The 54,432-nt window shown below is 51.1% G+C and carries 38 protein-coding genes (1 of these 38 running past the window's edge); 10 read left to right on the top strand and 28 right to left on the bottom strand.

The annotated features are described in order from the left end of the window. The coding region (locus tag BGO59_RS16800) for a choice-of-anchor Q domain-containing protein (RefSeq protein WP_293684841.1) at window positions 1–1,721 on the top strand (1,721 nt) is incomplete at its 5' end. Between the two features lie 786 nt (window positions 1,722–2,507). Here the strand turns inward: BGO59_RS16800 and BGO59_RS16795 are convergent. Continuing rightward, window positions 2,508–3,695 carry a gliding motility-associated C-terminal domain-containing protein gene (locus BGO59_RS16795; protein ID WP_293684839.1) on the bottom strand — a complete coding sequence of 396 codons (1,188 nt, stop codon included), beginning with the start codon at window positions 3,693–3,695 and terminating at the stop codon, window positions 2,508–2,510. A gap of 294 nt (window positions 3,696–3,989) precedes the next feature. On the opposite strand from BGO59_RS16795, the gene BGO59_RS16790 reads away from it, so the two are divergent. Continuing rightward, window positions 3,990–5,336, top strand: coding sequence for a hypothetical protein (locus BGO59_RS16790; protein WP_293684837.1), 1,347 nt, complete (start codon window positions 3,990–3,992; stop codon window positions 5,334–5,336). Between the two features lie 388 nt (window positions 5,337–5,724). Here BGO59_RS16790 and BGO59_RS16785 read toward each other — a convergent pair whose 3' ends face one another. The 3 genes from BGO59_RS16785 to BGO59_RS16775 form a co-directional block, all read right to left on the bottom strand. Then, a complete protein-coding gene (locus BGO59_RS16785; RefSeq protein WP_293684835.1) occupies window positions 5,725–6,981 on the bottom strand; it encodes a hypothetical protein in 1,257 nt (418 codons plus the stop codon). Between the two features lie 150 nt (window positions 6,982–7,131). Continuing rightward, window positions 7,132–7,827: a hypothetical protein gene (locus BGO59_RS16780; RefSeq protein ID WP_293684834.1), complete on the bottom strand. Its 696-nt coding sequence runs from the start codon at window positions 7,825–7,827 to the stop codon at window positions 7,132–7,134. Between the two features lie 206 nt (window positions 7,828–8,033). Beyond that, window positions 8,034–8,864 (bottom strand): AraC family transcriptional regulator, encoded by an 831-nt coding sequence (locus BGO59_RS16775; protein ID WP_293684832.1) that lies wholly within the window; start codon window positions 8,862–8,864, stop codon window positions 8,034–8,036. A gap of 203 nt (window positions 8,865–9,067) precedes the next feature. Here BGO59_RS16775 and BGO59_RS16770 point away from each other — a divergent pair, with 203 nt between their 5' ends. The 4 genes from BGO59_RS16770 (at window position 9,068) to BGO59_RS16755 (ending at window position 14,169) form a co-directional block, all read left to right on the top strand. After that, the gene (locus tag BGO59_RS16770) at window positions 9,068–11,362 is read left to right on the top strand and encodes a DUF5703 domain-containing protein (protein ID WP_293684830.1); all 2,295 of its coding nucleotides are present in this window, start codon (window positions 9,068–9,070) and stop codon (window positions 11,360–11,362) included. Between the two features lie 128 nt (window positions 11,363–11,490). Next, window positions 11,491–12,768 carry a hypothetical protein gene (locus BGO59_RS16765; protein WP_293684828.1) on the top strand — a complete coding sequence of 426 codons (1,278 nt, stop codon included), beginning with the start codon at window positions 11,491–11,493 and terminating at the stop codon, window positions 12,766–12,768. A gap of 51 nt (window positions 12,769–12,819) precedes the next feature. Next, window positions 12,820–13,446 (top strand): hypothetical protein, encoded by a 627-nt coding sequence (locus BGO59_RS16760; RefSeq protein ID WP_293684827.1) that lies wholly within the window; start codon window positions 12,820–12,822, stop codon window positions 13,444–13,446. Window positions 13,447–13,458: 12 nt separating this feature from the next. Then, window positions 13,459–14,169, top strand: a complete 711-nt coding sequence (locus BGO59_RS16755) for a hypothetical protein (RefSeq protein ID WP_293684825.1) — start codon at window positions 13,459–13,461, stop codon at window positions 14,167–14,169. A gap of 170 nt (window positions 14,170–14,339) precedes the next feature. Here BGO59_RS16755 and BGO59_RS16750 read toward each other — a convergent pair whose 3' ends face one another. The 5 genes from BGO59_RS16750 to BGO59_RS16730 all read right to left on the bottom strand — a co-directional run bounded on the left by BGO59_RS16750 (window position 14,340) and on the right by BGO59_RS16730 (window position 21,699). Continuing rightward, window positions 14,340–14,759, bottom strand: coding sequence for a CBS domain-containing protein (locus BGO59_RS16750; RefSeq protein ID WP_293684823.1), 420 nt, complete (start codon window positions 14,757–14,759; stop codon window positions 14,340–14,342). A gap of 216 nt (window positions 14,760–14,975) precedes the next feature. After that, on the bottom strand, window positions 14,976–16,076 hold the full coding sequence (locus BGO59_RS16745; protein ID WP_293684821.1) for a 6-bladed beta-propeller: 1,101 nt from the start codon (window positions 16,074–16,076) through the stop codon (window positions 14,976–14,978). A gap of 31 nt (window positions 16,077–16,107) precedes the next feature. Then, complete coding sequence (locus BGO59_RS16740; RefSeq protein ID WP_293684819.1) at window positions 16,108–17,559, bottom strand: DUF1501 domain-containing protein; 1,452 nt, start codon at window positions 17,557–17,559, stop codon at window positions 16,108–16,110. 21 nt (window positions 17,560–17,580) lie between these two features. Continuing rightward, complete coding sequence (locus BGO59_RS16735; protein ID WP_293684817.1) at window positions 17,581–20,832, bottom strand: DUF1553 domain-containing protein; 3,252 nt, start codon at window positions 20,830–20,832, stop codon at window positions 17,581–17,583. Between the two features lie 273 nt (window positions 20,833–21,105). After that, window positions 21,106–21,699 (bottom strand): sigma-70 family RNA polymerase sigma factor, encoded by a 594-nt coding sequence (locus tag BGO59_RS16730; RefSeq protein WP_293684815.1) that lies wholly within the window; start codon window positions 21,697–21,699, stop codon window positions 21,106–21,108. 425 nt (window positions 21,700–22,124) lie between these two features. Between BGO59_RS16730 and BGO59_RS16725 the strand changes: the two genes are divergently transcribed. After that, entirely contained in the window at window positions 22,125–23,147 is a 1,023-nt protein-coding gene (locus BGO59_RS16725) for a LacI family DNA-binding transcriptional regulator (RefSeq protein ID WP_293684813.1), read from the top strand. A gap of 53 nt (window positions 23,148–23,200) precedes the next feature. Here the strand turns inward: BGO59_RS16725 and BGO59_RS16720 are convergent, their stop codons facing one another. The 13 genes from BGO59_RS16720 to BGO59_RS16660 all read right to left on the bottom strand — a co-directional run bounded on the left by BGO59_RS16720 (window position 23,201) and on the right by BGO59_RS16660 (window position 44,279). Next, a complete protein-coding gene (locus BGO59_RS16720) occupies window positions 23,201–24,523 on the bottom strand; it encodes a M20/M25/M40 family metallo-hydrolase (RefSeq protein WP_293684812.1) in 1,323 nt (440 codons plus the stop codon). 93 nt (window positions 24,524–24,616) lie between these two features. Continuing rightward, the gene (locus BGO59_RS16715) at window positions 24,617–27,433 is read right to left on the bottom strand and encodes a M14 metallopeptidase family protein (RefSeq protein WP_293684810.1); all 2,817 of its coding nucleotides are present in this window, start codon (window positions 27,431–27,433) and stop codon (window positions 24,617–24,619) included. A gap of 292 nt (window positions 27,434–27,725) precedes the next feature. Beyond that, window positions 27,726–28,535: an SIS domain-containing protein gene (locus tag BGO59_RS16710; protein ID WP_293684808.1), complete on the bottom strand. Its 810-nt coding sequence runs from the start codon at window positions 28,533–28,535 to the stop codon at window positions 27,726–27,728. Between the two features lie 17 nt (window positions 28,536–28,552). Next, window positions 28,553–29,437: an ROK family protein gene (locus tag BGO59_RS16705; protein ID WP_293684806.1), complete on the bottom strand. Its 885-nt coding sequence runs from the start codon at window positions 29,435–29,437 to the stop codon at window positions 28,553–28,555. Window positions 29,438–29,457: 20 nt separating this feature from the next. Beyond that, on the bottom strand, window positions 29,458–31,599 hold the full coding sequence (locus BGO59_RS16700; RefSeq protein ID WP_293684804.1) for a PQQ-binding-like beta-propeller repeat protein: 2,142 nt from the start codon (window positions 31,597–31,599) through the stop codon (window positions 29,458–29,460). 101 nt (window positions 31,600–31,700) lie between these two features. Continuing rightward, window positions 31,701–32,750, bottom strand: coding sequence for a glycoside hydrolase family protein (locus BGO59_RS16695; RefSeq protein WP_293684802.1), 1,050 nt, complete (start codon window positions 32,748–32,750; stop codon window positions 31,701–31,703). 36 nt (window positions 32,751–32,786) lie between these two features. Beyond that, window positions 32,787–35,399 carry a glycosyl hydrolase gene (locus BGO59_RS16690; protein WP_293684800.1) on the bottom strand — a complete coding sequence of 871 codons (2,613 nt, stop codon included), beginning with the start codon at window positions 35,397–35,399 and terminating at the stop codon, window positions 32,787–32,789. A gap of 102 nt (window positions 35,400–35,501) precedes the next feature. Next, on the bottom strand, window positions 35,502–37,964 hold the full coding sequence (locus tag BGO59_RS16685; RefSeq protein WP_293684798.1) for a hypothetical protein: 2,463 nt from the start codon (window positions 37,962–37,964) through the stop codon (window positions 35,502–35,504). Window positions 37,965–37,972: 8 nt separating this feature from the next. Then, complete coding sequence (locus tag BGO59_RS16680; RefSeq protein ID WP_293684796.1) at window positions 37,973–39,088, bottom strand: DUF4249 domain-containing protein; 1,116 nt, start codon at window positions 39,086–39,088, stop codon at window positions 37,973–37,975. Between the two features lie 14 nt (window positions 39,089–39,102). Continuing rightward, a complete protein-coding gene (locus BGO59_RS16675) occupies window positions 39,103–40,218 on the bottom strand; it encodes a DUF4249 domain-containing protein (RefSeq protein ID WP_293684794.1) in 1,116 nt (371 codons plus the stop codon). Window position 40,219: 1 nt separating this feature from the next. Then, complete coding sequence (locus BGO59_RS16670) at window positions 40,220–42,991, bottom strand: TonB-dependent receptor (protein WP_293684792.1); 2,772 nt, start codon at window positions 42,989–42,991, stop codon at window positions 40,220–40,222. After that, complete coding sequence (locus BGO59_RS16665; RefSeq protein WP_293684790.1) at window positions 42,988–43,722, bottom strand: hypothetical protein; 735 nt, start codon at window positions 43,720–43,722, stop codon at window positions 42,988–42,990. Before BGO59_RS16665 ends, BGO59_RS16670 begins: the two co-directional genes overlap by 4 nt. Window positions 43,723–43,871: 149 nt before the next feature. After that, the gene (locus BGO59_RS16660) at window positions 43,872–44,279 is read right to left on the bottom strand and encodes a VOC family protein (RefSeq protein ID WP_293684788.1); all 408 of its coding nucleotides are present in this window, start codon (window positions 44,277–44,279) and stop codon (window positions 43,872–43,874) included. Between the two features lie 84 nt (window positions 44,280–44,363). Between BGO59_RS16660 and BGO59_RS16655 the strand changes: the two genes are divergently transcribed. From BGO59_RS16655 to BGO59_RS16645, 3 genes are all read left to right on the top strand, one after another. Beyond that, the gene (locus tag BGO59_RS16655; RefSeq protein WP_293684786.1) at window positions 44,364–44,840 is read left to right on the top strand and encodes a RidA family protein; all 477 of its coding nucleotides are present in this window, start codon (window positions 44,364–44,366) and stop codon (window positions 44,838–44,840) included. Window positions 44,841–44,842: 2 nt separating this feature from the next. Continuing rightward, window positions 44,843–45,958 (top strand): D-TA family PLP-dependent enzyme, encoded by a 1,116-nt coding sequence (locus BGO59_RS16650; protein ID WP_293684785.1) that lies wholly within the window; start codon window positions 44,843–44,845, stop codon window positions 45,956–45,958. A gap of 70 nt (window positions 45,959–46,028) precedes the next feature. Then, the gene (locus BGO59_RS16645) at window positions 46,029–47,099 is read left to right on the top strand and encodes a membrane dipeptidase (protein WP_293684783.1); all 1,071 of its coding nucleotides are present in this window, start codon (window positions 46,029–46,031) and stop codon (window positions 47,097–47,099) included. A 66-nt stretch (window positions 47,100–47,165) separates the two neighbouring features. On the opposite strand, the gene BGO59_RS16640 is transcribed toward BGO59_RS16645, so the two are convergent. The 6 genes from BGO59_RS16640 to BGO59_RS16615 form a co-directional block, all read right to left on the bottom strand. After that, a complete protein-coding gene (locus BGO59_RS16640; RefSeq protein WP_293684781.1) occupies window positions 47,166–47,987 on the bottom strand; it encodes a methyltransferase domain-containing protein in 822 nt (273 codons plus the stop codon). Window positions 47,988–48,077: 90 nt separating this feature from the next. After that, window positions 48,078–49,244, bottom strand: a complete 1,167-nt coding sequence (locus BGO59_RS16635; protein WP_293684779.1) for an aldose epimerase family protein — start codon at window positions 49,242–49,244, stop codon at window positions 48,078–48,080. Between the two features lie 226 nt (window positions 49,245–49,470). Next, on the bottom strand, window positions 49,471–50,169 hold the full coding sequence (locus BGO59_RS16630; RefSeq protein WP_293684777.1) for an L-ribulose-5-phosphate 4-epimerase: 699 nt from the start codon (window positions 50,167–50,169) through the stop codon (window positions 49,471–49,473). An 85-nt stretch (window positions 50,170–50,254) separates the two neighbouring features. Further along, a complete protein-coding gene (locus BGO59_RS16625; protein WP_293684775.1) occupies window positions 50,255–51,799 on the bottom strand; it encodes an alpha-L-arabinofuranosidase C-terminal domain-containing protein in 1,545 nt (514 codons plus the stop codon). Between the two features lie 120 nt (window positions 51,800–51,919). Continuing rightward, window positions 51,920–53,425 (bottom strand): L-arabinose isomerase, encoded by a 1,506-nt coding sequence (gene araA / locus BGO59_RS16620; protein ID WP_293684773.1) that lies wholly within the window; start codon window positions 53,423–53,425, stop codon window positions 51,920–51,922. A gap of 144 nt (window positions 53,426–53,569) precedes the next feature. Continuing rightward, window positions 53,570–54,432, bottom strand: partial view of a ribulokinase gene (locus BGO59_RS16615; RefSeq protein WP_293684771.1) — the 3' portion only. The gene runs 772 nt beyond the window's last position; 863 of the gene's 1,635 nt are visible here — the last part of the coding sequence; the start codon falls outside the window, past its right edge; its stop codon occupies window positions 53,570–53,572.

Genomic DNA, 54,432 nt, shown 5'->3' with positions numbered 1-54,432 from the left:
GCACCGCTCTTTCCGGTGTGCAGACGCTGACGGTCGTAGTGTCGGGCTCCGGCGGTTCCAGCACCGCAACCACGACCCTGAGCCTGACCGTCAACCCCGCCACACGTATCATCACCCAGCCCCAGGCGCAGGTAGCCGCCTGTCTGGGTAGCACGGTTAGCCTGTCAGTAGCAGCCGCTGGGTCGGGTAGTATGGCCTATCAATGGTACAAAAACGGGAACCTGCTGGCGGGGCAGACCAGCTCATCGCTCTCGCTGACGGGTATTGGCGTCAATGATGCGGCTATCTACGGTGTTGTCGTCACGGCAGGCTGTGGGTCTGCTACCTCCACCTCGACAACGCTTACCCTCAATGGGTTGTACGTCACCCAAGCGGGAGCCGGGCTACAGAATGGCACCTCGTGGAGCAATGCCTACTCCGCCACCGCCCTCCAGACGGCGATCAATCAGGCCGCCAGCACCACGGCAGTAGGCTGCCCAACGGGTATGGTCTGGATCGGCGCGGGTATCTACACCCCCACGAGTGGCACCGACCGAAGTATTAGTTTCAACATGCGCTCGCGGGTGCTTATTTACGGAGGGTTCGTGGGTAACGAACTGTTTTTGAGTCAGCGTCCGGCCAGCTACTACGGCAAACCCAGCAGCACTACCCTGTCGGGCGACATCGGCGCGGCAGGCAACACCAGTGACAACTCCTACCACGTGGTCTATAACCGGAACGTGGATTCAACGGCGTTGCTGAACGGGGTGGTTATCAGTGGGGGCAACGCGGTGAGTAGCAATGCGCTGATCTGGTTCGGAGGTGGTGTCTTTAACGATGGCAGCAGTAGCGGCTTTGCCAACCCTCGGTTCGAGTTCTGTACGATAACGAACAACCAGGCCAGTCAGGGGGGAGGCATGGCGATTGTGGGCACGGCTGGAAAAAGCAGTCCTACGCTAACAGGCTGTAACTTTGTGGGCAACATGGCTCCCTTGCAGGGAGGAGGCCTCTTCGTCAGTGGACAAGCGGGCGGACTGGCTAAACCCGTGCTGCGGTCGTGTGTGTTGTTTGAGAACCAATCGCAGGGGGGGACAGCCATTGCTACCGTTGCCGAAACCAGTGGTACGGTGGTGGTCGGCCTGCGGAACTGTACGCTGTTGAATAACACAACCTACTCGGCCAATGTAACTCCTCCTAACCGCCCTACCGACTACAGTCTGATTACGCTGGTGAACTGCATCGTGCGCAACACGCTCAACGAGTGGTACAACGGTCAGGACAATCCAACCTCCACGACCATTTCGTATTCGGCGCTGGATTTTCCCAGCCCTGGAGTCGGTACGGGCAATACCCAGGCGGCCCCTCAGTTTGTGAATGAAGCGAAGGGGGACTTGCGGTTGCAGGCCAGTAGCCCGCTGTTGAACGCCGGTGATCCAGCGAGTACGACGGCCCTGGTGGGGGCGGTGGATGGGTGGGGTCAGACCCGGATTGTGGACGGACGTGTCGACATGGGCGCGTTCGAGTACCAGGGTTCAACGCCGACGGTGGTTTATACGATAAAGAATGGCAACTGGTCGGACAACGCTACGTGGAATGTGGGTCGTCCGCCGATGTCGGCAGAGGGGGCTGGTATTTACCATGTGGTGCAGGTGAATGGTAGTTTTCCGGTGGGCCAGATGACCTTTGGCCCTGGTGGTCAGTTGGTCTTTGGTGCGGGCAACCAAGTTCAACCCAACCCCTGACCCGTTGTATCCGGTTACCGTATGCAATCCTATCTTGCATTGAAACTGTTTAAACGTTTGTTTTTTGGTATGTTTTACCCCTAAATACCCTGAAAGGGACTTAGTCTACGAAGTAGAAAAGTCCCTTTCAGGGTATTCATTGACCAACTACTAAGTCAATCCCCTACTCAGCGAGTATGAGCTATAGCTACTTTTTCCTAGGCAAATCTCAATCACAAACTAGCATAGATACGGTGCTGTTTAAGGGGGGCATCTATAATGTCAACGCCATTGATTCAACCAGCTTTACCTATGATAGCCAACAGTGATTAATTAGCCAGCATCTCAACCAGCTTTTGAGGCTAACGGCCGAAAAGTGATCTTAACGGCCCCTGCAAACACCTATCGCTATCAGGATGGGTACTTACAAGTGCTTTGAGAGGGCTACTCATCCAGGTTTTCCCTTGACTCGACTCACCGGCGGATAGCCAGTTATACCGCCCAGGCTACTCGTTTGTAGATGTAGATACGCTGTGTCCTGACCCCGTTCGGTGAGTCAGTTTTGACTGGAATTTAAGCGACCTTTGAGGCCCTCCCGAAAAGCGTTCCGCTCAACTACCTAGTCTTTAGCGATCGGTTTAGGTTGGTTCGGGCCTGGTTTACCGTGAATACTAAAAGCAGGCCCATTACAGCTCCTGCTAGCAGAAAGGTTATCGACATGTTCTTCATCTGTTTCCATTGATTAGTTAAAAAGGTAACTCAAAACGGGGTTACTTGTTATGGGTGCATCTCCTTAAACGCTCATTACTATTTCAAGACAGTTAGCTCACGGGCTACCACTAACCGCTTGCCAGACGCGGTCGTCACCTCTAGCTGATAGGCATAAACCCCAGGTGGTAAGGTCTTACCACTGGCTTGAGCAGACCACAGCACCTGACCACTTCGTATCTCCCTGGATTGATTTAGCACATACTGCAAAGTACCCCATCGGTCAAACAAACTAAACCGCTCTAGCACCAGCCAATCCATCGTAAACCAAACCACTAACTCATCATTCACCCCATCGCCGTTGGGCGAAAAGGCTGCCGGCAAGTAGAGCTGGTCCTCACAGTCTGTCCGCAGGTCCACCACCTGAGTAATCCTACACCCTAAACTATCCTCCACCGTCAACGAGTAACTCCCGGGATGGGCCAATTCAAAATTAGGCGATGACTGATAGGCATTCTCATCAAGCCGATAGCGCAAGGGGGGCTTACCCGTGGCTTTGACGCTCAAGGCACCCTGACCCGTTGTGCACAGGGCATCTACCCTCGCCGGGCTGGTAATGGCCATCGGGTCGACGTGGACCACTAGCGGAACCACCGGCGATTCGTTACCATCGAAAGTCTGGGTAATGTAAAACGTGGTGGTCGTGTCGAGCGTTGGCTGGTAGGCCAGTCCCCGATATAACAGCGTTTGGCGTTGAGCATCGGCGTACCACCGAATGTCAAAGCCCAGCACTAAGAGGTCTTTCACATCGGTTGGGCAGAAGGGATTCTTGGCTTTGAGTTTGGGTTGGTATAACTCAATCGCGGAGGGCTGGCAGTCTTTTTCCACAAACGAGGTTTTGGCTACTAACTTGTTGCGCTCGGGCAGGAAGGTAAAGCTAACCGTACCGGTACACCAATGGCCACCTGGGGCTGAAGTTTGCCGTATAGGTGTCTTGATCTGGAAGGAGCCTTCATAATTGGCAATCTGTCCGTTTTCAATGGGAAACAGGACGTTGAACTGCTCCATGTTAAAGGCCGACTGGTAGAAGTAGCCGGTGAAGGTGGAACCGGTCTGAACGATGGTTAACGAAGTAGGAAAGGGCCTGGCCAAATTGTTGGTATCGTGTTCAATGCCCTGCCAGTATCCCGAGATATCTTGGGCTTTAGCCCAGGCGCAGCCCAAAAGCAGCCAGATAACAAGCGCAGCCCGGCACAAGCAGGAAGCCTCAATTGGGAAACGTCTCATGGACCTGGTTCAGTTTAGCTCTTAACCAAATTCTGTCGATGATGGTTTATGGCCACCAATTAGTTATTCTCTTCAAACCATCCCACCTGAGCTGATGAAATGGTCATCACGGGTATGGCTCAATAATGGGGCGTTTTGGGGGCAGCAGGTTCAGCGCTGTCTGTAGCATACAGAACACATGGTGCCTAAAAAACCGCTTTACAGGCGGTTTTTTCCGTTTCAATGAGGCTACTATTTCTGACGCAGTCGGCGCCTATCACCTTTGATGGTATAAACAACAACGGCTAATGTGTCATGAACAAACTATATGTCTTTCTGCTGGGTATACTACTCACTACCCTGTCAATTGTCGGTTGTAAAAAAGAAGTTGATATCGTTAACCCCGATGACCCGAACGTTCCTTCGGAACAGCGCACCGGAAAGGTCTGTCCCGTCGGGGTATCGCTGAGCGAAGCTATTACTACGGCAATCGGCCCAGCCGGTGGCAAACTCACCACTGCCGACGACTGGTTGACCATTAGCGTGCCGGCAGGAGCTGTTGAGAGTAATCAAACCTTCAGTATTCAACCAATTACGAACACGGGCCCTCAGGGGTTGGGTACCGCATTTCGACTCGCTCCACATGGCATAACGTTTAAAAAGCCGGTCACTATCCGTGTACATTACGACCCTGACCGTCTCGAAGGCACCATTGCCCAGGCCCTGGCCTTAGCCTATCAGACCGACAACGGTATTTGGCGATTAGCTGCAAACGGAAAAATAGACACTACCGCCCACACGGTAAGCGTGGAGACAATGCACTTTAGCGACTGGGCATTGCTGGAACGGGCATTGCTGGTTCCTTCGGTTGGCTTCCTAAAAACAGGAGGGAATTTGGTGCTTGGAGTACGTCTGTTGACAGAGGAACTGTTCGTACCGATTGACAAAGAGGTTGATGTACCTGAACCGTTTGAATCCCCATCGACCGTAGTCGACTATAGTAGCTGGAAACTAGTTGGAGAGGGGCAGTTGATTCCGGCAGCCTGGAAGGCTCAGTATAAGGCACCAGCTACTGTACCAGCCCGTAACCCTGTGGCTGTGACGGTTAAACTGAATGGGCCAACCGTGATTGAGGGGAAACCCTACAGCGCACTTTGGCTGGTATCAAATCTGTACATAGGTGACGAAGGCATCACCTACCGCATCAACGGTGGCAGCTGGGTTAATACCAAAGTAATACAAGGGGCGCAACTGGTGAGCACGCCCAAAGGGCTCGTTCTGATGATGACGGGGGGCGGCTTAGATAATGGAAAGCCGGTTGAAGTAACCATCACGGACCTGAATCCCTCCGCCTACAGGCCCGATGGGAATGATTTAGGACTCATCGGCGGAGTGAATGAGTATTGGCAGGTGGGCGAAACGGGACCGAAGTTTCAGTTATCGGCCCAGGGAGGCAATCTACTCTACATCCATTACTATCGCGTTGGTAAAACCTCATACCCCAGCCCTGGCAAGTTCAACATCAGTCAATTTGGCAAGGTTGGTCAGATGATAACAGGAAAATTTGAGCTTAGCAAAGCGGGCCTCATTTACCCCGGCCAGGAATCGCTGGGCACTACCGCCCATATCGAAGGCTTCTTTCAGGTTAGCCGTACAAAATAAGATACACCACGATCATAGGCAGGCCGCTAACAGCAATTGCGCTAAACCTTCTGGTTTTCGGACTACTGTGTGCTGCGGCTATTAATTAAGGTGGATAGCTATTCCTAATTTAGTTGGAGGGGAATCGTCATTGATGTGGTTAAAAACAATTTATTCTCTGAAAGCCGCATTATCATAGATATCTACAACAAGTAGGGGCGAAATGATCTATCCGGTTGCGGCACTCACTCCGTCGGATCGTCAATTCAGCCTTTAACTCCTCAGAAAGACTCGGCATGAGGGTTTCTGGAGATAAAGGCTGCGTCTTATTGATGGTAATGCGTTTCGTATACAGCAAAAAGGGGCAGCTTATGGTGAGCTGCCCCTTCTTACAAAATTGACTATGGTATTATTTCTTGTCTTTTAGCGCGTCTTTAACGTCATCGACAAGCTTGTTGGTTTCTTTCTTCAACTTATCAAACGCATCGTCACTCGACCGCTGCACTTTGTAGTAAGCATACGATAGCTGACTTCGTTTATCTTCCAGATCACGGATACGGTCTTCGCGCTTATTGCGTTCTCGGCGGCTTTCATTTTTGACGTCGGCTTTGGCCTCATCAATTTTCTGATCAAGCTTATCCATCTGCTCGGCCATACGATCCATCAGGTCGCGCTGGTCCCGGTTCATGGGGCGGTCGCGCATGGAATCAGATGAGCGGCTACCACTCATAGTGTTTGATCGGTTCATGTCCGAATCGTTGCCCCGGTTGTCGGTATTCCCCCGATTATCCATATCGTCGGAACGTTGTCGATTCGTCGACGAATTCATGGGTTGATTATCATTCCGGTCATCGTTGTTCCTGTTATCGTTGCTGTTCCGACGATTGTCGTTCATTGAATACGAGTCCCGATTGCTGTTATCGCTCCGGCGGTTGTCGTACTGACGATCGCGGTCGTCGCGGTTGTCACGATCATTGTTGGTATAGCGGTCGTTATCGTATCGGTCATTGTAACGCATCCGATTATCCGACGGATTGCGGTCATCGTAGCGACGGTCGTTGTCGTTATTTCCGTTGTCGCGACGATCCCGGTAGGCATCCGAACGATTATCGTTGTAATTATTCCGGTTGCGATCATAATCCGACCGGCCATTGTAGGCATCTCTGTCCCGGTCATCGTATCGACGATCATACGATTGCCGGGCATACGAATCATCCTGCCGATTATAGTTTCGGTCATTGTACGAATCCCGGCTATTGTACTCCCGACGATTATAATCCCGGTCGTTTCGATCGTCATTGTCACGATCATCATAATCCCGGTAGGAGTTCATATAGCTGCGATTATCCGATCGTCGGTCCGACCGATCATTCCGGTCATTGCCAGAACGGTATGGGTTGCGATAGGTACCCTTATACTGATCATTGTAGTCATCGTCGTTCATCCGACGGTCGTCTCGATTACGACGGCTGCTAAATATCGTTTCGTCGCGGTCCCGATCGCGGTCCGATTGTCGATCGCGCATCGTACTCGTTGTTCGTTGTGGGGCAATGTCCTGCCGACTATTGCTTGAATTGCCATAGACCCATCGCTCTGTGGCGGCACAGGATGATAAGCCCACTACAGCAGCCAGCATCGCTGCTACGGTCAGTATGTTCCTTTTCATAACGTTGTTGTATATTGTTTAAATGATCGAGAAAGCCAGTCTCAATAGACGTCGGCTAGTTAAATAGGAGCGTAAACAAGGATGACTAAAAAATCATGTTTTTGTGTGCTAATGGCCCCATAGCTGCTTTCATTCGTTGACCTGTCTGAATTATCGGGTCAGCTTCACACCGCGATTGCTTACCTGTCCGAAATAATAATTTACACCCAGTTTGATTCGATTCCCCTTACCCCGACTGACGGTTGGATCGAGTTTATTATAAAAGTTGCTTTCGTAGGAGAGTTCAGCACCCAGCCGATGCAGAATCCAGGCCATCACGCCAACTTCCAGGCCAACACTGGTATACTTGGCTTTGGTTTCAGGGGGCAGGTTGTCCGAAAATTCCCGGCCACTGTTCAGGCTAGCGCCCAGAAAGCTGCTTATACGAGTCCGGAATGGATAGTAGCGAGCAAAAGCCCCTATTTGACGAGAGTTGTATTTGTTGCCGACCAATCGGTCGGTATCGAAGCGTAGGCCAGCGGCAAAACCAGGCTGAAAGAAATACCCAACTCGGGTATTCAACGCTACATAGGCCTGCCCATTAGCTGCACCCATGCCCAGACCTCCACCCAGAAACAGATTGCCCGGTTGAAACCAGCTCAGTTGATTGCGTTGCTGATAGGAAATGGATTGATCCAGCGCTTCTTCAAATTTTTCAGTCGCCTGGGTGCTTTTCTGATTAATAGACTGCCGGGTTTCTTCCGAGAGTATGGGTTTCTGTCTGCTTGTCGAATCGGATCTACTCTGAGCCTGAACGGCCAGCGTAAATGCAGCAAACAGGGCTACTGTTGTAACAAGTTTTTTCATCGCTGTTGAGTTGATATTAGCTAATTAACCATAAAGACCGCATAAGGTTAAAAACTGCTCACTAAGCCAGACGTGATAGTTTGTCCAAAATCCGGGATCAACTCAGGTAGTTATTAATAGTTTTTTTTGCAACAAATTGATAGTTAATTGATTGTGCTTTTAGTGTCGTGCTCGGCGAAGCCATTGTACGTACGCATTAAAAATGCCTACATCGACCAGGCTGTTTCGCGGTACTGACCTGGAGGAATACCGAATCGACGTTTGAAGAGCCGGGAAAAATAATAAATGCTGGGAATCCCCACCGATTCCGCTACTTCTTTCAGGGCCATAGGCGAGGTCATAATAAGGAATTGGGCTCGTTCCAGCCGTTTGTTGATGATGTAGTCCATGGGGCGGACGCCGACAATGCCCAAAAATAATCGGGAGAAATAGTCAACATGCAGGTGGGCTTTTGCCGCCAGTTGCTCAACGGTCAGTTTATCCTGTAAATGACTATCGACGTATTGCAGCACCGATGCGAGTTGATGAAACCCTTTGGCCCGCTGTCGATCATCCTCATTTTCAGCGCCCAGGAAGCGCGAAAAAAGTTGTAGTAAGATACCGTTCGTTTCGACAAACTGGCTCATCGACTGGTTGGGCCGAGGCTGGTTGAAACTGAGCACTTCGGGCCGGTTATCATATTCTTTCGGATTTGGTCGCAGAATGGCCCGACCGGGATTTTGGGCCAGAAGACGCTCCATCAGGTTGTAATCAAGCGGCTGGGCTTCAACTTCATAACGCATCGATTTGAGGTCATAAATAGACAGACCTTCGTGCATCTCGTCGAAAAAACTGATGTAATATTGTTCCAGAAACTGGTCGCAGTGGTAGCGGCTGTAGGTAAAGCTTGGAATCAGGTAAAGGTAGCCGGGTTTTAGTATAAACTTCTGTCCATTGTGCCAGACCCAGCCTTCGCCGTCGGTAATCAGGTATAATCGCGAAAATGGGCTGATCACATGGTCATATTGCCAGCGCGAATCGAGTTGAACGAATCCCATGTGTAATAAGCTCAGCCGCAGGCTTTTAGTGGCGTCGAACATAAATTGACAGAAAAAGCAAAGTCGGATTTCGACAAAAGAAAGCCGTTATTATGAATTTACTAATCGGGATAGAACACGGATTTTTATGATCGCTATGAGGGTTATGATCTTTTGAATTCATAATTGATCATACCAATCATAAAAATCTGCGTTCTAGTCTTATGAAGTTTACCCGCCTGTGCTTCCTGATTATATGCCTACTGTGTCATTCTAGCTTTGGCCAGTCTCCGTCGATCAGTGCCTATACTGTTGTCTGGACTAGTCAGAGCCGAAACTCGTCGGAATCGATGCCTTGTGGTGGGGGCGATATTGGCCTCAATGTGTGGGTCGAAAAAGGCGACGTATTGTTTTACCTGGCCAAAAGTGGTACGTTCGATGAGAACAACGCCATGCTTAAGCTGGGTCGAGTCCGGCTGAAACTTTCGTCCAATCCATTTCAGGGTTCCGATTTTCGGCAGGAGCTTCATCTGGACGAAGGGGGCGTAACCATCCGTGGCGGCAATGCGCAGGTATCGCTTTGGGTCGATGTATTCCGGCCCGTAGTGCATGTGGATGTGCAGAGTACGAAACCCGTTAGCGTGACGGCTTCGTATGAATCCTGGCGGTATGTTGATCATCGGGTGCAGGGTACGGAATACCGGGCAAATTCGTACAAAGTACCCCCGAAATTCGACGTGATTACCCGAAAAGATGCGATTGATTTTCAGGGAAACGATATTCTGTTTTACCATCGCAATCGTAGCGACGTCGAATCGGTTTTTGACTATACCGTGCAGATGGAAGGGATGGCTTCGGTAAAAGATAGTTTGTTCAATCCGCTCATAAACAATACGTTCGGGGGGCTGATGCGGGGCGCTGGGATGAAACCCATTGGCACTGACTCCGGTACGTATGTCAGCACCCGGTACAAAGCATGGTCGATAGCCAGCCAGAAACCAACCCGTTCGCAGCAACTGGAGATTTTCCTTAATGGCTCACAAGCCGCCACCCTCGATGCCTGGAAAGCCGAGTTGGCAATTATCGTCCAGCAGGCCACACAGAACCGCAAAACGGCCCGGCCGAAAAGCGTGGATTGGTGGCGGCAATTCTGGAATCGTAGCTACATCGCCATCGATAGTAAAGACACCGCCGTTGCAGCCATTTCCCGAAACTATCAGCTATTCCGCTATCAGTTGGGCTGTAATGCCTACGGCAAATGGCCGACGAAGTTCAACGGGGGCCTGTTTACTTTCGACCCAGAGTTTGCCGATACAAAGTATGCTTTCTCGCCCGATTTCCGACTCTGGGGTGGAGGCACGATGACCGCGCAGAATCAGCGGCTAGTGTATTTCCCGCTCTTCAAAAGTGGTGATTTCGACATGCTCAAACCTCAGTTCGACTTTTATCTGCGTTCGTTGCGGAATGCCGAGTTGCGGAGTAAGGTCTACTGGGGCCATAACGGAGCCTGTTTTACGGAGCAGATCGAAAATTTTGGGCTACCCAACATCATGGAATACGGGCTGAAACGTCCCGAAGGCTACGATCCTGGTATGGAATACAACGCCTGGCTCGAATACGAATGGGAAACCGTATTTGAATTCTGCCTGATGATGCTGGATACAGAACGGTATGAAGGGCGCGACATCAGTGAATACATCCCGTTGATTGAAAGCTGCCTGACGTTTTACGACGAACATTATCAGTTTTTGGCCAAACAGCGAGGGAGTAAACCGTTCGATGGGCAGGGACAGTACATTTTCTACCCCAGTTCGGCGGCCGAAACGTACAAGATGACCTACAATTCGACCACCGTGATTTCCGCCTTGATGGTGATTCTGGACCGGATGCTGGAACTGCCCGAACGGTATCTGAACTCAAAAAGCCGGGAGAAATGGGCAACCATGCGTAAACGGATTCCACCTCTGCCATTTGGTGAGTACAAGGGACATAAAACGTTGGCCCCCGCGCAGGCCTGGGCCCGAATCCAGAATTCTGAAGCCCCCCAATTATATCCGGTGTTTCCTTGGGGATTATACGGGATCGGCAAACCTGGTCTGGATGTAGCCGTCAATACCTGGACATACGATACGCTGGTGGTGAAATACCGGAGCCATGTCGGCTGGCGACAACACACTATTTTTGCGGCCCGGCTTGGCCTTACCGACGAAGCAGCCCGGTTAATAACCCTCAAATTCAAAAATGGCCCACATCGGTTTCCGACGTTCTGGGGGCCCGGCTTCGACTGGACACCCGACCATAACTGGGGTGGTTCGGGCATGATTGGCCTACAGGAAATGCTAATGCAAACCGACGGCCGAACGATTCGACTGCTACCTGCCTGGCCTAAAACCTGGAACGCAGCCTTCAAGCTACACGCACCCTACAATACGACGGTGGAAGGCAAAATCGTAGGCGGAAAAATACAGGATCTGAAGGTAACACCGATGGAACGAGCAAAGGATGTGATTCTGCCGTGACGTTTCAGAAGGCAGGGCGATGATCGGAGATTACCAGGTTGTTGAGCGTATTGATTATTAGATAGGTAGTATCCCAACCTTTTAGAACTGACTGGGGTCTTTAGAATGTAAAACTGGCTACTGGTCTAATGATGAAGCGTTTACTGCTCTGGTCGATTGTATTTGCGTGCCTGAGTTCCTGTAGGGAGAATGAGGAGGTTGCGGTTGATCCGAATAAACGGGTAAGGCCAGTTAGCCTGCAGATTGCTGTAAGTGGCACTGATTATACACTCAGTTGGCAGGAGATGCGTATCGTTTGCATTACGGCACCCTGCCCCGATATTGCGGATGTCGAAGCCGAAACCTACGACGTACAGATTGCCTCCGGTGAGTTAGGGCCTTTTCGCACGTATCAGACTGTAAGCGCTGACCAAAAATCAATTCGTATTCCAGTGGCGTCGACGGGTGAGCAACTGGTTGCCCGGATTGTATCGAACAATAAAAGTGCCCCTCCGGTGAACTCTAATGTGGTTATGGTCACAAACGGATTTCTATCGCAGTCGCTTTACTACCCCGGATTTGGAAGTTCAACAACTGTAATGGGAGGAGATGTGACACCGGATGGTAAAAAGGCTACGTACTCGGTATTAATTGAACAGGGCCCAGGGCAGTACATTAACCCGCTGTATATAGCTAATTTACAGAACGAACAACCTGTTTCGACAACGCTGGTAACTCAGCTGGGGGCGATAACGTCATTCTCGCCAGATGGCAGACAGCTTGCCTATTCTTCCAGAGCAGAAAATGGGCTCATTGTCTATGATATTGCTTCCGAACAAAGGCGAACCTTGCCTGTGCCAGATGCGGCCTGGATACAGGGAGTAGACTGGTCGCCGGATGGTAAATGGCTGGCGTTCTCTACCGTTTCCAATGAAGAATCCCGCCTTTGGAAAATAGCGACATCGGGTGGCGCAGCAATTCCATTGACGCCTGCGTTGCCCATCAGTGCATCAACTTATATTCGGCAAACCAGCATAGACTGGTCGCCGGATGGTCAGTTTATCGCCGTATCACGCGGTCGGAGCGAGGGGAAGAGCCAACAGTGGCGGGGTGTTATTTCATTGTATTCTCCCGATGGGGGTGGCGAGGTGAAATTTTTTGACGCGCAACCCGGCTGGGTCGATACAACGCCGTCGTTTTCGCCCGATGGTAAATTGCTTGCTTTTCTAAGTACGCGGACCAGTCCGTCGGCTACTGTCTATAGTCTATGGGTTCGGGATTTGTCCACTGGCAAAGTGCGCCAGATCAATCTGTTACCCGGTCTGATTCCATCGGCCGATTATGCACCCCGCTGGCTTGGTAGTGAACGGCTGCTCTTTATGGGCACTCAGCAAGGAAAGCAAGGCTATTTTTCCGTATTCCTATAAGGGGGGCAGGGAAAGATTGAACGAAATAAATGAACTATCCTGCCTATGCCAATGAGAGTTTACCTGGTTATTTTCCTTGTCGCATGCCCCTGGGAAGGGTTTGCTCAGAGAACTACTGATTTTTACAAAAGACAGACGGATCAACGAAGTTTTATAGGCTTACGGGCGGGAATTAATTATTCGCATACGGCTGTTCGAGCTTATAATGTTGGTCCATTGGCTGGTATGCGGCCATTTGCCGGGTTCTATTTAGGTGGATTTTTTCAGAAAAACCTGCAGTCTGATCTAGTGTATAGGCTGGATGCAAACGTTCAGATGAAGGGGGTGCGGGTTTTGAATGCAAGCGGGAATGTGGGTATCCGGGCCAAGTATTACTATGTCGGATTTACACCCCAGTTCGGTATACAGCTTATGAGGCAGTTAACCATGTATGCTGGTCCTGAATTGAATATAATGCTGGCGAAGCATGATGAAATTGGTCGAAATAGTTACCCCGTTGAAGTGGGTGCGACCGTTCGGCTCTTGTATTCTTTTCGGACCCTGGGAGTTGAGTTTAGTTATTTCCGCTCGTTTACCCAGTATGATTTTTTAACGTTTGGCCAAACCAGTACGGCTGGCTACCGTCATGACTTCTATAACCGTAATTTGCAGGTGGGGTTAGTCTATCGATTCAATTGATGTGTGATCTGTATGAAGCACCTAATTACCTTTCTATGGCTCTTTTGTTCTAGCGCAGGCGCACAGACTATTTTATTAGAGCCGAACCGAGTCTTCGATTCAGGGAAAGAGTCAATGGATAGTCTGGCAACGCCCGTGCCCAATCGGACCCGGCTTATTAAAGCTGGGCTAACCTTGCCTTTGTTTCGGCAAAGCTCCTTCGCCCCAACCTGGCTAACGGTAGGGGTGCAGGTAGGGATTGAACAGAAAATGAAGAGTGGGTTTGCTCTGACTGGGCGATTGGAGACGAATTATAGTTTTCAGCAGGATATCCAGCTTTATACGGTTGAAATGCCTATTGGCGTACGGTATTATTTCTCAATTGGTAAACGCATGCGTCAACGAGCCGACAGGCATAGTTTCTTTAGCCCTTATGTGGCGTTCCAGACTCATAACGTTCTGTTTGCGAATGCTCAGTATAACCAGAACCGAATACGGTATGACCTCATGAAATACTACCGAGGTGAAATACTAGATCATATTGTGAATGAAGGAGAAGTCAATGAATCCTTCTATTTTTTACAATATGGCTATTTTCAGGTTGGTGGCCAACTTCGTTTAGGGGCGAATAAGTATCTGGATATCGATGCTACAGTACCCATTGCCCCCCTGATTCATCATAGAGGCAATTATACGTTATCAACACCTTCCCTGGTCACAATCCGTTACGGCCTCTTTTGGTAAGTCTCTTTGAAGGAGTAGAATCCATTGGCCATAGTTTTACATCGCAACTACCTGTGGCACGATTCGATGAGAAAATCTAGTTCTAATACGATGAGGTTCTGGCAATCGGTTTCTGTGGTTGCGGTGCCGATTCAGAGGAGCCGACACCGCAACCACAGAAACCGATTGGATTAATACTGATCGAGTAAGTAATTGATCACATCGGTGGTGGTAACGATACCAACCAGTTTGTTCTCCTCGTCGACAACCGGCAGGGCGTGGAACTCCTCTTCTGCAAACACTTCGGCTACTTCCCGGATGGTGAAGCTGACCGGAATGGTGCGGGGTTTATGCGTCATGACCTGCTCAATGGTGAGTATCTGTAAAACAGCCTCGTCGGCATCTTCCTGGCCCTCGAACAGCGAGCTGAATGTCAGTCGGTTGACGTCCGTTTTGCTGATCATGCCAACGATTTCATTCGCATCAACAACAGGCACATGTCTGATTTTATGGTGATTGATGAGGTCAATAACCTGGTGGAGGTCATCGTTGAGGTTGACGGTGAATACCGTGCGGGTCATAATGTTCGAAACAGGCTCTCTGTGTTTCATAGTGCATTGGTTTAATTGACTCAAAGGTCAATCAACCGGCCTGCTCCAGAAATGACTTACCTCAAGACTCTTCCTGCTTTTGCTCAAATTGGGGCTCAATAGGCACTGGGCAAATTTTTTTTTCGACAGGATTAACAAGATTGACAGGATTAAACAGGATTTCAATAGGTCAAAATCTGTTTAATCCTGTCAATCTTGTTAATCCTGTCGAAAAAATTACACGCGCTCCAGTTTGATGGGATAGGTTCGGTTGGCGTTCCACTGGCAGACGTATAAATTATGGTCTTCGTCTACGCACACGTCGTGGCCGTGGTAGAACGTGTTGCCGTCCTGAAAGAGTTGCTGGAGCGCTCCGTTTTTGTATTCGGGTTGTGTTCCGCCCGGATTTGACACCACTCGATTGTTCTTGTCCAGAATGGTCACAAAGCCTGAATTGTCGAATCGCTTGCCTGTTTCCCGCGATTTTGACCAGCATACACCCGCGTAAATGTTCTCTCCATTGACCACGGGCCGACAAACATACGCTCCGGGAAGTTGAACGGTTTCGAGATATTTTCCGTCGAGGGTGAAGAATTTGAAGGCGTTGTCTTCCCGTGAGGTACAAATGAGCTTTGGGTTATTAGGTTGCCGAAGGTCGACCGCTACACCGTGAGCGTTGTTGAGGTTATGGTCGGGATTGGCGTTGTTATGGCCTCCGAAATGGCGGATGTATTGGCCCTGATGATTGTATTGAATGATGTAGTCGGAGCCATAACCATCGGCCACGTAGAAATCACCGTTGGGAGCAACGGCGACTTCGGTCGGCATGAATTTCTGATCGGGTTTGTAGATACCAATGGTCGATGGGTGACCGATGCTGAAGAGCAGGCTACCATCGAGGGTTGTCTTGAAAATACCCCCCGATTGCGCGTGCCATTTGTTGTCGCGACCGAAGAAATAGCCGCAGTCGGTGATGAACAGGAAGTCTTCGCTCCCTTCGCTGGCCAGTGTGAGGCCATGTCCACCGGGGTAGCGAGTGCCCCAGGAATCAAGCAGTTTCCCCGATTTGTCGTAGACCAGGATGTTATTTTTGACCTCATCGTTGATCATAATCAGCCGCCCTTTCGAGTCTTTGACCATTTCATGGCAGTTGAACACAGGCGTTTTGGCTGGATCGAGGATGCCCCATTCCTTATTGACGCGGTAACGATACGCGCCATGTCCAATCACATCACTTTCTGGATTTCGGGCATAACCAATAAGATTGACTGCCATCGAACTGGCAACGGCTGCTGTTGACTGTTTGAGAAACGTTCGGCGGGTTTGGGGCTGATTCATTGGTCAAAATAAGGGTAGGGGTGATGATTGATTAGGCTAAAATTCCTTTCACGATTTTTCCTTCTACGTCGGTCAGGCGGAAGCGACGGCCCTGAAATTCGTAGGTTAATTTTTCGTGGTCGATACCCATCAGGTGGAGCAGCGTTGCCTGGAAATCATGCACATGCACGGGGTTATGGGCAATGTTGTATCCGAACTCATCCGTTTCCCCATAGGTGATTCCTGGTTTTACACCGCCACCCGCCATCCAGATGGTAAAACAGCGCGGATGGTGATCGCGACCGTAATTGTCCTTTGTTAGTTTCCCCTGAGAATAGTTGGTACGCCCAAATTCACCACCCCAGACAACGATGGTATCATCGAGTAATCCCCGTTGTTTCAAATCCTGAACCAACGCGGCCGAAGGCTGGTCAGTTGCCTGACTCTGGCGACGGATCCCTTTGGGTAAGTCGCCGTGTTGGTCCCAGCCCTGGTGATACAGTTGTACAAACTTCACATCCCGTTCCAGCAAGCGACGGGCCATGAGGCAGTTCGCGGCAAACGTTCCCGGATTACGGGCTTCAGGGCCGTACAAATCAAAGACCCAGTCGGGCTCGTCGGATAAGTCGTTAACTTCGGGTACGGACGTTTGCATCCGAAATGCCATTTCGTACTGGGCAATGTGGTTGGCTACTTCCGGGTCGCCGTAGAGTTCTTCCTGCACCTGGTTGAGGTCTTTGAGCGCATCGAGCATATAGCGTCGGTCGGCCGTAGTATAGCCCGATGGATTGTTCAGGTACAATACCGGATCGGCACCAGACCGAAATTGCACGCCCTGGTGTTTGGACGGCAAAAAGCCATTGCCCCAAAGCCGGGCGTAGAGAGGCTGGTCCTGCGGGGCATTTTTCGAAACCAGTACGATGAAGGCGGGTAAGTTTTCGTTGGCGGAACCTAGCCCGTAACTAATCCAGGAGCCGATGCTGGGCCGACCGGCCAGTTGGTTACCAGTCTGGAAGAATGTCAGTGCCGGGTCATGATTGATCTGTTCGGTAAACATCGACTTGATGAAACACAGATCGTCGGTTACCCGACTGGTGTGAGGCATCAACTCACTTACCCAGGCACCGCTTTGGCCGTGCTGGGCAAAGGCATAGGGGGAGCGAACCAACGGCAACGAGGATTGCTGAGCACTCATACTCGTCAGGCGCTGCCCTTTGCGGACCGATTCGGGCAGGTCTTTGCCGTGCATCTTTTCCAGAAACGGCTTGTAGTCGAACAGTTCGAGCTGGGACGGACCACCGCTTTGACAGAGGTACACAATCCGCTTGGCTTTGGGAGCCCGGTGCGGAACAAGCGGAACGGACGACGTTGACGACGGAGTCGAAAATAGATTTCCGGGCAGCAAAGACCCTAATGCCAGCGATCCCAGGCCAATACCCGCTTTTGTCAAAAACGACCGCCGGGTAAACGTATCGGCCAGACTTTGTATGCGTTTATCGTTCATCGTCATTCAAAGACAACCTAGTTAATGTTTTGTAATAAAGGCCTCTGAGTTCATAACCGTGCTGGCAACAACGGCCCCGGCAGCCAGCGCAGGTTTGTCCGTATTGCCTGTCAGCTTGTATTCGCCTGCCTGCAACCAGCCGTTCATTTTGGGCGGATTTTTTTTGAATTTCTGATATTCCTGCTCATACAATCGGGTCAGAATAGCCATTTCGGTCGGAATCGGTTTACGACTCGTCAACAGACGGAACAGGTTTGTAAGCCGTTCTGGAAGACTTGTAGAACGTGTAAACGAACGTTCGGCAACGACTTTAGCCGCTTCAACAAACTGCGGATCGTTGAGCAAAACCAGTGCTTGCAGCGGTGTGCTGGTTTTCTGTCGCTGGACGACGCAATAGCTACGGGAAGGCGCATCGAATGTATTCATCGAGGGGGGCGGGTTCGTTCGGCGCCAGAACGTATACAAGCTTCGTCGGTACAGACTTTCGCCCTTGTCCTGCTCATAGGTGGTATTGTTGACGGCCCATAGCCCTTCGGGCTGATAAGGCTTTACGCTGGGGCCACCAATTTTAGCGGATAGCAAACCGCTGGCAGCCAGTGCGTTGTCGCGAACCATCTCAGCCGTTAAACGCGACATAGGCCCACGCGACAGCCAGATATTTTCCGGGTCTTGCCGGAGGCTTTCCTTCGTTGTGCGTGATGATTGCCGATAAGTAGCCGACATCACAATCAGCTTTTGCATGGCCTTCATGTTCCAGTTGTACTCCCGGAAGTTAATCGCCAGCCAGTCGAGGAGTTCGGGGTGGGAGGGGAGCCCGCCCTGATTGCCAAAATTGTTGGATGATTTTTGTAGACCTGTACCAAAATAGGTTTGCCAATAGCGATTGACCACCACGCGGGCCGTCAGCGGATTGTCGGGGTGCAGTAGCCACTGGGCCAGACCGAGTCGATTACGCGGGAAATTGGCTGGAAACGGTAAGATGCTGGCTGGTACATCGGGCCGAACGCGTTCGCCGTGGGCGTCGTATACCCCGCGTTTGAGGAGGTATGTCGGGCGGGGCGTTTTCATTTCTTCCATCACCATCAGCTCCGGAACAGCTTCGACCTGCCGATTACGCTCGGTGCGTAGCTGCTGAATGGTTTCCCGCTGTTGCTGATATGGAACCGATACGTTTGCCAGGTAATAGGTCAGCAACGCATTAGGGTCTGATACGGTGGTAGACAGGGGCGAACTACTGCCCGACGATTGAGCCAGTAGGGCAACTTCCGGGGCCGTCAGCTCACGGTTGTAGACGACTAATTCATCGACCAGCCCGTTTTTGATGCCCGTACCCCGCATGTCGGCTCCTACCTGCAAACCGGGTTGATCCTTGCTCAGCGATCGGGCAAACGTAATGTCTTTATACAGGTTATCCCGTTCGGTGGTCATGGCCATCTCCCGGCCATCCAGGTACAGCTTCAACCCGTTGGCTTTGCTCGATCCATCGTAGGTCATGGTCAGGTGAATCCATTTCTGCTTCGGAAGAGACTGCTGGCTCACCCGGTTGATGCTGTTATACGGCCACGTATGCGCCATTCGGAGTTCAGCTTTCCCATCGCGTATGTTCAGGAAATACCCCCGAAAATTGTAGAGAATATCGCCCTGACCTTTGTGCAGAATAACCCCTTTGTTCAGTCCGTTCGGAATGTTGACCCAGACACCAATGGAGAAGGGTTGCGCCCGGTTAAAGATGCCTACTTTGCCTAAATTCAAAATATCATCGCCATTGGATTGAAATGCTTGGCCGAACTTCCCGGCTGCCAGTACCGGATCGACGACTGTGCCTTTATCGACAGGCGATACCTCGCTGATAAACTGGCCATTAACCAGCTTGTCGAAGGTAAACCGCGCCTGTAAACCCTTCCTTGGGTCGAACGTGACGGTGTTATGATTGTCAGTTTTCCACGTTGTAAGGCTCTGTTTTTCAGTTGCTATAGTTTTGTTTAACGACTGTTCGGCCGTTTTGATGCGGGTATCGATGAAGGCCAGCAAACTATCCTGTTTTTTGTCGGAGAGGAGCATGGTTGGCACGGGCGTGGCATCATCCCAGGAGATTTGCCCAATCTCGTCAACGTTGTTGAAAAAGGCGAAAAGACTGTAATAATCTTTCTGCGAAATGGGGTCGAATTTATGGTCATGGCAGCGGGCGCATTCGACGGTAAGGCCCAGCATGGCGGTGCCCAGTGTGTTGGTTCGGTCGGCAACGTATTCGACCCGGAACTCTTCGTTTATGATTCCCCCCTCCATGTTCTGCGAATGATTTCGGTTGAAGGCCGTAGCCAGCCGTTGTTCGCGGGACGTCGGATCGTTGTTTCGATGGGGAAGCAGGTCGCCAGCCAGTTGCCAGGTCAGGAACTGGCTGAATGACTGATTGCGATTGAATGCCTGAATAACCCAGTCACGCCAGGGCCACATGGGTCGGTAGCGGTCAACGGTGTATCCGTGCGTATCGGCATAGCGGGCCAGATCGAGCCAGTCGACGGCCATTTTCTCGCCATAGTGGGGTGATTTCAGCAACCGATCGACTACTTTTTCGTAGGCATTGGGTGAGTTGTCGGCCAGAAACGCGTCGATTTCATTGAGCGTAGGGGGTAATCCGGTCAGGTCTAGGGTTACCCGGCGAAGCAACGTTTCCTTGTCGGCTTCAGGGGAAGGTTTCAGACCCTTTTCGTCCAGTTTTTGCAGAATGAAATAGTCAATCGGGTTTTTAGGCCAGCGGGTGTTGGAAACGGTTGGTAACTCCGACTGCCGGGGTTTGATCAGCGCCCAGTGGGGCTTGTATTCGGCCCCCTGCTCGATCCATTTAACGAGAATTGCTTTTTCGTAGTCCGACAAGACCCGATTCGAGGCTTTGGGGGGCATCATCTCGTGTTCGTCGGTCGTGATGATCCGGTGGTAGACTTCACTGTTCGCCAGATCGCCTGGAACGATGGCGTGTTTGCCTTTCGCTTTTTTTAGCGCGGCCAGGGCGCCTTCACGAGTTGCCAGTTCCAGGCCAGCTTTCTGGCTGTTCTTGTCGGGGCCGTGGCAAAAAAAGCATTTGTCGGAGAGAATTGGCTTAACGTGCAGGTTATAATCGACGGTCTCGGGTAGCTTATCAGCCAATTGCAGAATGGCTACAGGTTTGTCGACATGGCTACAGCTTTGCAGGAAACCGACAGCACAAAAACCGAGCAGGCTTGCCAGCAGCAACAGATAGGGGTAGGTAAACGGTATCGGCGGTATTCGTCGCATAGACTCCCGGAAATTGGTTGACAAACAGCTAATCAACCATATTGTCGTAAAAAGCTATCGGTCAAGTATGCAATACGTATTGACTAATCGGGAGCAAAAATAGGATTTAAACCAGCGATGAAAAATACACAAATAAGAGGTTGTTTTGCACAAATCCGACGTGGAGAGTAGTTAATGATAGAATGATTGAATTGTTGAATTGTTGAATTGTTGTTTTTTGCGCCAGCCTTTATTCAACAATTCAATCATTCTATCATTCAACAATTCAACCATTTAGGCAAACGCCTGCGTGCGTAGGGTTGATTTCATGGTTCCGAGGGCCCGGTACAGGAAATTGGCGACGGTTTGGCGCTCCACATCCATCAGCTGAGCAATGGTTTCGTTCGACAGACCTTTGTAAAATTTGAGAAAGATGACTTCCTGCTGCCGGGCTGGAAGCTGGTCGATGAGTTGACGCAGGCGATTTTCTTTCTCCGTACAGAACTCGTCGAGTATCCAGTCGCTTTCATGCGTACGGCCGTCGGTTAGCAAGGCACCCGTTGCTTCCCAGTCTTCCAGCAGCGTTTCCCGACCCGTTTCTTTTTTGAGTAGTCGAAACAGATTGTTACGTAAAGCTTTGATGAGGTAGATGGTCACGTAGGAGGTTTCGACCACATTGGCCCGCCGATACCAAAGCTCCAGAAACAATTCCTGAAGACAGTCTTTGATTAATTCGCGGTCTTGCGTAAAGCGGGTAGCATAGGTAAACAGCACCCGGTAACGCTTCTTGATTAATTGATTGAACGCCTGCCCATCACCCGCCTTGAACCGGAGCCAGAGTTGAGCAAGAAGAACTTCATCAGTAGGAACAAAGGCCAACCTAGCCATAATCGTATGTCAGGAAAAGGGTAAACGAACTATACCATGTCAAACAGCTTGTGGCAGAATGGCCATTATTTACGAAAGCTACTTTGTGGCTTTTCAGGATAAAGTACAATTATTAGCGAGTGTACTATGGAATCGTACCAGATCCGAAAAGTTATGCCTAAGGCTATTTTTCTGGGTATTATATACTAATATACCCTCTTAGTACAACTTGTCAAGGCAGATTTTCGATTAAATAGACTTGTTTTTATGCAATCGATTCCGCAAACGCTACCGCAAACGTTTGCATAAAAGAAGCCTGGACTTAAAATGTTTAAATTTTTTTAAACTAACTTGCTGCTTGGTTTCGCTGGCATTTTAGCTGGTTTAAGGTATCTTGAAGAGGCTTTCTTCTAAAAGTTATACTTGGTCATCGCGTTCTGATCATTATGAAAAACACCCCTGTTACGATAAAGGATATTGCCCGTTCGCTGAATATATCGATCTCGACCGTTTCGCGGGCGCTGCGCGGCATGCCCGAAATCCATCCTGATACACGAAATGCGGTGTTGAAACTGGCCGAAGAACTGGATTATCAGCCAAACCAGTTAGCTAAAAACCTGGCCAAAAGCCGGACCAAAACCATCGGGGTAATCGTCCCGAATCTAAGCTATTACTACTTCTCGGCCATGCTCAACAGCATCGAAGAAGCCGCTTTGCAGGCCGGATATAGCGTGCTGGTGTGTCAGACGAACGAGTCGTATCTACGCGAAATCACCAACATTCAGAACCTGATGCGGAGCCAGGTAGAGGGGTTTATCATTTCCTTATCCCGTGATACAGACAACTACGAACATGTGGAGCGACTCGTTCGGAAGAATATTCCGCTGGTGTTGTTTGATCGATATGCCGAAAGCATCAATGTGTCGAAAGTGATTGTCGATAACCATGCCGCTGCGTTTAAGGCAACCGAACACCTGATCGAGAATGGGTGCCGTCGAATTGGCTTTCTGGCGGGGCCTACGCAACTGGTTCTGAGCAATCAGCGGATTGCGGGGTATAAGGCTGCACTGGAAAAACATGACCTGTGGGCTGGTGACAAATATGTTTTTCATTGCGATTACACGACTGAAAGTGCGATCATGCAAACACTGGCGATGATGAGCCTTCCCCAACCTCCCGATGGTGTGGTCATCATCAGCGACCGGATGGCGTTTTCGGCCATGTATGCCATGAATCAGAAAGGTATTCGGATTCCCGACGATGTGGCAATTGTGAGCTTTAACAACGAACCCGTATCGGCCCTTTTTTCGCCTACCCTGACCAGTGTGAACCAGCCCATTCAGGAAATGGGGACGGAAACCGTACGGCTGCTGCTCCGCGAACTCGATGCCGTTGATGAGAACGTGCCGAAAGAAACGAAAGTCATGGAAACCCAGCTTATGGTACGAGGCTCGTCGTTACGGAAATAGGGTTCCTGTTTCAAGCTAGCTAACTAGGTATGCCAGCCTGAAACAGGAAAAAGTTAATACCCTGCTTCGGCCAGCAGTACCAGTAAAATTCGTTCCAGACCCAGAACGCCTTTGTCATTCAGCCACCACTCTTTCAGGGAATGGGCATTTGCCCCTGTACCACCACTGCCGATGGTAATGGCTGGAATTCCTTTGGAAAACGGACCGTTGGCATTGGTCGAACTAGCGCTTAACCTGGGTTCACCTTTGAGAAACTTGGAGGCCGCCATGGCTCGCTGTACGATTGGGGTGGTTGGCTCGGTACGGCCCGAAGGACGATCACCGACCAGCTTCACATCGACCGTTAGGTCAGGCCCCCGGCGTTTCATGGCGTTTTCTTCTTTGAGTGCTTGTTGAACGGCAGTCTGGAGTAGGGCGTCGATACCTTTCAGTTTCTCTGGGCTTTCAGAGCGCATATCCACTTCCATCCACGATTCATACGGAATAGCATTCACAGATGTACCTCCACCAATAACACTCACGCTGTAGGTGGTTTTCACGCCCTCTTTGGTAAATTTATCGGCTTCGGTGGTGAAATGATAAATGGCTTTGCCCAAGGCACCATGCGGATTGACGATACCGAACGCGCCATAGGAATGCCCGCCCGGCCCTTTGAACGTAATTCGATAGCGGTGTGAGCCCAGACCCCGGTGGGTGATGTTCGTATAGCCATCGCCATCCACAGCAATATAGGAGTCAATTTTAGGACCACCGGGCCGAAGTAGGTGCTTTACTCCGCGCAGATCACCCAAGCCTTCTTCCCCAACCGCGCCAACAAACAGGATCGTCGCATCGGTCTGAATGTTCGTTTGCTTAAGGGCTTTCAGGATGGTCATCACGGCAGTAAGTCCACGGGTATCGTCACCAACGCCGGGTGCGTACAGCGTATCGCCTTTCTGCTTCACCTTCACATCGGTTCCAGCTGGGAACACCGTATCGAGGTGCGCTTCTACGACGACTGTTTTCTTGCCTGAACGACCTTTGCGGGTAGCCAGCACATTGCCTACTTCATCCATCCAGACCGAATCGGCCCCGGCTTCCTTCATCAGAGCGGCAAAGGCTTTGGCTCGTTCCGTTTCCTTGAACGGGGGTGACGGAATTTCGGTCAGCGTAATCAGTGTTTTTTTTGTTTGAGGTTCCCAGTCGGTAAAGAGTTTAAACGCTGATTGAACGGCTGGTTTTTTAGCGAGGGTACTGATTTCGGTCGTGTACTTCGCATCGATGGGTACTACCTTCTTCGACTCTTCATCATCCGCTTCTTCCTGGGCAAAAAGATACTGGCTAGTACTGCTCAGTAACAGCGTGGAAAAGAAGGCTACTTTAATCAATTGATTCATAGATAAGATAGTAAATAGAACGCAGATGGTTAAACCATCTGCGTTCTATTAGCAAAATATGAATGGATTGCCTGACGGGATCAGTTGATTCTCTTAATGTTCGCTGACAATTTCGCTGGACTGCGAGCCATTTTTGCCAGAGCCATATAACTGGTTGAACAGCAGTTTGAAGGTACCATGCGACTGCGCCCGGAAGGTAATTTCGGGACCGAAGGCATACAGTTTACCAGCACCCACCGGAGCCATGAAAGCCGCCACGCCATCCTGCAAATAGGCTTGCCCCCACGCCCAGCCACTACGTAATGGCTTGTTGGTGGCAAACCAGGCCAGCGGTGTCACCGTTCCTTTGGCAATGGCTTCGGGAGCCAGTTTGAAAACCGGACTGGCATCGAAGTACACATCCGTCAGCGTCGACAGACCATACGTTGCCTGCTGGGTAGAGTCAACCGTGACTTGTAGTACACTACCAGGGATGTAATACTTTTCGCCGGGTAGGGGGCGTTCCTGCCCTGATGGAGCCATGTCAGTCAGCGCGTTTTTAACGGGTAGGCCGAGGTGGTAGGCCAGGTTGGTGCTTGAGCCAATGGTAACGATATTACCCCCTGCTTCCAGGAAAGCCTTGAGCTGAGGGATGGATTTATTGGCCGTAATCTTGCCTAACCAGGGGCGATATTCGGCGGGCGTGTTCTCTTCTTTCGGTTCCCGTTCGAAGCCACTGAAGGGGTCATTTTCGCCACCACGAAGCGCTGGAATAGCCCGCGTTACGAACACGATCACGTCAAATTTCTTCCGAAGATCACCCGCGTCAATGTCTTGTGGGTAAACTACTTTCATCGGGAAATGGTACTGTTCCATCATCCAGCGAATCCAGCCCGACGGCATCGACCCTCCGTAGGTATCCCACAGTGCAATCCGCATGGGCGACACTTTGATCATCGAAGCAGTAGGTTTTTTGGACACGCCCGTTACGTCGAGGCTCAGCTCTTTCACCGATTTATCGATAATCGATTTCGCCTTTGCCGATGCCGGAACGAAGAATGCACCCGATTCTACAGTAGGTTTACCGCCGGTTCCATTGGGCAAACGATACACATCGATACCCGAAGCCAGCAGGTCGTTGACGGCGATAAATGAATTGTTCGTTTTAGCACTCAGCAGATACCCCGCACTGGCTCCTCCGGCAACGTGGCCTTCGGGCGACTGGAGTTCACCGTAGGGAAGCTTCTTGAATGGCCCATCGAAGCCTTCCAGAATCCGGTCGAATTTAACGTTCATCAGGTAGGCGGGTGTCCAGCCAGCGGCATCATAAGGACGAACCGGAGGGCCACCGGGATACTGAAAATCGTTAGGGTGATCCTGGGGCTCGAACATATCCAGCAGGTGCGGGCGGAACGACTGATCAGCCTTCACTACATACGAACCGGCCGGGTATTTCTTGCCCGCTACGGTAAAGTCGGCAGTAGCCTGCTGAATCTGAATCCCCGTCCGAATCAGGGCATTAACGAACTTAACGGCCGTTGAGAAATCCGGTTGGTTGGCCGGAATGATGAAGCCACGCGGATCGCGAAGCGTCTGATTGGTCATGATGGTATCGTAGTACTTCATCGGCATCCCCCCTCCGCGTGGCATCAGTCCATACTGATTGGCCGATGCGGTGGCTGGCTTTTTAGGGTCAGCCTGAAACGCGGTATTGATGGCGTCGATCTTCTTGGGCGACAGGCTCCAGGTGTCCTGACTACCGCGTTCGATGGAGTTTTTGCCCATCCGGTAGATGTTGAACAGCAACTCATCATGGTGACGGGTGGCATAATCCAGCACGGCGTAGTTGAGCGATACCGAGTAATCAATCGACTGTTTGAAATGCCATTTCTGCGGCCGAACGGGCAGTGGTGTATTCCCATTCGGGATCAATCGACTCGGTACGAGAGGAACATCTTCGGGTGTTGGGCCACCGATGATTTCGGTCAGCAGACCAATCATATTGTGGAAGTGAGTCGTTGTCCGCAGTCCGCCATTGTACCAGGTCGAGAAAACCGACCCGCCCAGACGCGTATATCCTGGTTTGTTTTCGGCGTTCATCCGATTGATCATGGCTGCTCCCAGAGCGTCGATCCCGGTAACCATCAGCGGGTCGAACACATAGTTGAACGGATCACGGTAAGGAGGACCTGCCAGCACCGAACCGGCTGGGCCGCGCTGGTGGTGGTTGTACATGATTTGTGGGAGCCACTCGATGAATAGCTGACGGCCAATATTCTGGGTTTCTTTCAGGTTGAGCATGAAGAAATCCCGGTTGTTGTCGTGGCCTGCGTATTTCTCATACAACCGGGGCAGGTTTTCCAGCGACCGTTTTTCGGGCTTGGCATCGCGCATGTACCAGTTGGTAACGAGTTCCTGCCCGTCAGGATTGGCGTGGGTGAGCAGGATGATGCAATTGTCCAGAATCCGCATGGTTTCGGGGTCTTTGCGGCTCACTAGTTGCCAGATGGTTTCGATCAACTGGTGCGTGCCTACTACTTCCGTAGCGTGCAGGCCCCCATCGATCCACACCACCGCTTTGCCCTCGTTGGCTAAGGCACGAGCCTGTTCCTCCGAAAGGCCTTCGGCACGGGCCATTTTTGTCGAAATCTCTTTGTAGCGATCCAGCTTTTTGAGGTTTTCGGGCGACGATACGATGAGCATGAACTGATGACGACCCTCTTCAGTCAGGCCAATGTCGACCAGTTTTGTCCGGTCGGAGCCTGCCGCCAGTTTTTTTACATAAGCTTCGGTCTGGGTGTAGGTTGCCAGTTGGTAATCGTCGCCGATGTTAAAGCCAAAATGTTCTTTTGGCGAAGGAAGGGTTTGGGCTAAGGCTGTACGTAAACCAGCAGTTAGCAGCACAAGTACTAAGTAAAGAGAAGAACGCATTTGTTGACGGATTGATTGGGTTATATAGACGTAGTTTAGAAGTTGCCAGGCAGGAGGTAATGCAAGGAGTGCGGAGGTGGAAAGCTATATAGCAAAATCGAGTTCAATTTAACTTATAGTATTTTATGGAAGGCTATCGGTGGCAAATAATATTTCTAATAATCCATTAATTGAAATATATTCTTCCTTTGGTTCTATTCTCTGGCTCATGTTAACCCGTGTTGTCAGATGCTTACATCTGACAACACGGAAGGCCACAGGGCGATGCGGCATACACATATATAACACTTACTTACAAGTCAGCTCGTTCGCTTACGTAGGATGGGAAACCTACCTGCGCGTATAAAGTAGCCAGTCGGTGGGCGTGTTCGTCATAGGCACTTTCGAATAGCGTAACGGCTCGTTCTGGCCCGACAACGTTGGCCGCTGATAAGACCTTGGGCGGATAACCTGCCTGCGTTAGTAATCCGGCCACTTCGGCTTTGATGCAGTTGACAATCACGGCACCGCCCACAGTAGAACCGGGCGAAACGGGCGTGTCGAGACCGGGAACGTCGACCATCGCATCACCTACAGGAGCGCCGGTATCCAGCACCAGATCAGCAAAGTCGGTTAGTTTTTTGCCATCCTGTCGTTTGCTGGTGCTTTTTTCAGCATGTTGTCGGGTAATCAGCGCCACTACTTTGACACCCCGTTTCTGAAAAAGTTCGGCCATCTCGATAGGTACCACATTGCAGCCGCTTGACGAAATAACCAGGGCCGAATCCTGTTCGGAGAGATCGTAGTTGCGAAGAATCCGGTCGGCCAGACCGGGTACATTTTCGAGAAACATGGCCTGCCGTTGCCCATTGGCGCCGACCACCAGATTGTGAAATGAGAGCGACAGCTCAACAATGGGATTGAAGCCCGGAAACGACCCATACCGAGGCCACATTTCTTCGACCATAATACGGCTATGGCCACTACCAAACAGGTGTACCATCCGACCTGCCAAAATCGTTTCACTAAACCAGTGGGCCGCCTGTTGAATGGCTCCGGTCTGTTGTTCGGCAACGTCCAGAATCGCTCTGGCTTTCTGAATATATTGAGACGTTAGAGACATGATTGTAAACCGTAAATTTAATCAGTAAAGCAAGCTGCAGCGCCGATGGCTCCGGCCCAATCTTCGAAATGGGCTTTGCAGAGGGTGGTTTTCTTTCCGGCAGGTCGCCATTCGAACAGGTCCATGAAGGCTCGTAAAGGCGAAAATAAAGCGTCGTTGGCCTGCGTAATACCTCCGCCTAAAATGACCACTTCGGGCGAAAACAGGTTGGCTATGGATGCAATGGCTACCGCCAGCCGACGGACGGAGGTGAGCCATACAAGGGTTGCCAAAGGTTCATGAGCGGCATAGCCTGCTACCAACTCGTGCGTAGTGTGATAACGGCCATAAGATCGGCGGCTGACGGTCGTATTGCCAATGGCTTCTTCCAGGCTACCGGGTAACTGGGTAACATCTAGGCTGTCTGTGTCAGCGTCCACGGTGATGTGACCAATGTGCCCGGCCATCTGATAAAACCCCTGGTATAACTGCCCACCTACCAGAAGACCACCCCCAACACCCGTTCCGAGGGTAATGAGAGCGGCATTGGCGATGTTCCGGGCGGCTCCAAAACGAGCTTCGGCCATCATAGCAGCATGGGCATCGTTAAGTACATGGACCCGTTCGTTGAGAAACCCTGTCCAGTTGAAACCTTCCAGCCCTGCTAATCGACCGGGCATACACGCAATAGCCGAATTATCGACTGTAGGTAATCCGGGTGCGGCTAGCCCAACCCCCCGAATTGGTGCGGTTGCTGTCGTTTTTAGCTCATGGACAATTTGATGAACAACGGCTTTCCAGCTACCCGTTTCACTGTCATTGGTCGGTACAATACGTCGTTCTAAAACCTCACCCGTATGCCTATCTATCAATACGCCTTTAATGCGCGTACCACCTAAGTCAATGCCAATCGATTGGCTCATAATTAGTGAAGCGTTTCGGTTTAGGGTAAGGCAAAGGCTACGTAACTATCGCCTTTGGGGGCGCCAAGTTTCGTGCCGCCACACGCCAGAGCAATATACTGTTTTCCGTTGACCGAGTACGTGCAGGGGGTTGCAAAGGAAGCTGCCGGAAGCTTTGTTTCCCAGAGGAGCTTACCCGTTTTACGAGCAAAAACCCGTAGCATGGCATCTTTCGTGCCGGCAATGATCACCAATCCCCCGGCTGTAATGACTGGTCCTCCGTAACTCTCCGAACCCGTTGGGGTCTGGCTGTTCAATTCGGGATAATTGCCTAGTACGGTTGTCCAAACGTATTCGCCGGTGTTCAGATTGATGGCGTTCAGCGTTCCCCAGGGTTGTTTCATGGCTGGATATCCGTTCTTGTCGAGGAATTTGCTGTAGCCCGAAATCTGGTAAGAGGCTTTGGGTTGGGTTGGGGTTCCTTTTCGGGCTTCGGATGAGGCATTCATGCCGACTTCCTGCTTTTCTTCACCAAACAAAAACGCCAGTAACTCCTGCTTTTGCATCGTCGACAGACCCGTAAAGGCAGGCATCATGCCCTTACCTGTTGAGATGACATTATCGACATAGGCCCGGTTTCGCCGTTTACCGATGTCGACCAATGATGGATAGCCACTGGCTGGATTACCCTTACGTTCGGCACCGTGACAAGACGCACAGGTCGTGGTGTACACCCGATGCCCCGGACTAAGTTGGGCAAGCTGATCGTTCGACAGTTTCTTGTCGAGAGAGATCAACCAGGCCATTTCGTTACTGTTGATGTACATAATACCGTTGGGGTCAACGGCCGCTCCTCCGTATTCCGCCCCGCCATCGAGACCGGGGTAGATGATCGTTCCTCGTTTGCTCAACGGGGTAAAAGGGCCTTCGTTTCGGCTTCGGCGAAGGCTTTCGATCAACTCCTGCCGATTGGCAGCCAGTGGGTTGACGTCTGTTTCGGGGAAGGATTGCCGAGCGTAGGGGGCTGGTTTTGTTGGGATGGGTTGGGTTGGCCAGGCTTTTTCACCGGCAACATCCGAAGCAGGTACGGGGACCTCTTTGATCGGAAACAGCGGTTTTCCCGTTACCCGATCAAATAAAAAGACATACCCCTGCTTGGTTGCCTGTGCTACCGCATCAATTTTCTTCCCGTTGTGGGTCACCGTCAGTAAGTTTGGTGGAGCAGACGCGTCACGGTCGAGAATGTCGTGGTGTACAAACTGAAAATGCCAGAGCCGTTTCCCGGTTTTGGCATCGAGCGCCAGCAGGCAGTTGGCGAACAGATTCTGCCCGAGCCGATTACCGCCGTAAAAATCGAAAGCCGCCGAGCCGGTTGGCACATAAACAATGCCCCGTTGCCGATCAATCGCCATACCCGACCAGTTGTTGGCAGCTCCTACATCGGTATTCTTGTAGGTGTCTTTCGGCCACGTGTCATAGCCAAATTCACCCGGATGCGGAATCGTATGAAATACCCAGGCTAATTCGCCCGTGCGAATATTAAACGCCTGGATGTTTCCAGGGGCAGCATCGGCTGCTTCCGACAGACGCATCGGCATAATGATCAGATCACCATATACGGTGCCGGGGGTGTTGGAGATCACGAACTTATCTTTGGCTGTTGGCCCCAGCCCTGCTTTCAAACTTGTCCGGCCCTGCTCACCAAAGGAGGCAACGGGTTTGCCTGTAGCAGCTTCTATAGCGTACAGCCAGGGGCCCCGTGTAAACAGAATCCGTCGATCGGAGCCGCTTTCCCAGTAGACAACACCCCGGCTGGTACTCTGTGAACGGACAGAACCTTTAAGTCCTGTGGTGTCCTGCCAGGTCCAGAGTTTTTCGCCCGTGGCGGCATTGAGCGCAAACGGCTGGGTCGTTGCCGTCATGCCATACAACACCCCATTCTTTACAATTGGATTGCACTGTACCTGCCCCGAATCCAGCGTATGGTATTGCCATACCATCTTCAGTTGGCCCACATTACTGGTATCAATCTGGCTGAGGGTTGAATAATGGCTACGGTCGGGGCCACCCAGGTACTCCGCCCAGTCATCACCCGAACCCGGTGGATCAACGGAGGACGTCAAGGCTGCCGCTCCGAATAGTGTAATCGACGCTAATGTGAGAGGTAGGTAAATACGTTTCATAGGCCGTGAAAGAGCGAAAGAGCGAAAGGGTGAAAGAGCGAAGGACTAAAAGTATACCTTCGCTCTTTCACCCTTTCGCTCTTTCGCTCTTTAATCATTTGTTAAACGATTTTGAAGATAAAAGGCGATGAGGTCATGTATTTACCGCCCTGGGCTGCTGCAAACAGGTAGCGTGGCCGACCGTGTTGTATAAGCAACTGAGGATGTTCCAGTCGATCGTATGCGTTTCCCTGGTTAGAGACAGATGGCTCTTTTACGTATTCGCTGAGAGGACCAAACGCAACGCTGGGGTCTTCCCAATGAACGCCATCGTGCGAATCCAGATATAGGCCTCCATGGTTACTTTGAACGCCCATATCACCGAGAAGCATGTTGAACCGGCCGTGCTGTAACCAAACAAAGGCATCATCGATCTGTGCATGTTTACCTTTGGACGAAAAGTCGAGGATGGGTTTTTTGCTGTACCGCCGATACGGCCCCAGGAGGGAATTGGCAGTAGCCAGCCCATATTTTTGATACCCTTGACCAGCTGAGTTGCTCGCTTTTCCTGACTGGTAATAGAGCCAGTACTGTCCGTTGGGATGTTGAATAAACGCCGGATTCGTGGTGCAATAATCATCCCAGGCTCCCGCAGACCCAGGTTCCAGCAAAGGCGCATCGGAACGTTTCCAGGGGCCTTTCAGGGATTTGGCGGTGGCCAGGCCAATGCGCAGGGTGTCTGTCTGGCCGTTGGAATTGCCCGTATAGAACAGACAATACCTGCCATCGACATACTGGATGTGTGGCATATGGCAGGTCGTCGCATCCCAATGACCCGGACGGGGAGCCAGCACTGTTTCGACGTATTCAAACGCGGATTCGGGCGATTTGGCAACGGCATGGGCTATTTCGGCACCGTTGAGCCAGCCGTCTGCTTTCCGGTCGGCAGGCCAGCGCGAATAAAACAGGTGTACGCTACCGTTGGGGCCATAGATAGGACTATTGGCTGATACATACCAATCGGGCGATTCCAACGCCCGACCAACGGGCTTAAGGTGTTTACTGAATTCGGCGCGATTATCATCGAAAGGCCATACAGTCAAGCCATCCGCCAAGGCATTGGTGAATGGGAGTAGGGTTAATCCGGTTAGAAAATTTCGTCGAGTCATCATAATGATATTGGTGTTTGCGGTAAACCGACTACCAATTTATAACGAACTAATCGGTGTCAGCATTATTGGTCCCAGCAGACCAGATGGTTGAGCATCCCATTTTGTAGCGTCGAAGGGGCGGTAACGAATGTCTACGATGTTGATGTCATAGAACTTCTTCCAGCCTGGATTTTTTCGGTCGTAAAGCCGCATGTAGTTGGCTGATAAGTTCGTTACGTCGATTTCCAGTTTGTTGCCGGTGGGTTTCAGGAGTGATGCGGGTATTGTGAGTCGAAAAGGAATGCACCAGGCTGTGCCAATGGCTTGTCCGTTGAGCCGCACGTCGGCCACTTCCCGCACATCACCCAGGTCAAGCTGGTAGCCTGATGCTTTGGGGTTGGCAGGCAGATCGAAGGTGGTGGTGTATCGGGCTGTGCCCCAGAAATAACCAGCCGAATCAGAAAGTGTTGTCCAGGAAGTAAGGGTGGGTAAGGTCGCCTGGTTGGTTAAGTTCGGCCGACCTTTCAGAAACTGCACCTGCCATTGATTGGAGAGCGGAATAGGCTTTGCCGATGTGCGGTTTACCAATTGGTTTTGCTCGGCTGAACTCATCAGGGTGGGCTGGCCTGGAATCACATTGATAAAGCAGGACTGCCCCGGTTCCAGTGTCAGAAATACGTCGGTTTGACCATTCGATCCTTTTCGGGCTGGTAACGGCTGGGTTTGGTTCGTCAGTGGATCGTAGCGAAAGATACGTCCCTGGGCTGAAAGCGTTACCCAGTTCTGGCGGAATCGGTTACCAAGGTTCGTGATAAAATACTGCGTGGTGTCGCCCCGATGTTTGCGGATAAATGATAAGCCTTCGGTCGCCCAGGGTTCTACCCGAACACCCGCTTTGGCTAGTGTACTGAAGATGTCCGGGCTAACCGCTACTGTCTTTTGCTGGCGAAGGGCCTGACCGATTTGTTGAATAGCTGCCGAACGACTTTGGTGGTTATGAAAACCCGGAGCCTGTTGTGGTAACTGGCTGTCAAACATAATCCGGGCACCCTGCTTCGCCAGTTGGTCGAGCAGTCGGAGCGAGGTTTCGGGTAGGTACGTTGTGCGGGGAATCAGGATGGCCTGATAGGTTGCTCCGCCGGGTGTATGAATACCTTTCTTGTTGACCGTCAGAGTTTTTAATAACTCGTCGGATACATAATCGAACGAATACCCGCGCTGGCTCAACTGTTCGCATAATTGACCAAACGGTTGGGGAAGCAGCCACCGCTCCACATGATGCACCTCCAGTTGATGTATGCCCCCTGCCGATTTTGCCCGTGTGCTCCACAAATCATGAATCGGGAAATAGACCAGCAGGTCATTGTCGGGCTTGCTGGCCTGCAAACGAGTCTGGCAACGTTCGATGTAGCGATTGAGTAAAGGTAAATGGGGCCAGAAATGGGAGCTTGGCCCGTAGTTCGTCGACGCGTAAAACAGCCAGCCGGGCGAATCCACGCGGGGCCAGCCTTCCGACGGGGGCGAGTAAGGCGTACCGTGATAAAAAATGTGGTTGATACCAGCCGCCAGCAATTCATCTACCTGCGGTTTGATCTGTGACAGCGACACCTGAAAATGGTTGGCGAGCCAGGTAGTCGTTTCAGAGCTAACAAGTGGTTTGCCCAGCAGATGAGCCGCCGACGAAGCAAATTTCATGGCCAGCGGGTTGGGGGTTCCGAACCGATCAACTTCATAATTGGCATCGACGCGCAAACCCGGAATCGGAAATCGACTCGAACCGAAGGACTCAGTTTCAGGAATATCGGCTCTGGCATACAGGTCGATCAGATTGCCGGGCGAGCCATGTGCCTGATTGCGGGATAGATAGCCCGCTTTGGTTGCCCAGCTGCCCCAGGGTTTGGCAAATCCATCGTGCAATAGTTCGGACAACGTCTGGTGGTAGTCCTGATGAACGAGAATGCTGGTTTCGGACTGGGTAGTATCCAGAAAAGCCGTTAGTTGCGTGTTTAGATCATACCCGCGACGGGCTTTAAATTCAGTCAGGAAAACGTCAGACCAGTTGGCTCCGAACACTTCGTAAGAATCATTATATACCGCTCGCGGACGTTCGGGCAGGTGGGTAAGCGTTGAATCGAACCGTTTGAGATAGTACTGAACCGCTGCCGGATTGAAATAGTCAATAACCAGTCCCTGCCCACCGGGAGCCGGGCGTTTCACCTGTTGTTTGGTCGGTACAGCAATCAGTTTCCCAGTATCCAGCTTCCATTCTTTGGCGGCCAGGCTGTTCGATATGCCCGGCCCTCCAAATGGCCAGCCCGTTCCGGTTGTCAGATCGACACCTACCCCCAGCCGTTTACCCTCGCGAACCGTATGGGCAAATACCGTCAGCCAGCGGTCGCTCAGGAAGGGAATGAATTGCTTTTCAGCACCTTTAACCCCATAAATCGGGATGATATGGACGCCACCAAGTCCGGCTTTGGCAAACTGTTCGAGTTGATAGGTGATGTCAGCTTCGTTTACAGCATTACCCATCCACCACCAATACGTCCAGGGTTTAGCGGTATTGCCGGTTGCTATCTGGGTATTTTTGGGAATCGACGACTGAGCCGCCGAAGAGGTAAACTGGAGCCATAGCAGAAGAGCCGTTAGGGCTATACATACGTTTTTCATGAAAGGTCAGAATCTGAACCGACAAAGTACTAAACAGAAGCCGGGTTACCGTACTGTACTTACCTAGTTTCGCGTTCATGTTCCCCCTGAGCGAGGCAAAATCTACTTCGGTGTGTTTTTTACATCAAACGTAAATCGCTGAAAAGCAGGCGTCCCTTCGCGGTTGAGGCCGTTTACGTCTACCTGGTAGGTGCCCGTTTGGTCGGAGGTGTAAAAATCGGCCTGCGCTTTGCCCTGTAAGTTGGGTTTCCAGTTCGGATTCCAGTACAGCAGCGTTCGCCCATCGGGTAGTCGGCTGGAGGCTGACTTCGTGGTGGCACTGGCAGGTCGGTCGTAGCGGGGAGCAAAGAACTCCCGTTGCAACTGGAGACCGTCATAGTCAAGTCGTACCAGCCGATTATCGAGTGGGAAGCCTGCCAGATCGCTCTTGTACGTCATAAAGCTGATGATGCCGCTGAAAACCGCCGGACTCATCAGGTAGAAGTTCGTAACGACATCCAGTTGCTTCACCTTCAACGGGCTGAACTCAATCACTTTGTCCATGTCGAAAACGGGCACGCCATCGATCAGTACCAACGCCTGGTTCTCGAAAATGGCGCGGTACGGTTCGTTGAGTACGTTCAACACAAAATGGCCCTGTCGTTTGCGGGGCATCACACCGAGTACATACTCGCGTAGCACTTCTTCCATACGTGGAAAGCGGGTGTAGGCATCAAGTAGATACGATTCTTTAGGTTTGGCGTAAAACGCGGCACTATCGACGGCTGGGTATTTGTATTGAATGGAACGGTCGCCCCAGTAAGTCGATTGGACCTGCATGGCTACGCTTCGATTGGTCAGCGAAGTGGCCTGGGATTCGGTGGGGAGCCGATCTGCCCATTGGTGTGTTGATGGCGTTTCGCTAAACGGATTGTTGATCGTCAGTTTGAAAAGACTGTCCTGCGGATTGGTCTGGGCAATCAGGTTTTTCGGACCATAAAAATCCTGCACTTCATACAGAAGCCGTCCGGCTGTATCGCTTAGCGAGACATACAATCGGATGGGCTTACCGGGTGTGGAGAGGTAGGTTAATTTGCGAGGAACGGGTTTGCCCGTAGCCGGATCGGTGAGCGTTCCACTAACGGTTGGGCCGCTGTATTCAGGAATGAATGGAAAGGAAGGGCGTGACACAGGACGCAGCACATCGTTCCAGCGGAAACGTCGCCAACCGTGGGTAAGCATCAGATTGTCAGTCGCCTGGGCTACTTCAGGGGTTTCGGATTGGAGGTAATAGTCGGGTGATTCGATGCCTCCCTGCAAATCGGAGGTCATCAGTAAATAGCTCAGAATGTTGCTCGTATTGGGCGAACTCAATGAATCGACCCGGTACACAGCGACTGATAAAGTGGCCTGATTGGCCTGCGAAGTCGTTCCCTGAACGGAGGCTTCGAGCGTTACCTTGCTGCGGGAGGCATACTGAGGCTGGTCTGTTTTGAGGGCAATGGTGAGCGGCTGAGCCGGACGTTTGAAATACAACCGCTCACAGACGGGGTTTTGCTGAGCGTCGAAAAGGGTCAGGTGCGAAATACCATCACCTAGGGCTTTTTTGTCGATCTGAAACGTCGTCTGCCGGTCAATCGGGTGGGCTTCTACTCGTTTAACCGCCTGTCGGGTATGGGCAAACAGATAAACCGTCGAAGGAGTACCCAGATTGGATGTGACAGTGACCGTTAGCTGATTGGGGTTGCTGTCGTCCAGGGTCATGACATATCCCTGCGGCTGAATGACTGGTAATGAACGGGTAAACTGACGCCCTTTTTCATCGCGCAAAAGTATTCGGTAGGTGGTATTGATTGTTGGGGTGAGCGTAAACGTGCCGAGACCAAATTTGTGCGACGAAAAGGTAGTTAGCGTATCGTTCCGACTGTTGAGTACCCAGCCCCGAAGCGCTTGTCCGGCACCCGACGCGTTGACGGCCCGAAACGCTACCTTGCTGGTAAGGCCATCGACGAGATTGCCCCCTTCGGGAAAAAACTGAATGTCCAGATCGGCGACATCGGCTGTTGGGGATGGAGTTAATGGCTTAAACGGGTTGACAACTGTAATGAGTTTTTCGAAAAAGTAGCTGGCCGGGAAGTTCTTCATCCAGTTGGTATAGGCTCGCATCAGATACGTTCCCGAATTGAGTGATGAAGGCAGAAACAGCGTTCCATCCCCCCCGTTAGGTGTAAGGGCTACTTTAGTTTGCAACACGGATTTCTGGTCTTTGTCGAGCAGTTCGATGTAGGCTACTTTGCTCAGATCCAGTGGTTTGTGAAAACTGCCATCGACGTAATAGATCTTGAACCACATCGTCTCGCCTGTCAGGTAAAATCCCTGATCGGTATGGACAAAAAGTTTCTCCTGAAGGGCCTGCTGCCGATATTGGTCAAACGATTGGGTAAGCGCGGCAGTCAAACCAGATGGTTGTCCAAAACTGGGTAAGGCGCTAACAACCAGCCAGCTAATGAGTAGCAGGAAAAGGCTAGCCAAACGATTGGATCGCTCAGGAAGGGTAGGGGTATAGTCTAGCGTCAGGTGGTTCATGTGGTGTCTTATTCCCAAAAAGAGGGCCGTTTATTAATGCCTTTGTACCGACAATCGACACAAGGAAACGAGGTTACCAAATATTGATTTTCGCCAAAGAGGCTGATGATGGCCGGTTGTTCTTTTAATACTTTCGATACGGAAAATGTGTCGACCACACAGCCCGGATCGCCTGCATAGGTGCTGATGTTTGGTAGCTTATCGCGTCGGATAAAAATTCGTTTGGTGGCTACCGTGCCAACCCGGAAAAAGCCCAGCGCCAGATCGTCCGGGTCGTTGCTGGCCCGAATGTTTCCTGTAATCTGTGACGGCTGCGGGTCGAAAATAGAGCCTAGATTTTGGGTGATCTTTGCCAGTTGATCGTAGTAGGCAAACCCTGCCTGCGTCAGCGCGTAGGACTTCACCAGCATACTGTACTTAATGCCCAGTTTGCCCGACGTACCCGCCACCGACGTCAGTGGAAACTGACTGACAATATCTTGACTCAGCCGCTCGGTCGAGGTGAGCATAATATTGGTCGAATAGGTGGTATTCCAGCACCGGTTGATGTTTTCCGTTCGGTCGACAATCTTATTGTTTTTGATCTCCAGTTGGGAATAATAGGGCGCCGTAAACTCCCAGGTTTCTTCAAATTCCCAACGGTAGTAGTGGGTGTTGTTTTTGGGGTCGTGGGTGTTTACGCTGAACAGTACGTTGTTGGCTTCGGTATGCCAGCTAACGCTGTCGATAGCGGGCGTAGTGAGTACGGGCACATAGTCTGAATAGTAATCCGTTCCTTTAGCCGTTTTGATATGCAGGCGGTAGGTTTCTCCAGTTAATGGCGTAACACCTGATAACGAGTAAGCACCATTAACCCCTTCTTTCAGGGTGAAAATGGCCTTATTTTGGCTTTCGATCGTCACTAGTGCCTTTGTTTCGGCTGTTGGCGATTTGGTATCGGTCAGGTTCTGGGTGCGTGACAGTTGGATGGTCGTCGTAGCCCCCGGTGCACTATCGAAAAAACCATTGACGACCAGATAACTGGCAGGCGCAGCAATTTCCGGCGGCCGATACGGATCAATGCACCCGCTTACGAGCAGGAGCAGAGCCCAGCTAAGCCAATATATGAATGGATTGTTGCGCATACGGAAAAGCTCCTCTACCAAAAACTCGGTCGTTGAATGACGCCACCCCGTAATCGGCAATCGACGCAGGGTTGGCTAGTGGTTATATAACTGGCACTTGTGTAGGGACTAATGATACCGGGTTGATTCATTCGGACGTCGGCCGTACTTAACGTGTCGGTATCGCAGCTACCTATCCCGTTGTTCGTGTACCAGTTGGGAAGTTGTGATTTCGAAATAAAAATGCGTTTGGTTTCGATGTTGCCAACCCGAAAGAAACCCATGACCAGGTCGCTGGCATTGGTCAGCGAATGGATATTACCAACAATCTGGGTGGGTTGCGGATCGAAAATAGAGCCAATATTCTGCGTGATTTTGCCCAACTGATCGTAATACGTGAATGCTTCCTGCGTCAAGGCAAACTGCCTGACCAGCATACTATAGCGGACACCGATCTTTAACGATGTACCGGGAATAAAGGTCAGTGGAAATCGACTGACCACGTCCTGACTGAGCCGGACGGTAGAAAAGGTCATGATGTTAGTGGAGCTTTCACTTCCCCAGCACGTATACACATCCTCCTGACGCGGCACGATCTGGTTGTTTTTTATCTCATGCGTAGAGGTAAAGGTTGAATAATACTCCCAGGTGGCATCGTATTCCCATCGGTAGTAGTGGGTGCTGTTTTTCGGATCGTGGGTGTTTGCACTGATTTGTACCCCATCGTTTTCGACCCGCCAGCTCACACTATCGATGGGAGGAGTTGTCACAACAGGCACGTAATCGGAGTAGTAGTCAAGCCCTTTGGCCGTCTTGATATGCAGTCGATACGTGTCACCTACCTGTGGGGTGACGCCGGTGAGGGTATACGACCCAGCCGTACTTTCCTTGAGCGTATAAATCGCTTTGCTTTGGCTTTCGATGGTGACCTGCGCCTTTGTTTCGGCCGTAGGTGCCTTGTTGTCGGATAAGTTTTGGGTGCGCGCTAGTTGGATGGTAGACGTTGTACCGGGGGCACTGTTAAAAAAGCCACTCACTACCAGATAACTATCGGGTGACGAAATTTCGGGTGGGCGGTACGGGTCAATACAACTGCTAACCACTAGTATGAGTATCCAGCCAACCAGTTTTGTATAGAATCTGCTCGTCATATCAAAACCGGAAATTATAGGTGACCGATGGAATGGGTTGTCCAAAAATGGATAGCTGATAGCCATTGATCCGGTAACCCTCTGTTTTGAAATACACCGAATACGGATTGTGCCGACCCAGCAGGTTGTAGACCGCAATGGTCCAAGAACTATGCGCCAGTTTTTTAACCTTATGATTCCCTTCAATATTCATGGCAAAATCAGTGCGGTAATAATCGGGGATGCGGTACTGATTTCGTTCGGAATAGAGCAGACGCGGTACACCATCGAGCACATACTTCGAAACGGGTAAGGTTATCGGGCGACCCGTACTGTACGTAAAATTGAGCGACAGACTGAACCGGCGGTTGATCTTGTAGTTGCCCACCAGCGTTACATCGTGCGGTTTGTCGTAATTGCTTGGGTACCAGCTTCCTTTATTGATGATTTCGTTGTTGGTGGCGTCGGCGGTTCGGAGCAGGGTCCGGGCGTAGGTGTAGCTTAGCCAGCCGTTCAGTTTACCCGTTAGTTTTTTGACCAGAAATTCAACGCCGTAGGCTTTGCCTTCGGCATTGACCACATCGGTTTCAATATGGTGATTCAGAATCAGTTCGGCCCCGCTTCGGTAGTCCAGTCGGTTCTGCATGGTTTTGTAATAGGCTTCGACCGACATTTCGATGGTATTGGTGCGATTGTTTTTATAAAGGCCAATGGCATACTGATCGCCAACCTGGGGTTTGATGTGCGTATCGCTGAGTTTCCAGATGTCGGTGGGGGAGATGACGGTCGTGTTCGACAGCATCTGAATATACTGACGGGTCCGGTTGAAGCTCAATTTGATCGATGCCGTCGACGACAGGCCATACCGAAGCGCAATCCGGTATTCGGGGCCCTGATAATTGGTAATCGATTTGCCAGAACCGTAATTCAGGGTATCGATAATGGTATTCTCCGACTTGGGAACGCCCGGTACATATTGATACACCGCATGAGGCCCCAGGTAATTATAGAACGAATACCGAAGTCCGGCACTGATCGACAGTTTGGGGCTGATGTCGAAGCGGTCGCCCAGATAAATCGCACTTTCCAGCCCCTGTTCATCTGGAACCACATCTGGCACGATCAGCGACTTGTCACCCTTGGGCTGGAAGTTGCCGGGTGAGAGTTTGTAGTACGTACTGCTAATGCCAAAGTCGACGGTGTGCTGATTGGTCGGGAAAAAGTTGAAATCGGCCTTAACCTGCGATTGATTGATACCGAAGCTCAGATCATAGGCATTGACCGGATTTTTGTCGCTCGATACATGGTAGGTGTAGCCGCTATAACTGCCCGTGAACACGCTGTAGAGCTTGTTATTGAAAATGTGTTTCCATTTCAGCGTCGCCGTTTTGTTCTGATACTGGTACGACGTATCGCTGTTGAGCCGGAATTTGTCACTACTCAGATAACCCGTGAAATAGACCGTATTTTTTTCATTGGCCTCGTGCGTGACGTGCAGATTCAGGTCGTAGAACGAAGCTTTGCTGTTCTGAAAGGAAGCACTTTGCAATTGACGCAGCAACCAGTCGGAGTAGGTAGAGCGCACTCCGGCAATGAACGACGTTTTGTCTTTAAAAATGGGGCCTTCCAGCGTCAGCCGGCCAGTCAATAACCCAATCCCACCCGACCCGACAAATTTCTTTTTGTTGCCATCGCGGGTTTGCACGTCGAGTACCGACGCCAGCCGACCGCCAAACCGGGATGGAATGGCACTTTTATATAATTCGGCACTTTTGATCATGTCGGGGTTGAACGCCGAGAAGAACCCAAACAGGTGCGACGAGTTATAAATGGTAGCGTCGTTGTAGAGGATCAGGTTCTGGTCGGTAGCACCCCCGCGCACATTAAGCCCCGTAGAACTCTCGCCCACGGTTTTTACCCCCGGTAGGGTCTGAATCACCCGCAACAAGTCCGCTTCGCCCAGGGCCGTTGGTACCTGCTTGATGCTTTTGATGTCGATCCGTTCCTGCCCCATCTGAAGGCCCGATATATTCTTATCCTTCTCGGCTTCGATAACGACTTCTTTCAGGGCAATCACGTCATCTTCCATGTCAATATCGAGCTTGCCATCACCGTATAGAATAATCCGGCGTCGGGTGTCTTTCATGCCGATGCTGCGGAGTTTGAGGTCGTGCCGACCACGGGGAAGCGTGATCGAATAATAACCAAACTGATCGCTGACGGTGCCCTGACGAGGATTTTCGATGTAAATAGCGGCTCCTACGACGGGCTCACCGGAGGCTACATTGCGTACAAAACCAGCCAGTGTTGAACGGCCCGGACGAATTGGGTTGGTCCGTTTACCGATTTCGTAGGTTTTGGCTTCCGGTTCCGCCTGAACTTTTCGAGCCCCTTGGGTCAGGTAGGCATTTAATGTCGTGTCGGAACCGGACGGAGCACCACCCCGGAAAAATCCGATGGGTAAATCGGTTCGAATAACCCGATCAACAGTCACATAGACCCGCTGCTGGGCGTCGATGGCGTAGTTGTATCTGGAGCCATTGAATACCTGTTGCAATACCGTCCGAACGGGCTTATTCTCGACCCGTATATCCACCAGGAAGCTGTCGACTTCGGCAGGATTGTAGAAAAACCGATAGGGCGTTTGGGCTTCAATGCGCTCCACAAACGTGTCGAAACGCAGGTTCGAAAAGTCGCCACTAATCGATTTATCGGGTATGACCTGGGCCAGTATAGTTCCGCTAGACCCGATCAGCAGCAACCAAAGAAACGTAATTCGGTAAAGATGGGTCATAGTTTGTGCGTTAGTTCTTCATACTGCTGAGTCACCCGACTGATGGCCTCTTCGCGTTGCAGGTCCTTGAATTTGAGTTGATTAGCTCGGATGAACTTTTTTAGTTCCTTTCCCTTATCCGCGAACACGCTCAGTACCGAGCCTTTGGTTTTGACGGGATGATAAACGCCATCTTTCAGGATAAAGAACCGATCCTGAGGAATGTAATCGGCTTTATAGGCACCACTCGAAATGTCTTCATGAATGGTTTTTATGCGACGGACGAACACCTTAACGGAGCCATTGTGCAGCAGTTGGTAGAATCCGGTAGGAGCCCCTAATGCGCTGTCGCCCAAGATCTTGACAAATTGATAGGGCCCGATGGAAAAAGCACTGACTTTATTGGTATGAATCCGAATCCGGTAGCCGCCTTCGGGGGGCTGGATGGACAATTCATCCCGCACAATGTCGTAGAGCATCGGCACATCGTGGTAATCGGTGCCATTATAGGCTATTGTTCCACGCTGTAGCGTATCAATGGGGTAGAAGGGATGTATTTTTATCCGGTGATCATGCGGAATGTATTCGTTGCCTTCGTACACATGCTCCTGCCGATAAATAGCCCGTTCGTATACGCCAACAGCCCGATTTTTAGCCTGTTGTATGAATAAGCTGTCTGACTTGACTGATTGCCCCAACAGGTTAATAGAGGGCAATAAAGTAGCAATAAGAACAAGTGTGGGCCAGCGCATGGAGTATTTTAGGAAGAGGAACGGTCGATGGAACGGTCGATAGGCAAATTTAAAAGAATTTGTGAAACGGCTCCTACTAAGTACTGCCAAGTGGCGCAATTAATCTCATATGCTCATTTTACTAAACCGTTCGGGTTGAGTCTACTGTGCTAATTAGCTTTACTGTCGTCGTTGGGCTGGAGTAAATCCCACAGATTGCCATACAGATCGGCAAAGACCGCCACCGTTCCGTACGCTTCTTCAACAGGCTCACGAACGAACTGGACGCCTTTCTCCTGCATACGATGATAATCCCGCCAGAAATCGTCGGTAAACAGAAACAGAAAAACACGCCCGCCCGTCTGATTTCCGATTCGGCTTCGTTCGTCTTCATTGGCCGCTTTTGCCAACAGAAGGCAGGATTCAGTAGCGCCCGGCGGAGACACGCGTACCCAGCGTTTATCGTCGCTGAGCCGGGTATCTTCAACCACAGTGAACGACAGTTTTTCGGTGTAGAATTGGATGGCCTCGTCATACTCCTCGACAACCAGAGCCATGTGAGCGATTCGTTGCTTCATATGTTTTGAAATATGCGGCAAGATAGTAACTGGTCGCCCGGTTTCGATTAAGTTTGCAGGAACTAAAAACTCTAAACCAACCTCATGCAAGCGGAAATCCTATCTCCTGAAGCAGCCTTTGCCCAAACGGGTCTTTCTTTGCCTCCAGCCCCCCAACCGTTAGGCGTTTATAAACCCTATTTGATCGACGGCAAGTATCTGTATGTTTCAGGACATGGCCCGGTTCAGGATGACAAAAGCCTGATTATCGGCCGAATTGGTGACGATATGGACATGGAACAAGGTAAGCTGGCGGCCCGTCAGGTTGGTCTGACCATCTTGTCTACGATACGAACCCACCTGGGTAGCCTTGATCGGGTAAAGCGTGTTATTAAGGTGTTGGGCATGGTTAACTGCACGTCCAATTTCGAGCGCCATCCTTATGTGATTAACGGATGTAGCGAGCTGTTTGCCAGTGTCTGGGGGACCGAAAATGGCATCGGTGTGCGGTCGGCAGTAGGTATGGGCTCCTTGCCCGACAATATTCCGGTTGAGGTAGAAGCGTTATTTGAACTGGTTTAGTCATGGAACAGAAATCCTGGTATTCCATCAACGATCTGTCGCATCTGGACACACCAGCGTTGGTCGTGTACCCGGAGCGGGTTAAACAGAATATTGCCCGGCTCATCAGCACCATTGGTGATCGAAGCCGGTTGCGGCCACACATAAAAACATGCAAATCGCGGGAAGCGGCTCAACTGTTGCTCGAAGCCGGTATTCAGAAGTTTAAGTGTGCAACGATTGCCGAAGCCGAAATGCTGGCGATGATTGGGGCACCCGATGTGTTGCTGGCCTATCAGCCCAATACCACCAAAATTCATCGACTGATCGATCTGATCAAAACGTATCCGCAGACTCGCTTTTCGTGCTTGGTCGATAACATAGATACGGCTCAGGCCTTGTCGGAACAGGCGGTGGTGGCTGGGCTGGTCGTACCCGTGTATATCGACCTGAATGTGGGCATGAACCGAACGGGGATTGCGCCCGGCGAGGCAGTGGTGACGCTGTATGCGGAGCTGGAAAAACTGCCGGGTGTGCAGCCTGTTGGATTACATGCCTACGACGGTCAATTGCGAAACCCTGACATTGGCGCCCGGACCATTGAATGCGATGCCGGTTTCTGGCCGGTGCAGTTGTTGAGTGAAACACTGGCTGCCAAAGGGCATGGTAAACCGATTATTGTGGCTGGAGGTAGCCCGTCGTTCCCGATTCATGCCAAACGTCCGGAGGTAGAATGTAGTCCTGGTACATTCATTTACTGGGACAAAGGCTATCAGACTATTTTGCCAGAACAAGCATTCCTGCCAGCTGCTCTGGTCGTTGCCCGTGTGATTTCGTTACCCACATCAACCAGAATTTGCGTCGATCTAGGGCATAAGTCGGTAGCTGCCGAAGGTGAATTAGTCCAACGGGTAACTTTCCTGAATGCACCCGAATTGAAAGCCGTCGGTCAGAGTGAAGAGCATCTGGTTTTGGAAGCTGGCGAAGGACATTCCTACAAAGTGGGTGATGTGTTCTACGGCATTCCCAACCACATTTGCCCAACGGTGGCACTCTATGAACGAGCCTACACGGTCGAAGCGGGGACGATCTCCGGCGAATGGCGTACCATTGCCCGCGACCGAATGATTGTTGTGTAATCTTTAGCGACCGACTGGATACGCCAGTTCACTGTAAACCGGAATTTGTAGACAGCAAACAGAATAGAGTATGTTTACCATAGATGCCCACCTTGATCTGAGTATGAATGCAATGGAGTGGAACCGCGATCTCCGCCAATCGGTGGAACGGCTCCGCGAACGCGAAATTGGGATGACAGACAAACCGGATCGGGGGAAAGCGACGGTTTCATTACCCGCACTTCGTCAGGGAAATATCGGCTTAGTGGTCGCTACCCAGATTGCCCGTTTTGTAGCACCAGGGAACCCATTGCCTGGCTGGCAATCGCCCGAACAGGCCTGGGCACAAACACAGGCGCAGCAAATCTGGTATAAAACCATGGAGGAAGCTGGTGAGATGGTACAAATTACGGATTTGGCCAGTCTGGAAGCTCACCTTGCCCTTTGGAGCGATGGGACTCCGAACGACAAAAAGCCTGTTGGCTACATCCTGAGCCTGGAAGGAGCTGATTCTATCGTCACACCAGCATACGTCGAGCGGGCATACCAGTATGGCCTGCGCGCCATCGGGCCTGCCCATTATGGTCCGGGGCGGTATGCGCAGGGAACGGATGCTACTGGATTTATTGGTCTTGCCGGGCGGGAATTACTGCGCGAGATGCAGCGGTTCAATATCATTCTGGACGCTACCCACCTCTGCGACGATAGTTTCTGGGAGGCTCTTGATTATTTTGAAGGACCTGTTTGGGCCAGCCATAACAACTGTCGGGCGCTGGTCAATCATAATCGTCAATTCAGTGACGAACAGATTCGGGAACTCATTGCCCGCGACGCCGTTATTGGTGGCGCACTGGATGCCTGGATGATGGTGCCGGGTTGGGTACGCGGCCAATCGACACCCGAAGGCACCAACTGTAACCTGGCCAAACTAATCGACCATCTGGATCATATCTGTCAGATTGCCGGAAATGCTAACCATATAGGTATCGGTTCGGATCTCGATGGCGCTTTCGGAAAAGAACAATGCCCTTACGATCTCGAAACCATTGCTGATCTACAGAAAATCCCTGATTTACTCCGCCAACGCGGTTATTCGGAAGACGACATTACCAACGTGATGCACGGCAACTGGCTGCGATTTTTAAGACGAGTATGGAGGTAAGATAAATGAATAATGAACAATGAATAATGAATAACGGGTTTCTGCTCCTGAGCCATTATTCATTGTTCATTGTTCATTTATCGAAGGTTGCTGCCCTTCTACCGCCAGCAGGTAAACGGTCATGGATTCGCCAGTGGTTGCAATCCAGTTGTCATAATCGGTAATCGCTTCCAGGCGTTGCGCTTCGGTAACATAACCTGCCTGAACAAGCTGAGGGCCACGTAATTCAGATACTTCCGACCACAGTCGGCTTGTTTTGGCAAAGTCGGTATCGCTTCGTTTGGATAGCTCAAACTGGGGTTCGATTCGTACATTAGTTAACCCAAGCTTGTGCAGCATACCACTCAGGTGGTCGGCAATGGCATTATCGAATCCGGCATCCGTTCGCCAGTTGAGGAAGGCTTCGTAGAATAGCCGCATGGAGGCTGGCGGTTCCGGTTCCCAAAGAATTTTTTCGTGGTTGTAATCCAGGATCGCCAGATGCCCACCGGTTTTTACCAGCCGTTGCATAGTAGCCAGAGCCGCTTCGGGCTGAGCCAGCCATTGCAGGGTACGGGCACAGGTGACGAGATCGAACCGCTCGGCTGTTTCGAAGGTATATACATCGCCCTGCTCAAAGGCAATGCCGGGTAAGTCACCGGCATTTTGCCGGGCCTGACTGATCAGATTTTCACTTGGGTCGATGCCCAGAACCCGTCCGGTTGGCCCCGTTTTTTCGGCAATACTTCGGGTAATGGCTCCTGAACCACAGCCCACATCAAGCACCGATAGGCCTGGTTTCAGGTATTTCAACAGATTCCGGTTGGCGTTTTCAACCGTTCGTCGTTCCAGAACCGGATTATATCCTTTAGGCATTGTAGCCCGGTCGGATGAGGGTTGTTCTGCCATAGAATGAGATTAGTGTAGAGACGCCATCCCTGGCGTCTCATGACCGGATGGTTAATTGCTGACGCACATGAGACGCCATCCCTGGCGTCTCTACGGTTTCTTCGTTGAAAACTGGTAAATCGTAGTGGTTTTATACGTTTCTCCCGGACGCAACACCGTTGTTGGGAAGGCCGGATGGTTTGGCGAATCGGGATAATGCTCGGTCTCCAGACAGAGGGCATACCGCTTTTTGTAGGGGAACCCTTCGCGACCCGTTACGGAACCATCAAGGAAATTGCCGGTATAGAACTGAATGGCAGGCTCGGTAGTACGCACTTCCATCACCCGGCCGCTGGTGGGTTCGTAGACCGTAGCGGCCAGTTTCAGGGAATCACCCGACCCATTCAGTATCCAGGCGTGGTCATAACCCAGACCGTATTTGATCTGCACATCGCTCGAATCGTTGATCCGTTTGCCAATGACGGTTGGCTTGGTAAAATCGAACGGCGTACCGGCTACAGGCTGTAAGACACCCGTTGGAATGAGGGTTTTGTCGACAGGTAAGAAGCGGTCAGCATTTAGCGTCAGTTCATGATCCATAACATCGCGCTTGGCACCACCCGTTAGATTGAAGTAGGTGTGATTGGTCAGGTTAACGACGGTTGGTTTGTCGGTTGTCGCCTGATAATCAATTTTTAACGCGTTGTCTTTCTGAAGCGTATACGTAACCTCAACCGACAGATTGCCGGGGTAACCTTCTTCACCATCTTTCGAGGTGTAGGTCAGTTTCAGGGCTGGTTCGTCGCCTTCGACGGGAGTAGCTGTCCAGAGTACTTTATCGAAACCAACCGTACCGCCGTGCAGATGATTGCCAAAGTTATTGGTTACCAGCGTGTAGTTTTTACCATCGAGGGTAAATTTTCCTTTGGCAATCCGGTTGCCATACCGACCAACCAGTGCGCCAAAAAATGGATTGTTTTTTACGTAGGAAGAGAGTGAGTCGAAACCGAGCGTTACGTCTTCGAACTTACCGTCTTTGTCGGGAGCCGTTAAGCCAACCACAATGCCGCCATAGGTGGTGATTTTGGCCGTCATACCTGATGCATTGTGCAGGGTATACAAATCGGCGGTTTGCCCGTTGGGCAGTTGGCCGTACGTTGTCTTTTCGATGCCTGGTTTTTGCTCGTCGGCTTCTTTTTCTTTTTTAGACGTACATGCGTTCATAGTCACTAAGCCCATTAGCAGAGCCAGGGGTAGGAATTGAGAGAATAATTTCATGAATCGATAAGGTGAGTTAAAGCGATTAGTGAGTAAAGCGGTTTTGGCACTGATTCTATTCTTCTGTCATTTGTTTTTCACCGCAAGGACGCGAGGGGGCAACGAATAAAATTTGTTTGTACTCCTTGTGCCCTCACAGACCACGGGAAATGACCACAGATTTATTCGTTGCGCCCTCGCGTCCTTGCGGTGACCTTTAAAGGAGAATAGATCGGTTTTTATCCCTTTAACAACCTTGTCCGTAGTAAGCATTTTTGCCGTGCTTCCGTTCGTAATGCTTGAGCCGGAGCGTGTCTTTGATACGGGGTGTGTTGGGGTTGATCTGTAAGGTCAGATACGCCATGCGAGCTACTTCTTCCAGTACGGCTGAGTTGTAAACCGCTTTAGCCGCTGTTTTTCCCCAGGTAAATGGCCCATGATTTTGTAATAACACCATCTCCATCTCGCTGTACGACAGTCCTTTCTGAGCGAACACATCGAAAATCTGGTTGCCCGTTTCGTGTTCGTAATCGCCCTGAATCATCTCGTCCGTTAGAGCCGGAGCGCAGGGGATGTCCTGGTGCGTATGGTCGGCATGGGTAGTACCGAAAATGGGAATGTCCATCCCGGCTTGTGCCCAGGCTACTGCGTGGGTGCTGTGTGTATGCGAAATACCCCCGATTTTATCCCAGGTTTTGTAAAGCAATGCATGCGTTTTGGTATCCGACGATGGGCGCATGGTTCCTTCGATCACCTTACCGTCGTAGTCGCAGATAACAATGTCGTAAGGTGTCAGTTCCTCATAAGCCACGCCACTGGGCTTAATGGCAAACACGGCCCGATCGCGGTCGACGGCACTTACATTGCCGAAGGTAAACAACACCAGCCCCAGCTTAGGGAGCTGCATATTGGCCTCATAGCATTCTTCTTTTAGGGATGTATACATGGCTAAAAAGCGAAAGTGTGAATGAGTGAAAGAGCGAAAAAGGCTCAGCGTCAAACGCTCTTGCACTCTTTCGCTCTTTCGCTCTTTAAATCTCTAAAACGACCACCGAAACGGGCGGCAGGCTGACGGTTAACGTAGAGCCAGAGAGTTTGGCACCTGTGAAGGCGGCCGGTTTGATTTTCGTTAAATTCTCGAAGGTGTTATGATCGCGAACACTGGCCGAATGCAGGATGCGGCCAGTTACGGCTGCTCCACTGATGCCTTTCAGGTCGATGGAAATTTCCTGCGCTTTAGCCAGATCGATGTTGACGAGCGAGATGTGTACTTTACCCGCTTTATCGCGCGAAGCGGATACCGACACGGCGGGGAGCTTACCCTCGCTGGTCGTAAAATCAGCCGTTTTGATGTCGATAGGAAGCATGGTCGCATCCTGATGGACATTATACATTTCCAGGACATGGTACGTTGGCGTCAGAATGATCTTGTCGCCTTTGGTCAGGATAACGGATTGCAGGACGTTGATGGCCTGCGCCAGATTCGCCATACGAACCCGCTCGCAGTGCTTATGGAAAATGTTGAGGGTAGCTCCGGCCAGTACGGCGTCGCGCATGGTGTTTTGCTGATAAAGAAAGCCCGGATTTGTTCCTGGTTCTACATTATACCAGCCCCCCCATTCATCCACAATCAGGGCTATTTTCTTTTCAGGATCATACTTATCCATAACGGCCGAATGCTTCTCAATCAGTTCGTCCATCAACAGAGCCTGCTGCATCGTTTTGAAATACTCCTGATCGGTGAATTGAGTGGCGGAGCTTTTCTTGCCCTCTCCCCACGACAATACGGAGTAGTGGTGCATGGCAATGCCTTCCATCAGCGAACCTGGAATGTTCTTCATCAGCGTTTCGGTCCAGTTGTAGTCGTTGTCGCTGGCACCCGATGCAATGCGAAAAATCTTGCCATTGCTGCCCACTCGGGTGTTCATGAAGGTACTATACTGCCGGTATAGGTTGGCATAATAATCGGGCTTCATGTTGCCACCGCATCCCCAGGCTTCGTTGGCCACACCCCAGTAGCGTACGTTCCAGGGAGCTTGCCGCCCGTTTTGCTGCCGAAGGTTCGACATGGGGCTGTTCTTCTCGAAATTGACGTACTGTACCCAGTCGGATAGCTCCTGAACGGTGCCGCTGCCCACGTTGCCCGCCAGATAGGGTTCTGTGCCGATTAATTCACACATATTCAGGAAGTCGTGCGTACCAAAGCTATTGTCTTCGGTGACGCCCCCCCACCACGTATTCACAATTTTCGGGCGTTTGGCTTTCGGGCCAATGCCATCTTTCCAGTGATAGGTATCGGCAAAGCAACCGCCTGGCCAGCGCAGATTCGGGATCTTTAATTTTTTCAGGGCATCGACCACATCCAGCCGTACCCCTGCCTTGTTTGGAATCTTTGTGTTGGATTCTCCGACGTAAAAACCGTCGTAGATGCTGCGTCCGAGGTGTTCAGCAAAATGGCCATAGATATGGCGGCTGATGATGTGTTTGCCTTCGTTGGCGTTGATGGTAACGCTGGCCTGCGAAAAAGCCATCAGGCTATTGCCGGCGAGCAGAAAGGTTAGGAGCTGTTTTTTCATAGGAGTTTAAAGAGCGAAAGAGTGAATGAGTGAAAGAGCGAAAGAGCGAAAATGTGAAAATGTGAAAATATGTGACGAACAGATCGCTCTTTCACTCATTCACTCTTTCGCTCTTTAAAATTATCGGTAAGCGGCTTCGCTCCAGCGCAGTTCATTCTTTAGCTGGCGGAGGTTGGTGTTACGGTCGATGACAACCAGTTCGACACCGAAGATATCCGCGAAATCTTCGATATGCTCAGTCGTCAGGTTTTGGCTATAGACGGTATGGTGAGCACCTCCGGCCAGAATCCAGGCTGCACAACCCGTTTGCATGTCGGGCATGGGTTTCCAGATGGCGCGGGCAACGGGCAGTTTGGGCAAGGCTTCGGGGACTTCGACCGCTTCGACTTCGTTGACCAACAGCCGGAACCGATTTCCCATGTCGATGAGCGACACGTTGATGGCCGGGCCAGCCGGGGCATTGAATACCAGACGAACTGGGTCCGCTTTGCCGCCAATACCCAATGGATGAATTTCGCAGGTTGGTTTTCCTGCCGCAATCGATGGGCATATTTCGAGCATATGCGAACCAAGTACAAGCGGATTTGCGGAACGGTCCGACGGGTCGGCGAAATGGTAGGTGTAATCTTCCATGAAGGAGTTACCACCGGGCAATCCGGCTGCCATCACTTTCAGCGTCCGAACCATCGCCGAGGTTTTCCAGTCGCCTTCGCCCCCGAACCCGTAGCCGTCGGCCATCAGGCGTTGAGAAGCAATACCTGGCAATTGGGTCATGCCGTGCAGGTCTTCAAACGTGTCGGTATAGGCTGTAAAATTGCCATCGTTCAGGAATGCCCGAAGGCCGAGTTCAATTTTGGCGGCATCGCGTAATGCGCTGTGTTGGGCTCCACCTTTTAGCAGGGAATCCATCAGCGTATAGCTATCGGCGTATTCGGCTACGAGCCGGTCAACTTCGGCGTCGGATATTTGATTGATAACGGCTACCAGATCACCAATGCCGTGCGTATTGACCGACATGCCGAAGGTCATTTCGGCAGCTACTTTATCGCCATCCGTTACGGCTACCTGACGCATGTTATCGCCAAAGCGAACCACTTTCATGGTTTTTAGCTCGTAAGCGGCAACGGCTACCCGCGTCCAGGCGGCAATTTTGTCGATTACGGCCTGATCCTGCCAGAACCCAACCACGACTTTCCGGTTCAACCGCATCCGCGACATAATGAACCCAAATTCCCGGTCGCCATGAGCCGACTGGTTGAGGTTCATAAAATCCATGTCGATGCTGCCCCAGGGAATATCGCGATTGAACTGCGTGTGGAGGTGAAGCATCGGCTTTTTTAGGACCGTTAGCCCCCGAATCCACATTTTAGCAGGCGAAAACGTATGCATCCAGCTAATAATGCCGATGCAGTTCGGGGCTACGTTGGCTTCCTGACAGATGGCATAAATTTCGTCCGGTGTTTTAACGACAGGTTTGAAGATCACCCGAACCGGGATCGGGGCCGCCTGATTCAGGAAATCGGCAATGATCTGCGAGTGTTCGTCAACCTGCCTGAGGGTTTCTTCTCCATAAAGATGCTGGCTACCCGTAATGAACCAGACTTCGTATTGCTTTAGATTTAGCATTATATTATTGGTTTGTGTTGTCAGCTTCTTAAAGCTGACTTGTGCGGTTTCTCAAAACCGTCTGAATACTGGATCAATGTAAAACGCGGTTTTGAGAAACCGCTCGATGTCAGTTTTAAGAAACTGACATCACTGAAATTCGGCCTACTTCCCTTCGATAAATGCCCCTAGTTTGAGGTATTTCTGGTAGAGCGTTTCATAAACCGGCACCCGTTCTGGCCGTGGCTGATATTCGGCATCGAAACCGGAGCCCATGGCGTGTTGGGCAGCTTCCATCGTTGGGTGAACACCAGCAGCTACGGCTGCACACATGGCGGCTCCTAATGCACAAGCCTGATCGGCACTGGCTACCTGAATGGGTTTGTTGAGGATATCGGCCAGGGTTTGCATCACGAAAGGTGATTTTTTAGCAACCCCACCAATGGCGATGACTTTTTTAATGGGTACCCCTTCCTGAATAAACCGCTCGACAATGCTCCTAGAGCCAAAGGCCGTGGCTTCGACCAGGGCTTTAAAGACTTTAGCAGCATCAGTCCCTAAATTTAACCCGGAAATGGCTGCTTTCAGGGTATGATTGGCATCGGGTGTTCGGCGTCCATTGATCCAATCCAGGGCTATCACATCTGATTCCGTGACAGGAAGTTTGGCTGCCTGTTCCGATAAATGCGGAATGAGCTGACGACCTAAGGTATCGGCGGCTTCATCGCCCAGCAACTCACGTACCGGGGTAGTAATCAGGCGGGCAAACCACGCATACACGTCTCCAAAGGCCGATTGACCCGCTTCGAGGCCGAGCATTCCCGGCGCTACCGATCCGTCGACCTGACCGCAGATACCCCGGATGAGCCGATGGCCAATCTCATCGTTGGGAGCCATCAGAATATCGCAGGTTGAGGTGCCGATGATGCGGACAAAGGCGTATGGTTCAATTTCAGCACCAATCGCTCCCATGTGGGCGTCGAAAGCACCCACGCCGATGACAACGTTGGTCGATAGTCCTAATTTCT

Source organism: Spirosoma sp. 48-14 (assembly GCF_001898575.1).
Taxonomy (GTDB): domain Bacteria; phylum Bacteroidota; class Bacteroidia; order Cytophagales; family Spirosomataceae; genus Spirosoma.
The sequence above is the reverse complement of the archived record's forward strand: the minus strand, read 5'-3'. Positions and strand labels throughout refer to the sequence as shown.

Bases quoted from the DNA above. Each gene is read 5' to 3' on its own strand.
- BGO59_RS16795 (WP_293684839.1), bottom strand. From the start codon at position 3,695: ATGAGACGTTTCCCAATTGAGGCTTCCTGCTTGTGCCGGGCTGCGCTT.
- BGO59_RS16790 (WP_293684837.1), top strand. From the start codon at position 3,990: ATGAACAAACTATATGTCTTTCTGCTGGGTATACTACTCACTACCCTG.
- BGO59_RS16785 (WP_293684835.1), bottom strand. From the start codon at position 6,981: ATGAAAAGGAACATACTGACCGTAGCAGCGATGCTGGCTGCTGTAGTG.
- BGO59_RS16780 (WP_293684834.1), bottom strand. From the start codon at position 7,827: ATGAAAAAACTTGTTACAACAGTAGCCCTGTTTGCTGCATTTACGCTG.
- BGO59_RS16775 (WP_293684832.1), bottom strand. From the start codon at position 8,864: ATGGGATTCGTTCAACTCGATTCGCGCTGGCAATATGACCATGTGATC.
- BGO59_RS16770 (WP_293684830.1), top strand. From the start codon at position 9,068: ATGAAGTTTACCCGCCTGTGCTTCCTGATTATATGCCTACTGTGTCAT.
- BGO59_RS16765 (WP_293684828.1), top strand. From the start codon at position 11,491: ATGATGAAGCGTTTACTGCTCTGGTCGATTGTATTTGCGTGCCTGAGT.
- BGO59_RS16760 (WP_293684827.1), top strand. From the start codon at position 12,820: ATGAGAGTTTACCTGGTTATTTTCCTTGTCGCATGCCCCTGGGAAGGG.
- BGO59_RS16755 (WP_293684825.1), top strand. From the start codon at position 13,459: ATGAAGCACCTAATTACCTTTCTATGGCTCTTTTGTTCTAGCGCAGGC.
- BGO59_RS16750 (WP_293684823.1), bottom strand. From the start codon at position 14,759: ATGAAACACAGAGAGCCTGTTTCGAACATTATGACCCGCACGGTATTC.
- BGO59_RS16745 (WP_293684821.1), bottom strand. From the start codon at position 16,076: ATGAATCAGCCCCAAACCCGCCGAACGTTTCTCAAACAGTCAACAGCA.
- BGO59_RS16740 (WP_293684819.1), bottom strand. From the start codon at position 17,559: ATGAACGATAAACGCATACAAAGTCTGGCCGATACGTTTACCCGGCGG.
- BGO59_RS16735 (WP_293684817.1), bottom strand. From the start codon at position 20,832: ATGCGACGAATACCGCCGATACCGTTTACCTACCCCTATCTGTTGCTG.
- BGO59_RS16730 (WP_293684815.1), bottom strand. From the start codon at position 21,699: ATGGCTAGGTTGGCCTTTGTTCCTACTGATGAAGTTCTTCTTGCTCAA.
- BGO59_RS16725 (WP_293684813.1), top strand. From the start codon at position 22,125: ATGAAAAACACCCCTGTTACGATAAAGGATATTGCCCGTTCGCTGAAT.
- BGO59_RS16720 (WP_293684812.1), bottom strand. From the start codon at position 24,523: ATGAATCAATTGATTAAAGTAGCCTTCTTTTCCACGCTGTTACTGAGC.
- BGO59_RS16715 (WP_293684810.1), bottom strand. From the start codon at position 27,433: ATGCGTTCTTCTCTTTACTTAGTACTTGTGCTGCTAACTGCTGGTTTA.
- BGO59_RS16710 (WP_293684808.1), bottom strand. From the start codon at position 28,535: ATGTCTCTAACGTCTCAATATATTCAGAAAGCCAGAGCGATTCTGGAC.
- BGO59_RS16705 (WP_293684806.1), bottom strand. From the start codon at position 29,437: ATGAGCCAATCGATTGGCATTGACTTAGGTGGTACGCGCATTAAAGGC.
- BGO59_RS16700 (WP_293684804.1), bottom strand. From the start codon at position 31,599: ATGAAACGTATTTACCTACCTCTCACATTAGCGTCGATTACACTATTC.
- BGO59_RS16695 (WP_293684802.1), bottom strand. From the start codon at position 32,750: ATGATGACTCGACGAAATTTTCTAACCGGATTAACCCTACTCCCATTC.
- BGO59_RS16690 (WP_293684800.1), bottom strand. From the start codon at position 35,399: ATGAAAAACGTATGTATAGCCCTAACGGCTCTTCTGCTATGGCTCCAG.
- BGO59_RS16685 (WP_293684798.1), bottom strand. From the start codon at position 37,964: ATGAACCACCTGACGCTAGACTATACCCCTACCCTTCCTGAGCGATCC.
- BGO59_RS16680 (WP_293684796.1), bottom strand. From the start codon at position 39,088: ATGCGCAACAATCCATTCATATATTGGCTTAGCTGGGCTCTGCTCCTG.
- BGO59_RS16675 (WP_293684794.1), bottom strand. From the start codon at position 40,218: ATGACGAGCAGATTCTATACAAAACTGGTTGGCTGGATACTCATACTA.
- BGO59_RS16670 (WP_293684792.1), bottom strand. From the start codon at position 42,991: ATGACCCATCTTTACCGAATTACGTTTCTTTGGTTGCTGCTGATCGGG.
- BGO59_RS16665 (WP_293684790.1), bottom strand. From the start codon at position 43,722: ATGCGCTGGCCCACACTTGTTCTTATTGCTACTTTATTGCCCTCTATT.
- BGO59_RS16660 (WP_293684788.1), bottom strand. From the start codon at position 44,279: ATGAAGCAACGAATCGCTCACATGGCTCTGGTTGTCGAGGAGTATGAC.
- BGO59_RS16655 (WP_293684786.1), top strand. From the start codon at position 44,364: ATGCAAGCGGAAATCCTATCTCCTGAAGCAGCCTTTGCCCAAACGGGT.
- BGO59_RS16650 (WP_293684785.1), top strand. From the start codon at position 44,843: ATGGAACAGAAATCCTGGTATTCCATCAACGATCTGTCGCATCTGGAC.
- BGO59_RS16645 (WP_293684783.1), top strand. From the start codon at position 46,029: ATGTTTACCATAGATGCCCACCTTGATCTGAGTATGAATGCAATGGAG.
- BGO59_RS16640 (WP_293684781.1), bottom strand. From the start codon at position 47,987: ATGGCAGAACAACCCTCATCCGACCGGGCTACAATGCCTAAAGGATAT.
- BGO59_RS16635 (WP_293684779.1), bottom strand. From the start codon at position 49,244: ATGAAATTATTCTCTCAATTCCTACCCCTGGCTCTGCTAATGGGCTTA.
- BGO59_RS16630 (WP_293684777.1), bottom strand. From the start codon at position 50,169: ATGTATACATCCCTAAAAGAAGAATGCTATGAGGCCAATATGCAGCTC.
- BGO59_RS16625 (WP_293684775.1), bottom strand. From the start codon at position 51,799: ATGAAAAAACAGCTCCTAACCTTTCTGCTCGCCGGCAATAGCCTGATG.
- araA (WP_293684773.1), bottom strand. From the start codon at position 53,425: ATGCTAAATCTAAAGCAATACGAAGTCTGGTTCATTACGGGTAGCCAG.